57 protein-coding genes and 1 pseudogene (1 of these 58 cut by a window edge) are annotated in these 55585 nt (G+C 71.1%); 22 read left to right on the forward strand and 36 right to left on the reverse strand.

Annotation, left to right across the window (positions count from 1 at the left end):
* Positions 1-169: 169 nt before the first annotated feature.
* The 9 genes from DEJ31_RS14380 (at position 170) to DEJ31_RS14420 (ending at position 9091) form a co-directional block, all read left to right on the forward strand.
* Complete coding sequence (locus DEJ31_RS14380) at positions 170-2644, forward strand: phosphoketolase (protein WP_111122195.1); 2475 nt, start codon at positions 170-172, stop codon at positions 2642-2644.
* Positions 2645-2723: 79 nt separating this feature from the next.
* Positions 2724-3191: a GtrA family protein gene (locus DEJ31_RS14385; protein ID WP_111044535.1), complete on the forward strand. Its 468-nt coding sequence runs from the start codon at positions 2724-2726 to the stop codon at positions 3189-3191.
* The gene (locus DEJ31_RS14390; protein ID WP_111122196.1) at positions 3188-3871 is read left to right on the forward strand and encodes a fumarylacetoacetate hydrolase family protein; all 684 of its coding nucleotides are present in this window, start codon (positions 3188-3190) and stop codon (positions 3869-3871) included. The genes DEJ31_RS14385 and DEJ31_RS14390 overlap by 4 nt, the downstream gene beginning before the upstream one ends.
* 342 nt (positions 3872-4213) lie before the next feature.
* On the forward strand, positions 4214-5293 hold the full coding sequence (locus DEJ31_RS14395; protein ID WP_110904849.1) for a hypothetical protein: 1080 nt from the start codon (positions 4214-4216) through the stop codon (positions 5291-5293).
* A 25-nt stretch (positions 5294-5318) separates the two neighbouring features.
* Complete coding sequence (locus DEJ31_RS14400) at positions 5319-6242, forward strand: ABC transporter ATP-binding protein (RefSeq protein WP_258366321.1); 924 nt, start codon at positions 5319-5321, stop codon at positions 6240-6242.
* Positions 6239-6982, forward strand: a complete 744-nt coding sequence (locus DEJ31_RS14405; RefSeq protein ID WP_181433540.1) for an ABC transporter permease — start codon at positions 6239-6241, stop codon at positions 6980-6982. The genes DEJ31_RS14400 and DEJ31_RS14405 overlap by 4 nt, the downstream gene beginning before the upstream one ends.
* Before the next feature lie 20 nt (positions 6983-7002).
* The gene (locus tag DEJ31_RS14410) at positions 7003-7764 is read left to right on the forward strand and encodes an ABC transporter permease (RefSeq protein WP_181421687.1); all 762 of its coding nucleotides are present in this window, start codon (positions 7003-7005) and stop codon (positions 7762-7764) included.
* Positions 7765-7935: 171 nt separating this feature from the next.
* A complete protein-coding gene (locus tag DEJ31_RS14415; RefSeq protein WP_181427397.1) occupies positions 7936-8901 on the forward strand; it encodes a sugar phosphate isomerase/epimerase in 966 nt (321 codons plus the stop codon).
* A gap of 10 nt (positions 8902-8911) precedes the next feature.
* Positions 8912-9091 (forward strand): hypothetical protein, encoded by a 180-nt coding sequence (locus tag DEJ31_RS14420; RefSeq protein ID WP_146236822.1) that lies wholly within the window; start codon positions 8912-8914, stop codon positions 9089-9091.
* Positions 9092-9124: 33 nt separating this feature from the next.
* Here the strand turns inward: DEJ31_RS14420 and DEJ31_RS14425 are convergent, their stop codons facing one another.
* The 4 genes from DEJ31_RS14425 to DEJ31_RS14440 all read right to left on the reverse strand — a co-directional run bounded on the left by DEJ31_RS14425 (position 9125) and on the right by DEJ31_RS14440 (position 13577).
* Entirely contained in the window at positions 9125-9322 is a 198-nt protein-coding gene (locus DEJ31_RS14425; protein ID WP_111122199.1) for a hypothetical protein, read from the reverse strand.
* A 171-nt stretch (positions 9323-9493) separates the two neighbouring features.
* Entirely contained in the window at positions 9494-12049 is a 2556-nt protein-coding gene (locus DEJ31_RS14430; RefSeq protein ID WP_111122200.1) for an ATP-dependent DNA ligase, read from the reverse strand.
* Positions 12046-12936, reverse strand: a complete 891-nt coding sequence (locus DEJ31_RS14435) for an SDR family oxidoreductase (RefSeq protein ID WP_111076750.1) — start codon at positions 12934-12936, stop codon at positions 12046-12048. Before DEJ31_RS14435 ends, DEJ31_RS14430 begins: the two co-directional genes overlap by 4 nt.
* Positions 12937-13049: 113 nt before the next feature.
* A complete protein-coding gene (locus tag DEJ31_RS14440) occupies positions 13050-13577 on the reverse strand; it encodes a hypothetical protein (protein ID WP_146236821.1) in 528 nt (175 codons plus the stop codon).
* A gap of 94 nt (positions 13578-13671) precedes the next feature.
* Between DEJ31_RS14440 and DEJ31_RS14445 the strand changes: the two genes are divergently transcribed.
* Positions 13672-14724 carry a Ku protein gene (locus DEJ31_RS14445; RefSeq protein WP_110904840.1) on the forward strand — a complete coding sequence of 351 codons (1053 nt, stop codon included), beginning with the start codon at positions 13672-13674 and terminating at the stop codon, positions 14722-14724.
* Between the two features lie 31 nt (positions 14725-14755).
* Here the strand turns inward: DEJ31_RS14445 and DEJ31_RS14450 are convergent, their stop codons facing one another.
* Positions 14756-15268, reverse strand: coding sequence for a DUF6328 family protein (locus DEJ31_RS14450; protein WP_111122201.1), 513 nt, complete (start codon positions 15266-15268; stop codon positions 14756-14758).
* A 208-nt stretch (positions 15269-15476) separates the two neighbouring features.
* Between DEJ31_RS14450 and DEJ31_RS14455 the strand changes: the two genes are divergently transcribed.
* Positions 15477-16019 carry an antibiotic biosynthesis monooxygenase gene (locus DEJ31_RS14455; RefSeq protein WP_258366322.1) on the forward strand — a complete coding sequence of 181 codons (543 nt, stop codon included), beginning with the start codon at positions 15477-15479 and terminating at the stop codon, positions 16017-16019.
* Between the two features lie 534 nt (positions 16020-16553).
* On the opposite strand, the gene DEJ31_RS14465 is transcribed toward DEJ31_RS14455, so the two are convergent.
* The 5 genes from DEJ31_RS14465 to DEJ31_RS17310 form a co-directional block, all read right to left on the reverse strand.
* Positions 16554-16832, reverse strand: a complete 279-nt coding sequence (locus tag DEJ31_RS14465; protein WP_110904837.1) for a hypothetical protein — start codon at positions 16830-16832, stop codon at positions 16554-16556.
* The gene (locus DEJ31_RS14470; protein WP_181433541.1) at positions 16829-18232 is read right to left on the reverse strand and encodes a PH domain-containing protein; all 1404 of its coding nucleotides are present in this window, start codon (positions 18230-18232) and stop codon (positions 16829-16831) included. Before DEJ31_RS14470 ends, DEJ31_RS14465 begins: the two co-directional genes overlap by 4 nt.
* 76 nt (positions 18233-18308) lie before the next feature.
* Complete coding sequence (locus DEJ31_RS16960) at positions 18309-18806, reverse strand: hypothetical protein (RefSeq protein WP_146243163.1); 498 nt, start codon at positions 18804-18806, stop codon at positions 18309-18311.
* Positions 18778-19656, reverse strand: a complete 879-nt coding sequence (locus DEJ31_RS14480) for an ATP-binding cassette domain-containing protein (RefSeq protein ID WP_181421684.1) — start codon at positions 19654-19656, stop codon at positions 18778-18780. Before DEJ31_RS14480 ends, DEJ31_RS16960 begins: the two co-directional genes overlap by 29 nt.
* Entirely contained in the window at positions 19653-20333 is a 681-nt protein-coding gene (locus DEJ31_RS17310; RefSeq protein ID WP_181421683.1) for a hypothetical protein, read from the reverse strand. The genes DEJ31_RS14480 and DEJ31_RS17310 overlap by 4 nt, the downstream gene beginning before the upstream one ends.
* A 304-nt stretch (positions 20334-20637) precedes the next feature.
* Between DEJ31_RS17310 and DEJ31_RS14485 the strand changes: the two genes are divergently transcribed.
* Positions 20638-20799, forward strand: a complete 162-nt coding sequence (locus DEJ31_RS14485) for an aureocin A53 family class IId bacteriocin (protein ID WP_110904833.1) — start codon at positions 20638-20640, stop codon at positions 20797-20799.
* 116 nt (positions 20800-20915) lie between these two features.
* On the opposite strand, the gene DEJ31_RS14490 is transcribed toward DEJ31_RS14485, so the two are convergent.
* The 4 genes from DEJ31_RS14490 to DEJ31_RS14505 are packed head-to-tail and all read right to left on the reverse strand — an operon-like array spanning position 20916 to position 25166.
* A complete protein-coding gene (locus DEJ31_RS14490) occupies positions 20916-21851 on the reverse strand; it encodes a Ppx/GppA family phosphatase (RefSeq protein WP_110904832.1) in 936 nt (311 codons plus the stop codon).
* Between the two features lie 35 nt (positions 21852-21886).
* Positions 21887-22747 carry a ribokinase gene (locus DEJ31_RS14495; protein ID WP_111122203.1) on the reverse strand — a complete coding sequence of 287 codons (861 nt, stop codon included), beginning with the start codon at positions 22745-22747 and terminating at the stop codon, positions 21887-21889.
* Complete coding sequence (locus DEJ31_RS14500; RefSeq protein ID WP_111122204.1) at positions 22744-24189, reverse strand: MFS transporter; 1446 nt, start codon at positions 24187-24189, stop codon at positions 22744-22746. The genes DEJ31_RS14495 and DEJ31_RS14500 overlap by 4 nt, the downstream gene beginning before the upstream one ends.
* Positions 24190-24194: 5 nt before the next feature.
* Complete coding sequence (locus tag DEJ31_RS14505; protein ID WP_375537628.1) at positions 24195-25166, reverse strand: nucleoside hydrolase; 972 nt, start codon at positions 25164-25166, stop codon at positions 24195-24197.
* 245 nt (positions 25167-25411) lie between these two features.
* On the opposite strand from DEJ31_RS14505, the gene DEJ31_RS14510 reads away from it, so the two are divergent.
* The gene (locus tag DEJ31_RS14510) at positions 25412-26422 is read left to right on the forward strand and encodes a LacI family DNA-binding transcriptional regulator (RefSeq protein WP_258366323.1); all 1011 of its coding nucleotides are present in this window, start codon (positions 25412-25414) and stop codon (positions 26420-26422) included.
* A 72-nt stretch (positions 26423-26494) separates the two neighbouring features.
* On the opposite strand, the pseudogene DEJ31_RS17645 reads toward DEJ31_RS14510, so the two are convergent.
* From DEJ31_RS17645 to DEJ31_RS14540, 6 genes and pseudogenes are all read right to left on the reverse strand, one after another.
* Positions 26495-26797 (reverse strand): annotated as a pseudogene (locus DEJ31_RS17645) (MFS transporter); the annotation flags it as partial.
* Between the two features lie 38 nt (positions 26798-26835).
* Positions 26836-27318 (reverse strand): GNAT family N-acetyltransferase, encoded by a 483-nt coding sequence (locus tag DEJ31_RS14520; protein ID WP_258366324.1) that lies wholly within the window; start codon positions 27316-27318, stop codon positions 26836-26838.
* Between the two features lie 49 nt (positions 27319-27367).
* Entirely contained in the window at positions 27368-28042 is a 675-nt protein-coding gene (locus tag DEJ31_RS14525) for an HAD family hydrolase (protein ID WP_111044522.1), read from the reverse strand.
* A 132-nt stretch (positions 28043-28174) separates the two neighbouring features.
* On the reverse strand, positions 28175-28780 hold the full coding sequence (locus tag DEJ31_RS14530) for a DUF3618 domain-containing protein (RefSeq protein ID WP_309146535.1): 606 nt from the start codon (positions 28778-28780) through the stop codon (positions 28175-28177).
* Complete coding sequence (locus tag DEJ31_RS14535; protein ID WP_110904827.1) at positions 28780-29229, reverse strand: phage holin family protein; 450 nt, start codon at positions 29227-29229, stop codon at positions 28780-28782. Before DEJ31_RS14535 ends, DEJ31_RS14530 begins: the two co-directional genes overlap by 1 nt.
* Positions 29226-30086 carry a hypothetical protein gene (locus DEJ31_RS14540; protein ID WP_110904826.1) on the reverse strand — a complete coding sequence of 287 codons (861 nt, stop codon included), beginning with the start codon at positions 30084-30086 and terminating at the stop codon, positions 29226-29228. The genes DEJ31_RS14535 and DEJ31_RS14540 overlap by 4 nt, the downstream gene beginning before the upstream one ends.
* Positions 30087-30276: 190 nt before the next feature.
* On the opposite strand from DEJ31_RS14540, the gene DEJ31_RS14545 reads away from it, so the two are divergent.
* A complete protein-coding gene (locus DEJ31_RS14545; protein WP_111044520.1) occupies positions 30277-31044 on the forward strand; it encodes a glycosyltransferase family 2 protein in 768 nt (255 codons plus the stop codon).
* 51 nt (positions 31045-31095) lie between these two features.
* Here the strand turns inward: DEJ31_RS14545 and DEJ31_RS14550 are convergent, their stop codons facing one another.
* Complete coding sequence (locus DEJ31_RS14550) at positions 31096-32025, reverse strand: NADP-dependent oxidoreductase (RefSeq protein ID WP_111122205.1); 930 nt, start codon at positions 32023-32025, stop codon at positions 31096-31098.
* A gap of 91 nt (positions 32026-32116) precedes the next feature.
* On the opposite strand from DEJ31_RS14550, the gene DEJ31_RS14555 reads away from it, so the two are divergent.
* The 3 genes from DEJ31_RS14555 to DEJ31_RS14565 all read left to right on the forward strand — a co-directional run bounded on the left by DEJ31_RS14555 (position 32117) and on the right by DEJ31_RS14565 (position 33758).
* Positions 32117-32617: a MarR family winged helix-turn-helix transcriptional regulator gene (locus tag DEJ31_RS14555; protein ID WP_111122206.1), complete on the forward strand. Its 501-nt coding sequence runs from the start codon at positions 32117-32119 to the stop codon at positions 32615-32617.
* 245 nt (positions 32618-32862) lie between these two features.
* On the forward strand, positions 32863-33516 hold the full coding sequence (locus DEJ31_RS14560; RefSeq protein WP_146243164.1) for a hypothetical protein: 654 nt from the start codon (positions 32863-32865) through the stop codon (positions 33514-33516).
* Positions 33513-33758: a hypothetical protein gene (locus DEJ31_RS14565; RefSeq protein WP_110904821.1), complete on the forward strand. Its 246-nt coding sequence runs from the start codon at positions 33513-33515 to the stop codon at positions 33756-33758. The genes DEJ31_RS14560 and DEJ31_RS14565 overlap by 4 nt, the downstream gene beginning before the upstream one ends.
* Positions 33759-33791: 33 nt before the next feature.
* Here DEJ31_RS14565 and DEJ31_RS14570 read toward each other — a convergent pair whose 3' ends face one another.
* The 6 genes from DEJ31_RS14570 to DEJ31_RS14595 all read right to left on the reverse strand — a co-directional run bounded on the left by DEJ31_RS14570 (position 33792) and on the right by DEJ31_RS14595 (position 41810).
* Positions 33792-34979, reverse strand: a complete 1188-nt coding sequence (locus DEJ31_RS14570; RefSeq protein WP_110904820.1) for an ROK family transcriptional regulator — start codon at positions 34977-34979, stop codon at positions 33792-33794.
* 123 nt (positions 34980-35102) lie between these two features.
* The gene (yicI, locus tag DEJ31_RS14575) at positions 35103-37367 is read right to left on the reverse strand and encodes an alpha-xylosidase (RefSeq protein ID WP_111122208.1); all 2265 of its coding nucleotides are present in this window, start codon (positions 37365-37367) and stop codon (positions 35103-35105) included.
* Positions 37367-38290 (reverse strand): carbohydrate ABC transporter permease, encoded by a 924-nt coding sequence (locus DEJ31_RS14580; RefSeq protein WP_110904818.1) that lies wholly within the window; start codon positions 38288-38290, stop codon positions 37367-37369. Before DEJ31_RS14580 ends, yicI begins: the two co-directional genes overlap by 1 nt.
* Positions 38287-39189: a carbohydrate ABC transporter permease gene (locus tag DEJ31_RS14585; RefSeq protein WP_110891462.1), complete on the reverse strand. Its 903-nt coding sequence runs from the start codon at positions 39187-39189 to the stop codon at positions 38287-38289. The genes DEJ31_RS14580 and DEJ31_RS14585 overlap by 4 nt, the downstream gene beginning before the upstream one ends.
* A gap of 219 nt (positions 39190-39408) precedes the next feature.
* Positions 39409-40713, reverse strand: a complete 1305-nt coding sequence (locus tag DEJ31_RS14590; protein ID WP_111122209.1) for an ABC transporter substrate-binding protein — start codon at positions 40711-40713, stop codon at positions 39409-39411.
* Positions 40714-40802: 89 nt separating this feature from the next.
* The gene (locus DEJ31_RS14595; RefSeq protein WP_111122210.1) at positions 40803-41810 is read right to left on the reverse strand and encodes a LacI family DNA-binding transcriptional regulator; all 1008 of its coding nucleotides are present in this window, start codon (positions 41808-41810) and stop codon (positions 40803-40805) included.
* Positions 41811-42086: 276 nt separating this feature from the next.
* On the opposite strand from DEJ31_RS14595, the gene DEJ31_RS14600 reads away from it, so the two are divergent.
* Positions 42087-42572: a hypothetical protein gene (locus DEJ31_RS14600; protein ID WP_111122211.1), complete on the forward strand. Its 486-nt coding sequence runs from the start codon at positions 42087-42089 to the stop codon at positions 42570-42572.
* A 73-nt stretch (positions 42573-42645) separates the two neighbouring features.
* Here the strand turns inward: DEJ31_RS14600 and DEJ31_RS14605 are convergent, their stop codons facing one another.
* The 6 genes from DEJ31_RS14605 to DEJ31_RS14630 form a co-directional block, all read right to left on the reverse strand.
* Positions 42646-43728 (reverse strand): Gfo/Idh/MocA family protein, encoded by a 1083-nt coding sequence (locus DEJ31_RS14605; protein WP_111122254.1) that lies wholly within the window; start codon positions 43726-43728, stop codon positions 42646-42648.
* Positions 43725-44417: a ThuA domain-containing protein gene (locus DEJ31_RS14610; RefSeq protein WP_111122212.1), complete on the reverse strand. Its 693-nt coding sequence runs from the start codon at positions 44415-44417 to the stop codon at positions 43725-43727. The genes DEJ31_RS14605 and DEJ31_RS14610 overlap by 4 nt, the downstream gene beginning before the upstream one ends.
* A 35-nt stretch (positions 44418-44452) precedes the next feature.
* Positions 44453-45646, reverse strand: a complete 1194-nt coding sequence (locus DEJ31_RS14615; protein WP_111122213.1) for a Gfo/Idh/MocA family protein — start codon at positions 45644-45646, stop codon at positions 44453-44455.
* Positions 45647-45806: 160 nt separating this feature from the next.
* Positions 45807-46178: a hypothetical protein gene (locus tag DEJ31_RS14620; RefSeq protein ID WP_110904811.1), complete on the reverse strand. Its 372-nt coding sequence runs from the start codon at positions 46176-46178 to the stop codon at positions 45807-45809.
* Between the two features lie 8 nt (positions 46179-46186).
* Positions 46187-46780 (reverse strand): hypothetical protein, encoded by a 594-nt coding sequence (locus DEJ31_RS14625; protein WP_146240645.1) that lies wholly within the window; start codon positions 46778-46780, stop codon positions 46187-46189.
* Positions 46777-47334, reverse strand: coding sequence for an RNA polymerase sigma factor (locus DEJ31_RS14630; RefSeq protein WP_110904854.1), 558 nt, complete (start codon positions 47332-47334; stop codon positions 46777-46779). The genes DEJ31_RS14625 and DEJ31_RS14630 overlap by 4 nt, the downstream gene beginning before the upstream one ends.
* 189 nt (positions 47335-47523) lie before the next feature.
* Here DEJ31_RS14630 and DEJ31_RS17315 point away from each other — a divergent pair, with 189 nt between their 5' ends.
* Positions 47524-47697 (forward strand): hypothetical protein, encoded by a 174-nt coding sequence (locus DEJ31_RS17315; protein ID WP_181421681.1) that lies wholly within the window; start codon positions 47524-47526, stop codon positions 47695-47697.
* Positions 47698-47718: 21 nt separating this feature from the next.
* Here DEJ31_RS17315 and DEJ31_RS14635 read toward each other — a convergent pair whose 3' ends face one another.
* The 3 genes from DEJ31_RS14635 to DEJ31_RS17725 form a co-directional block, all read right to left on the reverse strand.
* Positions 47719-48774 carry a LacI family DNA-binding transcriptional regulator gene (locus DEJ31_RS14635; RefSeq protein WP_110904808.1) on the reverse strand — a complete coding sequence of 352 codons (1056 nt, stop codon included), beginning with the start codon at positions 48772-48774 and terminating at the stop codon, positions 47719-47721.
* A 64-nt stretch (positions 48775-48838) separates the two neighbouring features.
* A complete protein-coding gene (locus DEJ31_RS14640) occupies positions 48839-50089 on the reverse strand; it encodes a Gfo/Idh/MocA family protein (protein WP_110904807.1) in 1251 nt (416 codons plus the stop codon).
* 124 nt (positions 50090-50213) lie between these two features.
* Positions 50214-51920, reverse strand: coding sequence for a GrpB family protein (locus tag DEJ31_RS17725; protein ID WP_111122214.1), 1707 nt, complete (start codon positions 51918-51920; stop codon positions 50214-50216).
* A gap of 290 nt (positions 51921-52210) precedes the next feature.
* Between DEJ31_RS17725 and DEJ31_RS14650 the strand changes: the two genes are divergently transcribed.
* From DEJ31_RS14650 to xylB, 3 genes are all read left to right on the forward strand, one after another.
* The gene (locus DEJ31_RS14650; protein ID WP_110904806.1) at positions 52211-52930 is read left to right on the forward strand and encodes a TetR/AcrR family transcriptional regulator; all 720 of its coding nucleotides are present in this window, start codon (positions 52211-52213) and stop codon (positions 52928-52930) included.
* A gap of 128 nt (positions 52931-53058) precedes the next feature.
* Entirely contained in the window at positions 53059-54252 is a 1194-nt protein-coding gene (xylA, locus tag DEJ31_RS14655; RefSeq protein WP_111122215.1) for a xylose isomerase, read from the forward strand.
* Positions 54245-55585, forward strand: partial view of a xylulokinase gene (gene xylB / locus DEJ31_RS14660; protein ID WP_111122216.1) — the 5' portion only. It continues 168 nt past the right edge of the window; only the first 1341 of its 1509 coding nucleotides appear in the window; it begins with the start codon at positions 54245-54247; its stop codon lies off the right edge, out of view. The genes xylA and xylB overlap by 8 nt, the downstream gene beginning before the upstream one ends.

Genomic DNA, 55585 nt, shown 5'->3' on the forward strand with positions numbered 1-55585 from the left:
GGTGACAGCGCGCCGAACACACCCCGCGAAGGGGTGGAGAACCAGCGGTGAGCTGCTGGTGAGCGCTGCGGGTGTTTCCCGGCTTGTGACAGTGGTTCGGGGCCGTCCACGGATCGGATTGGAGAGATTTCTGGATTCCCCGGATCGGCGTCCTCGTAGCCTGGGCAGCATGTCGACGCCGCACTCGTCCACCGACCGCATCCGCGCGATCGACGCCTGGTGGCGCGCCGCGAACTACCTCACCGTCGGGCAGATCTACCTGCTCGACGACCCGCTGCTGGAACGGCCGCTCGAGCCGTCCGACATCAAACCGAGGTTGCTCGGTCACTGGGGCACCTCGCCCGCGCTCAATCTCGTGTACGCACACCTCAACGCCGTGATCAGCGAGACCGGCCGCGCCGTCCTGTACATCTGCGGCCCCGGGCACGGTGGTCCCGCGATGAACGCGAACGCCTGGCTCGAGGGCACCTGGAACGAGCTCTACCCGGAGATCACCTCCGACCCCGAGGGTCTGCGGAAGTTCTTCAAGCAGTTCTCGTTCCCGGGTGGCATCCCGTCGCACGCGGCACCGAACACCCCCGGTTCGATCAACGAGGGCGGTGAGCTCGGCTACTCCCTCGCGCACGCGTACGGAGCGGCCCTCGACAACCCGGACCTCGTCGTCGCGTGCGTCGTCGGTGACGGGGAGGCCGAGACCGGTCCGCTGTCGGCGTCGTGGCAGGCACACACGTTCCTCGACCCCGTGTCGGACGGGGCGGTCCTGCCGATCCTCAACCTCAACGGCTACAAGATCGCGAACCCGACGGTCCTCGCGCGCATCCCGGACGAGGACCTCCAGGCCTACTTCCGCGGGCTCGGCTACGAGCCGATCGTCGTCGACTCCGGCCGCGTCGATCACGACCCGTTCGCGGTGCACGCCCTGTTCGACGGCGCCCTCCGCCGGGCCTTCGCCACCATCGACGACATCCAGGCCGCCGCCCGCGCACAGGCCGCCCGTGCCGCCGCCGGCGAGATGGCCGGCGCCGCGGACCTCCGCCCGCGCTGGCCGATGATCGTCCTGCGCACACCGAAGGGCTGGACCGGCCCGAAGGTGGTCGACGGGCAGCAGGTCGAGGGCACCTTCCGCGCCCACCAGGTGCCGCTGCCGAACGTCCGCGAGAACGACGAGCACCGCGAGCAGCTCGAGGAGTGGATGCGCTCTTACCGGCCCGAGGAGCTCTTCGACGCGGACGCCCGGCCGATCGGTCTGCTCGGGACGATCCGGCCGGCCGGTGACACCCGGATGAGCGCGACCCCGCACGCCAACGGTGGCCGGATCCGCACTGCGCTCGACCGGCCGGGGCTCGAGCGCTTCGCCGTTCCCGTCGGAGAGACCGCTTCCGCCACCGGGACGCTCGGGCCGTGGGTCGCCGAACTCATCCAGCGCAACCCGTCGGACTTCCGGCTGTTCGGCCCCGACGAGACGATCTCGAACAAACTCGATGCCGTGTTCGACGTCACCACCCGGGTCTGGCGCGCTCGCCGGGCCGAGGGCGACGAACACATGGCCGCGCGCGGTCGGGTCATCGAGGTGCTCTCGGAACACCTGCTCGAGGGCATGCTCGAGGGATACGTGCTCAGCGGACGCCACGGCGTCTTCAACACCTACGAGGCGTTCGCCCACATCATCGACTCGATGGTCGGCCAGTACGCGAAGTGGCTCGAGGCCGCGACCGACATCGACTGGCGCGCACCCGTCTCGAACCTGACGATCCTGTTGTCCTCCCACGTCTGGCGCCAGGACCACAACGGCTTCTCGCACCAGGACCCCGGGTTCCTCGACGTCGTCGCTTCCAAGCAGCAGGACCTCATCCGGATCAAGCTGCCCGCCGACGCCAACACGCTGCTCGCCGTCGCCGCGCACGCGATGGAGACCACGGACCGCATCGAGGTGATCGTCGCCGGCAAGCACCCCGAACCGGTGTTCCTGTCGCTCGAGGACGCCATCGCGCACGCCGACGCCGGCTTCGGCGTCTGGGACTGGGCCGGGACGGAGCAGACCGTGGGCCGCACCGACGTCGTGCTCGCCAGCGCCGGGGACGTCCCCACCGTCGAGACCCTCGCCGCCGCGGACATCATCCGGAAGCACGCCCCGGACGTCGGTGTCCGTGTGGTCAACGTCGTGGACCTGCTCTCGATCGGCGACCCACGGAAGCACGAGCACCCGGCATCGGACGAGCGGTACGACGAGGTCTTCCTGCCGGGTACGCCGGCGGTCTTCGCCTTCCACGGCTACCCCTCGCTGGTCCACAACCTGACGTACCGGCGGCACGGGCACGACGACCTGCACGTCCACGGCTTCCTCGAGCAGGGCACCACCACGTCCCCGTTCGACATGCTCATCCGCAACGAGATGGACCGCTACGCCCTGGCGCACGACGCCCTCACCCGCGTCGCAGACGGCAGCGGCCGGTTCGCCGACCTGCTCACCGCACTCACCGATGCGCGGGCCGCCGCCCGTGAGTTCGCCTACACGAAGGGCGAGGACCACGAGGCGGTCTCCGGATGGGAGTTCACCGGCTGGCCGCAGGACGAGCCGTCCGACGGCGGCACCGGCGGCGATCCGGGACGTGGTGAGACCGAAGGTGCGGCACCCGGCAACTGAACGGGCAGCTGAACAGACTGTCGGTCCGGAAGGCGAGCCGGTCAGCGGGCGCCCGGCGACGCCGGTCTAGGGTTGGCCGGTGCAGTCGTTCTCCGTCCGGTCGCTCGTCGAACACCCGGCGCTCCGGTTCCTGGTCGTCGGCGGTCTCGGTTTCGTCATCACGATGGGCATCAACTACGGGTTGAAGTTCTTCGTCATGCCGCAGCACCCGGTGACCGCCCTGGCGATCGGCATCACCGTCGCGACCGTCGTCTCCTACTTCCTCAACAAGAAGTGGTCCTTCGGCGACCGCGGTGAACTGCGCACCGGACACGAGCTGCTGCTGTTCCTCGTCGTCAGCCTGATCGGCATCGCGCTGAACTCGGCGCCGCTCTGGATCTCCCGGTACGTCTTCGGACTCGAGGTGCCGAACGTGTCCCTCGCCGGGCAGGAGCTGGCCGACTTCATCAGCGGGCCCGTCATCGGCACGCTCATCGCCATGGGCTTCCGGTACTGGGCGATGAACCGCTTCGTCTTCCCCGCCCGGCCGGCCCCGCTGGACGCGTGACCGACTTCGTCGTCCCGGCCCCGGGGCTCCCGTCCGTCCCCACCGCGACCGGCGGCCGGTTCCCGGTGCGGCGCATCCACTGCGTCGGGCGCAACTACGCGGCCCACGCGCGCGAGATGGGACACGACCCGGACCGCGAGCCGCCCTTCTTCTTCGGCAAGCCCGCGGACGCCGTGACCACCGACGGCGCTGACACCCCGTACCCGACCCTCACCGCACAGCTGGAGTACGAGGTCGAGCTCGTCGTCGCACTCGGAGCCGGTGGCCGGGACGTCGCGGTCTCCGCTGCCCTGGACCTGGTCTGGGGCTACGCGGTGGGCATCGACCTGACGCGGCGTGACCTGCAGGCTGAGGCGAAGCGGCTCGGGCGGCCGTGGGACCTGGCGAAGGGGTTCGACGCCTCCGCACCGATCGGCACGATCGTCCCCGCCGCCGGCGTCGACCCGAGTGCGGGCAGCATCACCCTGCACGTCGACGGGGAGCTGCGGCAGTCCGGTGACCTGGCCGACCAGATCTGGTCCGTCGCCGAGACCATCGCCGTGCTGTCGCGGGCGGTCCGCCTCGAACCCGGCGACCTGCTCTTCACCGGGACCCCGGACGGCGTCGGCCCGGTGTCCCGCGGATCGGTGCTGCGCGGGGCGGTCGCCGGCGTGGGCACGGTCGAGACGCGGATCGTCTGAGCGGGAGACGCGATGCCGTTCCGGTACCCGGAACTGCAATCCAGAACATCAGTGGTACGGTCGGTGCACCGCACTGAGGAGGTGAGCACATTGAGCATCGACACCATCACGGCAGAACTCGCGGACGACCGCTTCGTCTCCACGGTCCTCCAGCCCTGGGCACACGCCTGATCGACGTCCGGCATCGGGGCGAGCGAGAGCAGCCCCGGATGAGGGAACACCGTGCAACAAGCGAGACAACGGCGCGTCCTCGAGCGCGCAAGGGAACTGACCGCGGCCAACAGCCGTGGGGCGTTGGAAGCCGTGAGTCCCGCCCTTCCTCGGCGGCTCGCGTTGGCTTCCGTGACCACCCCGATGAAGCACCGACCGGAACAGGTCCCGAACTACCTGACGGACCTCGGTGTCAGAACGAGCCCTGAACCCGCACAGTTCTTCTCCCTCGCGCAGGTCCAACTCGGCGCAGATCCCATCGTCGAAGACCCGCTCGGAGACGCTGCTCCGTTCGCAGCCCGGTGGGACTCCGGCGAACTCAGCGAGCAAGGTGCCATCGCAGAACTCGACGCAGTCGTCTCGATCGCAGGCTTCTGGTCGACGGCGGCAGAGATGGCCGAGGAACTGCTCAGCAGTCGACGTCGTCCGGCCATGGCCCGGCTGCGCGGCTGGCTGGGGTCGGCACTGGCGAGCCGACGAACCGCCCTCGCTGAAGTGTCGTTCCGGTCCGTCGGGTCAGCGTTCGACACCACACCAGACGTGATCGCAGCAGCGCACATCCGGATCGCTGCGATGCGCATCAAACGCGACCGGGACACCGGAGGTGGGGTGGCGGCACTCGCAGAACTCGACGTCTTGCTCGAGCGATGGGTTGGAGAGAACCTCATGTCCGACGGTGACGGGAACGCGATGCGAGCGACAGCACGCAACCTCCACGCGCTCGCCTGTTCCATGAACGGTGAACTCGAGCGGGCCAGAGGACTCCTGGGGGTCGCCGCCAGGGAAGCCCGCACCGGGGATCTGGTCTCGGTCGAGCCGGACCAGCGTGCCCGCTACGCTGCTCAGATCGACCTCAACGCAGTGCAGGTCGCCGCGATGTCGGACGGATGGTCGGCCGCTCTGGAGGGCGCACTGACCCACGTCCAGAACGTGTCGCAAGCGCATCGAGGATCACTGCCGGAGGCATTGTCGTACGCCGCCTACGTGGCCTACCGAGCGTCCGACTTCCCGCGGGCTGCGTCCTGCGCCGAACGGGCCGTCGTCATGCTCGGGGGCGAAGGGGCTCCACTGCGCCTGTCGAGTGCGAGGAAGATCCTCGCCGCGGCTCTCGACGCTGCTGGTCGAACGGCCGCGGCGCAGCGGGTGATCGAACGGCACGGCGAGGACCCGCTCGGTGCATCTGCACACAGATCGGGCGCTGAACTTGACTGAAGCTCTCGCACTCCAACTGGACTCCGTGACCCGGAGGTTCGGGCACGGCGCCGGCGCGCTCGTCGCCGTCCACGAAGTGGACCTCCCGATCGCGCGAGGTGCGGTCGTGGCGGTACTCGGCCCGAACGGTGCTGGGAAGACGACCACCATCAAGATGGCCTCCACCCTGCTGCAGCCGTCTTCCGGCTCGGTCTCCGTCAACGGTGTCGATGCCGTCCGGACGCCGAAACAGGCGCGGAAGCACCTCGGGCTCGTCCTGGGCGGCGACCGCGGTTTCTACATGCGAGCAAGCGCTCTGGAGAACCTCCGCTTCTTCGCAACCCTCGCCGGGCTCCCCCGGCGGAGTGTCGAAGCGAAGGTCCGGGATGCGCTCGGCCTCGTCGGCCTCGTCGGACGCGAACGTGATCGGGTGGAGACGTACTCGCGCGGGATGAAGCAGCGGCTCCACATCGCACGCGCCGTTCTGAACGACCCGGTCGCCCTGCTCCTCGACGAGCCCTCCATCGGTCTCGACCCGGAAGGCGCGAGAGACCTCCGTGACCTCGTCCGACGCCTTCGCTCGAAGGGGTGCGGGATCCTCCTGACGACCCACCACCTTCAGGAGGCCGATGAGCTGGCCGACGAGCTCGTGGTGATCACGGGCGGGAAGACGGTCGCGCGAGGGTCGGCGCGGGACATCGCCTCCCTCGGCGGTGTCGACAGCGCCATCACCCTGTGGACCGCCGATCTCGGGATCGGCGAGGAACGCATGCTCGCGCATCCGCAGATCGCCGCGGTCGTCCCTCGGGAAGACGGGCGTGGCTACCGCGTCGATCTCATCGGACACGGCCTCGCACCGACTGCCGACTTCTTCCGGTCGCTGGAGATCACACCTGACTGGTCCGTCCAACGGGACGTCACGCTCGAAGAGGCCTACCTGGCGTTCATCACGAAGGTCGGAGCGGCGTGAGGACGCTGGCCCTGCTCACGTGGTTCCACGGGCGGCAGCTGCTCCGCATCCCGTTCTTCGCACACCAGTGCGTCTCGTCCGCCCTCGTGTTCGAAGTGCTGCGGACACTGGGGCTGTCCGGGTTCGGCCGCGCAGTCCCCCACGACCTGTGGTTGGTCGCTGGCATCGCTGGCGTGTGGTCGACGACGACCCTGGCCGTCGGGATCATCGGCTTCCAACGGTTCCAGGGCACGCTCGAGCACATGGCGATCAGCACGCTCCCGCCCGGGATCGTGTTCGGGAGCCTCGCTTCCGCAGCGGCGCTCATCGGTCTGGTGGGATTCCCGTTGACCCTCGCAGCGCAGTTCGTCACCGGCGGTCATCCGACCGTGACGGGCGGAAGCGTCGTCGTGATCGCCGCCTGCGTCATCGCGTGCAGCGCGTCGGCGTCCGTCCTCGCAGCGGTGTTCGTGGTCCTCCGCGGGGCAACGGTCTACGAGTCGTTGATCGTGACACCCGTCTGGTTGGCCTCCGGTGTGGTGATCCCGCTCGGTGCTCTCCCGGACTGGATCGTTCCGGTCGCCTACCTCTTCCCGATCACCTCCGCCGTGTCCGCCGCCGATCAGCCCGACCTGATGACCACCGTCGCGTTCTCCTTCCTCACGGCCGCGACTTCTGCCGTGTGGTTCGTCGCGGCCGGGATCGCCATGCGCGCGGCCGTCCGGAGGGCGACCATCTCCGGGACCCTGGGTCTGAGCTGATGCGAGGGTTCGTGAACGCCATGGTGATCGCAGTGCGGGCCCGGCCGGAGTTCCTGAACGGTCCGACGGTCTTCGTTGTCCTCATCGGGTCCCCGACGCTGCTCGCTGCGCTCTACCTCGCGGTCGCGTCCGCGAGCGGCACATCGAGCATCGAGCCGCCGGACGCGGTCGCTGCGGGCCTGGCGGTGGCTGGCGTCATGTCGACGATGTCGTCGTCCTCGCTGCTGAGCGCGGATCAAGTGCACGCGACCCTCCCCTTCATCGTGATCGCGCCAGCGAACCGCGCGCTGGTGTGGACTGCCCGCGTGTTCGTCGTGACCAGCATCGGGGTGGTCCAGGGAATCGTGAGCGTGGTCGCGAGCTTCGCCGTCACGAGGAACGCCCCCTCGATCGCCCAGGCCCTCCCGGTCTTCGGGCTCATCGTCCTCGCCGCCGTCGTCTCGGTCGGCCTCGGCCTGTCGATCGCCGCGCTGGGGCTCGTGCTCCGCGACAGCATGCTGGTCCCGAACATCGCTGAGCAGGGGCTGACCGTGCTGTGCGGCGCGGTCGCGCCGGTGGCGACGCTCTGGTCGCCCCTGCAGTCGATCGCCCAGGTCCTGCCCGTCGCACACGTGGTGGCAGCAGGGAGGGCAACGGCGACGGGCGGTCCACCGCTCCTGATGGAGTCCTCCCTCTCGGTCATCGCCGGGATCGCGTGGGGCGTGGTCGGGGTCGCGATCTGGCTGGTCCTCGAACGTCATGCACGCCGAACGGGTGCGATCGAGTCCATGTCCATCGGATGACGGGTGGCTCGTCGACCCGGCGGGCTGGGAGCGTTCGGAGACACCGGGCGTAGAACCGTGCCTGACGCTGCGTCGGAGCCCGGGGGACGGGTCGAGGCAGCGATCCGCAGACAGGGTGTGCAGCAGCTGCAACGACGCAGTGGAGCACGTCCGGATCATGGAGGTGATCCGGTGGAGGAACACGACCTGCTCGCCACGTCCTGGACGTGGGCTGGCCGCGAATCCGTCGACGAGCGTGTCAGCGCCGTCGGCCGAGCCGGGTTCTCCGGGCTCGCACTCGCACTCGACGACCTGCACGAGGTCCGTGCCACCACCGGGTTCGCCGCACTCCGGCGGATGCTCGACGACGCCGGCGTGGTCTGGGTCCAGGTCGGCACGCTCGGGGACTGGTGGCGCCGCGGTTCCGAGCACGACGCCGACCGCGGGGTGCTCCTCGAGGCTGCTGCGACCCTCCGCGCCTGGCAGGTCGTGGTCCGCGCCGACCACGCCGTGCCGGCCGTGCCGCTCCCCCGCATGGCCGAGGCATGGGACCGGCTCGCCGTCCAGAGTGAGGGCGTCGGGGCACGACTGGTCCTGGAACCGGAGCCGTGGTCGAACCTGGCCACTGCGGAGCGGGCCTCCCGCTTCGTCGCCGCCGGGCATCCGAACGGCGGACTGCTCCTCGACGCGATGCACGCGCTCCGCGGCGGCTCGACCCTGGCGTCGATCGGTCAGGGGGTCGTCCCGTCCACGCTCGCCGCCGTCGAACTCAGCGACGGACTCCTGCACATCCCGAACGGCATGACGCTGGCCGACGAGTCCCGGAACGGTCGCTACCTGCCCGGCACCGGGGCATGGGACCTGCCCGGGTTCGTCCGCACCGCCCGCGGCCTGGGCTTCGACGAGCCGTGGGGTGTGGAGGTCCGCACGCCCGCGCTCCGGGCGATGCCGCTCGCGGAGGCGCTCCGGGTGGCTGCTGCCGCGACCCGCGCCGTGCTCGACGCTGCCGATGCGCACGGTGGCACACCCGCACCGGCGATGCCGACCTCGCTCGCGCCGACCTCGGCGGTGGACTACGACGCACCGGGGAGTCGTGGTGTCCCGGGTTTCCCCGGCGTCGAGTTGCCCCGTCGAGCCGATCCAGCGACCTCCGCGTAGCGTGGCGGCCATGACTGATCAGGGACACCCCGGCAACGACGACGCGCTGCAGGCTTCGCAGGAGGCCATCGACGAGGCGAAGGCGGCTGCGGTCGACGCCGGCCATGCGGATGAGCGGGCTGCAGCCGAGGAGGACCTGCCGCTGGAGTCCGGCGGGGCACCCGCGGACGGCCCCGCCCCCGCAGCCTGACCTCTGGTCAACCGGTCAGGCTCGGCCGGAGCGTCAGTCGTCGACCTGGTCGCCGAGGAAGTCGGCGTAGGTGGCTTCGTGTTCGGTGCCGCCCGCGTCCACCATCCGGCGTTCGCCCGTGCAGCCGGCGGGCCCTGATGCCGACGTGCCGTCCTGGTCGTCCCGCTGGTCTGCGTCCGTGTCTCCGCGCTGCCCCTGGGTGAACGGCGGGAGGTACTTGCTCGCGTCCATGTCGCGTCCTTCCGTCCCGAGGACCGTAACAGCCACCCTCGGCCTGGCGTCGGTCCTCGGCGTGATCGTCCCCCGCGTGCGACGACAACGGGGGACGGAAGTTCGCCTGCGGCGGACCTCATGCCTGTGCATGCGGATTCCGGAGTCCGCATGGCGCGTGATGCAGTCCCGTCACTCCCGCACGACGTCGCCCGGCTCCTTGTCGCTCCGCCAGCCACGCCACGACGGCTGCCGGAGTCGTCCGTCGCCCGTCCACTCCGCGAACTCGACTTCTCCCACGCGCTCGGGCCGGACCCAGTGCGCGTCCCTGGCGTCCGGTCGCGGGACGTCGACGAACGGTGGAGCGTCCTGCTCGAGGTCGGCGAGCACCGCCCCGATCTCGTCGAGGTCACGGTCGCGGAACCCGGTCCCGACCTTGCCCACGTAGACCAGACCGTCGTCGCCCGGGATCCCGAGCAGCAGGGACCCGATGCCCCCTTCGCGGCGACCGGCCCCGGGCTTCCACCCACCGACGACGACCTCTTGCGTCGCGTGGTGCTTCAGCTTCACCCAGGACTCGGAGCGGCGACCCTCGACGTACCGCGATGACCGTTTCTTCGCCACGACACCCTCGAGCCCTCGCTTCCGGGACTCGGTCATCGCCGCGGCGAGGTCGCCGTCGAACTCGGACGGGACGTCGATGGCGCCGCCGGGTTCGACGACCGTGCGCAGGGCTTCGCGCCGCGCGGTGTACCCGAGCCGGGTGAGTTCGTGCCCGTCGGCTTCGAGCACGTCGAACAGCAGCAGGTGCACCGGGGTCGCCGCCCGGGCAGCGCTGACCTCTCGCGGTCTCGTCAGTCCCATGCGGTTCTGCAACAGCTGGAACGACGGGCGCCCGTGCTCGTCGAGCGCCACGATCTCCCCGTCGAAGACCCCGTCCACGCCGGCGTGCTGGGCGAGTTCCTGCAGCTCCGGGTACTGGTCGGTCAGGTCGTTCCCGTTCCGGCTGCGGAGCCGCACCGTGCCGTCGCGCACCGTGGCCAGGGCGCGGACGCCGTCCCACTTCATCTCGAACGCCCACTGCTCGGGGTCCAGAGCGGGCTCGCCCTTCTGCAACGACGCCTGCATGGTACGGCGTTGATCCGGCACCGTGTCCGACTCGGCAGCCCGTTCGATCCGCGATCCGGCAGCCGGTCGTCCGGAGTCGGAGCTGGCACCGGTACTGGCGGGCTGGTCGCCGTCGGCGGTCGGCTGGTCCTTCGTCCGGTGGATGAGCCAGCTCTTCTCGTCCCCGGACCGACCGCGCCCACGACCACGGGTGTGCAGGAGCGCGAGTCGGCGGACGCCGTTGGTCCGGCCGTGCAGGGTGACGATCACCTCTTCGTCTTCGCGCCACTTCTCGAGCTCGTAGGTGCCGTCGTCCCAGATCGTCACCGTGCCACCGCCGTACTCGCCCGCCGGGATGATCCCCTCGAAGCCGCCGTACTCCAGCGGGTGGTCCTCGGTGTGGACGGCGAGGTGGTTGGCACCGGGGTCGGTCGGTTCGCCCTTCGGCAGCGCCCAGCTCACCAGGACACCGTCGTGCTCCAGGCGGAAGTCGTAGTGGTTGCGGGTGGCGTGGTGCTCCTGGATGACGAAGGTGGGGGTGCCGTCGGTCCGGACGGTCGGGGACGCCTGCGGAACGGGCTCCGGGGTCTTCGCCGCGTCGCGCTTGGCGCGGTAGGTCGTCAGGCGGTCCTGCGGATCCACGCGGTCCTGGGGATCCTGACGTTCCTGCATCGCCTGGCGTTCGCGGCGCTCGCGCTCGTTCACCTCCTCGGTCCGGGTGCCGTCCCAGTGCCCGGAGTCCGCACGCCCGACCCCGAGCGCAGCGGCGGCGACCGGGTGCAGCAGGTCGCCGAGGTCCGGCATCCGCTCGAGGACCTGGTCGAGGGTCAGGTGCGCCAGCCCGGGTTCGGTCAGCTCCTTCCACGTCCGGGGTGCCGCGACCGTCGGGTGCGAGCGGCCGCGCAGCGAGTACGGCGCGATCGTGGTCTTGTTGCCGTTGTTCTGCGACCAGTCGACGAACACCTTGCCGGCACGCTCAGCCCGGCTCATGGACGACAGCACCAGGTCGGGCATGTCCTGCTCCAGCGCCTTCGCCAGCTCGTGGGCGACATCGGACACCTGCTGGGCGCTCGCCGTGCCGTCGAGGGCCGCGTACAGGTGGATGCCCTTCGACCCGGAGGTCACCGGGTACGGCTCGAGACCCATGCCCTGCAGCACGGCCCGGGCCGCCACCGCCACCTCGACGCACTCGGCCAGGCCGACGCCGTCCCCCGGGTCCAGGTCGAGCACGAGCCGGTCGGGGTTCTGGTGCCCTCCGCGCGGGCCGAACCGCCACTGCGGCACGTGCAGCTCCAGCGAGGCCTGCTGCGCCATCCACACCAGCGTCGGCAGGTCGTCGACGACGGGGTACTCGACGTCGTGGTGCTCGTGGTGGATGGTGTGGTGCCGGATCCAGTCGGGTGCCGAGTCGGGCAGGTTCTTCTCGAAGAACACCTTGCCGTCGACGCCGTTCGCCCAGCGCTTCCGGGTCATCGGGCGGCCGGTGACATGCGGGATCATCCACGGGGCGATCCGCTCGTAGTAGGCGACCACCTGCCCCTTCGTCGTGCCGGTCTCCGGGTACAGCACCTTGTCGAGGTTCGTCAGCGCGAGCCGCCGGTCCCCCACCTGCACCGTCGTCTTCTTGGCGACCGGACTCACAGCGCGACCCCCGTGGCACCGCCGACCGTCAGCGTGGTGCCCGACGTGTAGGACGACTCGGGACCGGCCAGGTAGACGTAGGCGCTGCCGAGCTCGACGGGCTGCGCCGGACGGCCGAACGGGGTGTCCTGCCCGTAGGCCGCGATCTCGTCACCGGGGTAGCTGATCGGCTGCAGCGGGGTCCACACCGGGCCGGGGACCACGGTGTTGGCCCGGATGCCCTTCGCCGCGAGCTGCCGCGCGAGCCCGTTCGTGTACGTGATGATGGCGGCCTTCGTGGCGGCGTAGTCGATCATCCGGTCCTGCGGCTCGTACGCCGACACCGAACTCGTCGTGACGATCGCGCTGCCCGGGGCCAGGTGCGGCACCACGGCGCGGGTCAGCCAGAACAACGAGTAGAGGTTGACCTTCATGGTGCGGTCGAAGTCCTCGGTGCTCTGTTCGGTGATGTCCGCGTGCACCTTCTGGTGTCCGGCGACCAGGACCAGCGCGTCGAGTCCCCCGAGCAGGTCGACGGCGGTACGGACGAGTTCGGTGCAGAACGCCTCGTCCGTCAGGTCGCCGGGCAGCATCACCGCCGTACGCCCGAGGTCGGCGACGAGGTCGCGGACCTCGGTGAGGTCGTCGATCTCCTCCGGCAGGGCGTTCAGGGCGACGTCGGCCCCTTCCTTCGCCATCGCGATCGCGGCGGCTCGGCCGATGCCCGAGTCGGCGCCGGTGACGAGGACGCGGTACCCACGCATGCGTCCGGTGCCCTGGTAGCTCGTCTCACCGTGGTCGGCGGGCGGGTCGAGTTCCGCCGCTCGCCCGGACCCCTGCTGCGTCTGCGCGGGGAACGGCGGCCGTGCGTACTGGTCTCGTGGGTCCTGCTTGTCGAGCTGGCTCATGGGCCCATCGTGCTCGCGGAACCGGACCGGCGACACAGGAGTGGCGACGTCCGTGGAGAACGCGGGACGTGCCTCCCGGCCGTGGAGGGGGAGACGTGCGCCGGGGCCGAGCGTCAGTCGGTCGAGACGACCCGGTGCCGAGTGCTGAGGAGCCGCCGTGCCGCGCCACGCCGGCGGTAGGACCCCACCAGGCCGACCGTCGCGACGACCGCCCACACGAGGACCAACGCCCAGTCCGCGCCGTCGCCGTCCAGCGCGGAGCCGGCCCAGAGGAGGGTGACCACCGCGGCACCCCACGCGCTGACCAGGCGCCCCGTGGTCTCGTCCTCGAGCTGACGGACCCGCGGTCGCCACACCGCGTCCGGGACCTCCTCCGGCACCCGGCCGGACCGCAACCAGGAGCCGGTCTCGACGACGGCGGAGCGCCCGCCACGGGACCACCACCGGCGCAGCTGCGCCACCGGCAACACCACGGCGAGCGCCACTCCGATGACCACGACGGTGACCCAGGGGAAGGGACCGTCGATGAGCACCCCGACCACGACCGCGATCCCCGCTCCGAGGAGCACCATCAGTCCGAGCTGCACCCACCCGCCGAGGTCCAGCCGATCGTCCACTCCCGCTGCCGCTTCCCCCGTCATGGGCGGCGACGATACGCCGGTCCCGACCCCACCGCACCTGGCGATCCGCTCGGAACCGGGAGCGGTGACCCGTCCGCACGAGCATCATGAGCGCATGAGGTCGATCTGGAAGGGCTCCATCGCGTTCGGGCTCGTCAACGTGCCCATCAAGGTCTACGCGGCGACCGAGACGCACGACGTCTCCCTGCACCAGATCCACGACGAGGACAAGGCACGCATCCGGTACAAGCGGGTGTGCGAGCTCGGGCACGAGGTCGAGTACGGCGACATCCAACGTGCCTACGACGACGGTGAGAAGACGGTGGTCCTCACCCCCGACGACTTCAAGCAGCTGCCGCAGGAGCAGTCGCACGAGGTCGAGGTCCTGGAGTTCGTGCCCGTCGACCAGGTCGACCCGATGATGTTCGAGAAGACGTACTACCTGGAGCCGGACTCCCGCTCCCCGAAGGCGTACGTCCTGCTCCGGAAGACGCTCGAGCAGACCGACCGCCTGGCGATCGTGCAGTTCACGCTCCGGCAGAAGACGCGGCTCGGGGTGCTCCGCGTGCACGACGACGTCCTGCTGCTGCAGGGGCTCCTGTGGGGCGACGAGGTCCGTGCTGCCGACTTCAAGGCCCTCGACACGTCGGTCAAGGTCAGCGCGAACGAGCTGAAGATGTCGTCGTCGCTCGTCGAGAGCATGTCGACCGACTTCGACCCGGACCGCTACACGGACGAGTACCAGGAGGAGCTGCAGCAGCTCATCGACGCGAAGCTCGAGGCGGGCGACGATGTCGACACCGCGGAGACGTTCGGCAAGGACGAGTCGGACGACGACGACACCGGTGGGGACGTCATCGACCTGATGGCCGCACTGCGCGCGTCCGTCGACAAGAACCGCGGGGGCGGAGCCCGGTCGGGAGGCTCGGGGTCGCGTTCCACGTCCGGCTCGCGATCGCGCACGGCCGGTTCCGACGACGACGCGGACGACTCGTCCGACCGGAAGCCGGCGGCGAAGCGGGCCTCGGCCGCGAAGGCCCCGGCGAAGGCGGCCCCGGCGAAGGCTCCGGCGAAGCGGTCGACCGCGAAGAAGGCCCCCGCGGAGGACGAGCCGGCTGCAGAGAAGTCGGCCGCGAAGCGGGCGCCGGCGAAGAAGAAGGCGAGTTGAGGGCCTCCCGGCCGGAGACGCTGACGGCTGCTCAGCTGCCCTGACCCGACCCACCCGTCCGCCGTCGCAGGACGAACGGCAGCGTCGTCCACAGTGCAGCCGTCCCGATGAAGACCGCGGCACCGCCGACCAGTCCGCCGCGGTCGCCGAGCACCACGTCGAAGACGAACAGCACCGTCCCGGCGAACAGCAGCGCACTGGCGAACAGGGCGACGAGCAGGATCGCGCTGCCGGCCCGGACCAGCTCGTGCTTCTGTCGCTGCCGGAACACCAGGCGGTGGGTCGCGACCGCGGACAGCGCGACCACGGTGACGACGACGGCCAGGACCACCAGCACGAGGTAGGTCGTCTCCTGCAGCTCGGTCAGGGAACGGAAGCGCTGCTGGAACGGCAGGGTCAGGAGGAACCCACCGAGGATCTGCGTGCCGGTCTGGACGATGCGGAGCTCCTGCTGGATGTCGGCCCAGTTCCGGTCCCAGCGCTCCGCCGAGGTCTCGTTGCGCCCGCGCTCCGTGCCGCGGGGCTCGCTGTCGGTCGTGCTCATGCGCCGAATGTACGCAGTGTCGTCGTCACCGCCCGCAGCCGGGCCGTCATGCGCGTGTTGACACGAGCAGCGGGACACTGGACGGATGATTCCACAAGAGCCTGGCAGCCTGTTCCCATCGGCACGGCCTGCCCGCCGCTGGCGCGTCGGTCAGGAGCCGGCGACGGGGGCCCAGTCTCCACCCGAGATCACCGGCCCACCCGTCACCGTGTCCATCACCCGCCTCGTCGAACCGGAGCGCATCCCCGAGGTCACGCTGTGGGTGCAGTCGGGCGTGAACCTCGCCAACCGGTACCCGGGCTTCCTCGGCTCCGGGTGGGTCCGGTCCACGGCGCGGTCCCGCGAGTGGCACATGCTCTACCGGTTCGCGGACCACGACTCCCTGTCCACGTGGGAGGTCTCGGACGACCGCCTGCGCTGGCTGGACCTCGGTCGGGACCTGGTCGTGGAGTCCCGTGTCGAGAAGCGCACCGGCATCGAGGGGTGGTTCGACGTGCCGCAGGACGCCCCGGCGTCGAGCGCGCCGCCGCGGTGGAAGCAGGCCGTCAGCATCTGGCTCGGGTTCTTCCCGGTCAACCTGGTGTTCACGGTCCTGGTCGGGTGGCTGCTGCCGTCGTTCGCGGGCCTGGCCGCGCTCCCCCGGGTGCTCGTCACGACGCTGGTGCTCACACCGATCATGACGTTCTGGGTGCTGCCCTTCGTGACGAAGCTCATCCGCCCCTGGCTGCTGGCGCCGCCCCGCCGTCCCTGATCGCGAAACGCAACGTCGACGGCTGCCCGCAACGCAGTACCCTCGCGCGCCCTCGCCGACGTTGCGTTTCGCGGGGGTGGCGTCTTGCGGGGGCACAGGGCCAGCGGGCCGCGCCGGAAGCGGCAGCGCGGGTGGCGAGCGGGGCGGAGGTGGCGTCGTGGGTCTGCCGGAGTGCGGCCCAGCCCGCGGTCACGTCGATCGACTCCGGGTCTTCGATCGGTGCGGCGAGCACGTGCTGCGCCCAGGGCACGGCGTCTCCGGGCAGCCGCAGCTCCGGCGGGAACGCGCCGGTGTCCGCGGTGGAGGTCCGGGTGGGCGCGGCGGCATTGCTCGCCCGGTCCGAGGACCGCAGCGACATGAAGGCGACGTGGCGCGGCGGGGTGCCCGCGCTGATCGTGGTCGCCGCCGCCCAGCAACCGTGGTGCACCGTTCTGGGACGGTGGTCGATGTGGCACGAGGACTTGCTCAGGCGCACAGGTACTGTCTGCTCTTGTCGGACAGCAGCGGCACGCGGCTCGCGCAACGACCACTTCCTCAGGATCCTGCCGTCGGGCGGTTCCGTCGCCGCCGCGAGCCACGGCCACGGCCACGGCCACGGCCAGCCGAGGTGATGATCGCGGTGATGCAGATCACCACCCCTGCCATCAACCAGTCGCGGACTGTGCCCAGACCACCGGTGGCCGCGACGATGATCACGGCCGTCAGGACCGCAACCGGGAAGCAGGCGGCAACGACATTCGGCAGGAACCGGCCGGCGGACCAGGCTGCTCCGAAGAACGCGGCGACACACAGTGCGATGAGGAGGTCGGTCATCGAGGATTCCTTTCCAGAGTGAGCGGCGTCGACGAGTCCAACTCCCGACGCAGCAGAGCTGCGAGACGAGCGGATGCGGGCCACACGGTGAGTCGAACGGTGTGCCGCCCGCGGAGTGTCACGGTCTGCGTGCCGCGCTGCCTGGAGAACCCGACCCACCGGGACACGTCGACCGAGTCCGCCCTGACCACCCACACGGATCGGAACAGCGTCCCCCGCTGTGCGATGACCCACCGGCCGCCGGACGCACTGGTTGCGACCCGGATGTGACCGATGTGGCTGTCTGCCGCTCGGAGCAGGAGGAACGCCGCGGCCACAGCAACCAGCGCGAGCGGAGCCAGGGTCACAGACACGACGGTGGCGAGGAGCAAACTCCCCGCGACGGCGACCAGCACGACGGGCAGGGCTCGAGTTCGACGAGACCCGTCGACCAGATCAGCGGACGGCAGACCGGTGAGGAAGCGGAGCATCTCGACGGCTTGCGGCATGCGGGTCAATGGCAGCAAGAGGTTCCGGGTCACGAGCCCGCTGCCTCCTCGAACGACGGCACGGAGGACGACGCGGTTCCCGAGAAGCATCAACACGGGTCTTCGGAACTCGTACGCTGCAACGTCCTCCGACACGACGACACGCTGCTCCCTCTGCGCCAGCCCCGCGGCGAAGACCAACTCACCGCTCGGACTGCACGTCACTGAGAAGCCTCGGTACCGGACCCACGCGACGGTGGACCCGTAGACCAGGCTCCCGACGGCAACGATCCCGACGGCAAGGCCGGACACCACAGGATCGAGCCGAGCGATCTCACGCACGGATGGCAACACCGTTCTGGAGAGACCGAACCAGGGCAGGATCTCGGATGCGGCGGAGTAGACGCTCGGCAGGAAGAAGACGAATGCGCCGGTGCAGACCCCGATGAGCACGAAATCGGACGGTCGGAGAGGTGGAGTCACGACCCGTCCTGGCTCGGACTCCAAGATCGGCGCGACGTCGAGTACCTGTCCGGGGTCGAGCAGACCTGGGGTGGCCCGCTCCGCCCGGCTCTGACCGTGGAGCCGCACGAGGCGCGCAGCCTCGCCGGTCAGGAGGTCCTGGATCGTGACGGACGCCATCTCCGATGCCCGCAGTGTGATCCGGAGATCCGCGACACCGAAGGTGCGCTGCACCAGTGTCTGACCGACGGTCACGCTGACGACGGACCGCCACGGGAGGCGCTTCTCCTCGCGGCCGACGAGTCCTCGGAGGACCGTGATGCCGCGCCTGTTCGCCGCGTACCGCACGGTGCACCAGCCGGAGAAGACCTGCACCAGCCGCGTGTAGCCGTAGTAGACCAAGACGACCAAGAGCACCGTGTCCCAGGCAGATGGGAGCGCCGCCGTCAGCGTCACGCCGAACCCGACCACCAGCCAAGCGGATCGCATCACGACCGCGGCCCGGACGAGCAGGGAACGCGGGTGGGGACGACGAAGTGGAACACGATCAGACATCGTCAGCCCCGAGTTGCATCAGGCGCTCGACGTCCATGTCCGACATGGGCAGGAGCGAGACTTCCCGCGCTGGGGTGAACAGCACGCACTTGGCGACGCAGAGGTGCTGCAGGAGCGGACCCGCTTGACGGCGGACCAGCGTGATCTTCGATCCGGGGATGTGATCCACTGAGCGGAACACTGCTCCCCGGTACACGAGCACGCCCCCCGGAACGATCTCGACACGGAAGTTACGGACTGCGACCGGGATGACGAGCACAGACTCGATGACCGCACTGAGCAGAGCAAGTGCAGCCACCACCCAGCAACACGTTCGCCACGCCCCGGATGCCCAGACCGTGCAGAGGATCGCTCCTCCGGCGACGATGATGCCTCCCGCCCAGGCTTCGATCCGACCGACCATCCTGGCTGCGATCTCCGCCGCTCGCAGCGACTCACGGGCCTCGAAACCTCCGCGCCGTTCACCGCCGGCGGTTCGATGTCGCGTCACGGTACTGCTCTTCGAGGGTCTGGGCTTCGGAGACGAGGTGCGACAGCACCGCCCCGGAGGACAACGCCGTCCGGAACACCCGCGCTGGCTCCATCCCTCGCACCAGGATCGAACTGTCGGCGGTGACGACCACGTCGGCTCCGGCTGCCGTCAAGGCGCGGACGAGTTCCCCAGCCCGCGACTCCGCGCGGAGCCGGACCGAGTTCCGCGCCGGACTCCGGCCGTCGAGTGGGGACAGAGAACCGTTCGTCAGGAGCACCACGCGGGTGGCGATCCGCTCCATCTCAGCCATGAGATGCGAGGAGAGCAGCACGGCTCGTCCGGAACTGGCGAAGCCCCGGAGGAGTTCGCGCATCCAGAGCACCCCGTCGGGATCGAGACCGTTGAGCGGCTCGTCCAGCACCAGGACGTCCGGCTCATCGACCAGCGCCAGGGCGAGCGCGAGCCGCTGACGCATCCCGAGCGAGAGGTGCTTCACGCATCGGCGCTCCGCATCGCTGAGCCCGACGGTTGCCAGCGCCGCCTGCACAGAACCGCGGCGTACTCGACCGCGGGAGTACAGGTGTGCGATCACCAGGTGTTGACGACACGTGAGCCTGTCGTCAAGCCACGCCGGGTCGAGGAGCGCGCCGATCCGCAGAGGACCGTCCGTGGCATCTCCGAATTCGACGACGCCAGCTTGCGCCGTGTCGATACCAGCGACGATCCGGAGGAGGGTGCTCTTCCCGGAGCCATTCGCGCCGAGCAGTCCAAGTACCTCGCCAGGGCGGACTTCGAGGTCGAGGTCCGTGAGCACCTGGTGCCCCCCGAACCCTTGACGGACGCCGATGAGTCGGACGATGGGGTTCATCGGATGCCCCACCGTCGGATACTGACCAGACCGGCGATGAGGAGAGCGGTGTCCAGTCCCACGAATCGGAGGACGGCGGTCCCTTGCGTCGAGGGCTCCAACAGCGCAGCAGTGAGCGTCACCGGCGCGAACTGCAGGACCGAGACGCTGATACTCGGTGCCCATATCCCAGCGATCGCCACGAGGAGCGGCAGCGCCCAGACGACGGCCAAGTAGACGAACACTGCGGGGACGGGCGATCGCATGAGCATGCCGATCCCGGCGCCGAGCAAGACGAACAGGAGATGCAGGGCCGGGAGCGCCAGCCACGCAAGCGGCGATGCACGCAGGACGTCGTCTGTGCGAGAGGCCGCGAGCGGCACGAGCAACATCACCACGGCGAGCCCTGTGAGCACTCCTGCGGTGGCCAGCACCGCAGTCTTCGCGACGAAGACGAGCGTGCGATCGTTCATCTGCAGGAGTGTCAGTGCGAACTGACGGGATGACAGATCAGCCGCGGTGAAGAGCGCTGCCGCGAGTCCCAGGAAGAACGGGCTGACCTCTGCGCCCGACACAGCTGCTCGCACGACCGTCGCCGATGCCGCGGCCGGTGCGAGGACGAGGACCTGCCCCGCGCCGAGTGCGAGCGCTCCCAGGACGGCGATCGCCAGCAGAGCCATCTGGGAACGCAGGCTCACGAGCCGGTACCCCTCGCCTCGCCACGATCGCGACCATTTGGATCTGGTCGCCGCGTAGGTCGCCCGCCGTGTCATCGTTCCCACCCTCGAATTCCGGTCTCCGCCGCCCGGGAGATCCGGGATGGACACAACGTAGCCGATTTCGCGCGACGTGTATTGCTCACGCCACCTATCAGAATCCTGTATTTGACTTCGAGCGCGCCAACCTGCCACGGTCGTGCTCACCGCACCGACTGCGGTCGGGGAGACGCGTGCACGCGGGGACCCGGATGAAGCGAAAAACGAATCGAAGGGGGGCACAGCCATGGCTGTGTTCGCACGGATCCTCCAGCTGCTGGCGAGGTACGGAGCGCGGGCCGTCGCATGGGCGAAGGCCCACGTCCAGCAGGTCCTGAACTGGATCAACATCGGACAGGCGATCGACTGGATCGTGTCGAAGATCAAGCAGATCCTCGGCATCCGCTAGCAGGACGGCGAGGCCCGCCTGTTGCGGAGCCGGCCAGCGCCTGCGTTCGGGGAACCGAGCGCAGGCGCTGGCCTCGTTCGTGAGGGGAGACAGACGTCAGCTGCCACCCGGAGCGGTCAGCCGAGGACCGACAGCTGGTCCAGCCGCTCGAGGATCACGCCCTCGCGCAACGCCCACGGGCAGATCTCCAGCGCGGGCAGGTCGAAGATGTCCAGGCAGGCCTCGGCGACGAGCGCCCCCGGCACGACCTGGTGCGCCCGGCTCGGCGAGACCCCGGGCAGCGTCCCGAGCTCGTCGACCGACATGGTCAGGAGCGACGGCAGCCGGTCGCGGAGCACCGCACCGTCGAGCAGCCGGGGCACGAGCGGCCCTGCGGCAGACGGCGCTGCGCCGCAGATCCGGGCGATGGAGCGGAACGTCTTCGAGGTCGCGACCGCACGGTCCGGAGCTCCGGACCGCAGGAGCCGCCCCGCTTCGCGGGCGATCTCGATGCGGACCTCGTGCCGGACCCGACGCAGCTCGTCCTGGCTGGGGGTGCCGGCCGCGAAGTACGTGCGGGCCAGCCGCGCGGCACCGATCGGCATCGACCAGGCGACGTCGGGCGCCTCGTCCGCGCCGCCGGCGATCTCGAGTGACCCGCCGCCGATGTCGAAGACCGCGAGACGGCCGGCGGACCAGCCGAACCAGCGGCGCACGGCCAGGAACGTCAGGCGGGCCTCGTCCGACCCGGAGAGCACGGCGAGTTCGACACCGGTCTGCTCCTGCACGTGTGCCAGGACCGCTTCGGAGTTCACGGCGTCACGTACCGCGGAGGTCGCGAACCCGAGCATGTCCTCACAGCCGCGGTCCTCGGCGACACGGACGGACTCGGCCACGAAGTCCGTCAACGCGTCGATGCCCACCGGCGTCACCGCACCCCGGTCGTCCAGGTGCTCCGCGAGTCGCAGTGGTCGCTTGAACGACGACGCGGGCAGCGGGGCTGCGCCGCCGTGGGCGTCGACGACGAGCAGGTGACCGGTGTTGGAACCGATGTCGAGGACTCCGACGCGCATGCGCCCACGCTAGTGGTCGGGCGGGAGGCCCCGGATCACGTCCCGAGGAACGCCTCCAGCTGCGCGGTGGTCGGGTAGGACGCCTGTGCGCCGACACCGGTCGCCGCGTACGCACCGACACCGGCTGCGAAGCGCGCGGCCTCGACGAGCGCGTCCCCCGCGGCGAGCCGGAGTGCGACCGCCCCCATGAAGGCGTCCCCACACCCCGTGGTGTCGACCGCGTCGACGGGGACAGCGGGGACCTCGACCGGCGCGGCGTCCCCGTCGTGCACGACCGAGCCGTCGCCGCCACGGGTGACGATCGACCGGGCGACGCCGTGGTCCCCGAGGGCGGCGGCTTCGTGCTCGTTGACGAGCAGGACGTCGGTCAGGTCGAGGAGCTCCGGTGGGACGTCGCCGAACGGGGACAGGTTCGTCAGCACGGCCACCCCGGCAGCGTGTGCGGCACGGGCGGCGGCGAGCACAGCCTCCATCGGGACCTCGAGGCACAGCCCGAGGACGGCGGCGTCCCGGAAGAGGTCGGCGGGCAGGTCCTCGGCCGAGAACGTGGCGTTGGCGCCGCCGGAGATGACGATGGTGTTCTCGCCGCGGCCGTCGACCGTGATGACGGCGGTGCCGGTGGCCGTCCCCGGCCGGACGACGACGTCCCTGGTGTCCGCACCCGAGGCCGCGACGGATTCGCGGAGCAGTGTGCCGTTGCCGTCGTCGCCGACCGCGCCGACCATGCGGACGGTTCCCCCGAGCCTCCCGGCCGCGACGGCCTGGTTGGCGGACTTGCCCCCGGGCAGGATCGCCAGGTCGGACCCGTGCAGGGTCTCCCCCGGCTGCGGGAAGCGCTCGGTGCGGACGACGAGGTCCGCGTTCAGCGACCCGACGATCACGATGGTGTCGGTCATCGGACGGTCTCCTTCTGCGGGGTGGCGGCCGTGGTCTCGGCACCCTCGGGACGGGGGATGAGGAACGAGGTCGCCAGGGCAGCGGTCGTGATCACGGCTCCGAGCAGCATCCCACCGGAGTACCCGGCGGTGCCCGAGGAACCGCCGACCCCGAGCGCGATCTGCAGCGCGGGCAGCACGGCGAAGCTGACGCCGGCGCCGAGGTTGAACGCGCCGGCGTTGAGTCCGGGCAGGAACCCGGGGTTCGAGTCCGGCGACAGCACGATGCCCAGGCCGTTGAGGATGATGTTCGCGATGCCGGCGTACGTGATGCCGATGAGCACGGTCGCGACGACGAGTACGGGCAACGAGTGCACGCCGACGATCGCCATCAGGATGGTCGCGACGATGCTGCCGACCAGCCCGACGCGCAGGACGGCCCGGTAGCCCAGCGTCGGGGCGAGCCGACCGGCGAACGGCCCGACGATCCAGCCGACCAGCGCGTACGGCGTGAGGAACACGAGGGAGGCGAGGTCGGCCTCCATCCCGAAGCCCGCGTCCCCGTTCTGGGCGAGCGAGGTGACGAGCCCGTTCACCACGGCGAACACGCCGGTCATGGTGAGGAACGTGGTGGCGAGGAGCGCCCAGGTGGCCCGCCGTCGGAGGAACCGGGTCTCCACGAGCGGTTCCCGCACCCGCGACTCGACCGTCCAGAACACGGCGAAGGCGACGAGGGCCAGGACGATGCCGCCGATGACGACCGCCGGGTCCGCGTCGCCGAGCTTGCCCGCCTCGTTGAACGCGGTCAGCAGCGCGCCGACCGAGACCACGAGCGGGACGACGCCGACCCAGTCCATCCGGGTGCCCTCGGACGGCTTCGACTCCACGCCCCAGATGGTGACGAGTGCCAGGGCGATCACAGTGACGACGGCGATGACCCAGAAGATGCCGCGGAAGCCGAAGTGGGTCGCGATCCAGCCGCCGGCGAGGGCGTCGATGCCCGCGATGCCACCGTTCACCGCGGTGAGCAGCCCGAGGGCGGCGCCGTAACGCTTCGGGTCCCGGATCTCGTTGCGCAGCACGAGCAGGCTGATCGGGACGACCGGGCCCGTCACGCCCTGGATGATCCGGCCGGTGAAGAGCATCGGCACGTTCACCGCGAGGGCGGCGACGACACTGCCGACGACCATCACCGCGAGCATCCCGACCAGCACGCGCTTGCGCCCGACGATGTCCGACAGCCGGGGCAGGAACAGGGAGAACAGCGCGGCGAGCGTGAAGTACAGCATCTGCGAGAGACCGATCGTCGCGTCGTCGGTCCGGAGCTCGCGTGCCATCGTGACCAGCGCGGGGCTGAGCATGCTGGCGTTGAGCTGGAACGCGATGCACGCGGCGAGGAGCGCTGCGGTGAGCGCGCCGATCGACTTCGCCGGCATCGACTTCGTCGTCGAGGGGGTGCTCATCGCGCTCAGACCTCCGACGTGGCGCTCGGCTGCGTGGTCAGGCCCGCGTCGAGCCCGTCCGCCGCCGCACGGGGCGTCCAACCGGTGTCGGGCGTCTCGCCGATGCGCTCGAGGGCGTCGATCACCAGGTCCCAGAACCGGCCGTGGTCGAGCTCCATCGCGGCGCTGGTGTGGCAGTCCTCCGGCGCCGGGGAACGGAAGTCGGCGACGGTCATGCCGAGGGTCAGCGTGCCCTGGGTCTCGACGCGGATCGGGACCTTCACGGCGCGCACGATCGTCGGGTCGATGACGTACGCGACGGCGCACGGGTCGTGCACCGGCGGGGCGTCGAAGCCCTGGACGTCCTGGTACGCCTTGCCGAAGAAGTCGAGGAGCTCCCCCACGAACGCGGCGGGTCCGGTGCCGACGGCGGCGATGCGGGCGGCGACCTCGGGGGTGGCGAGCGCCTGGTGGGTGAGGTCGAGTCCGACCATGACGACCTCCCAGCCGGCGTCGAAGACGATCGACGCGGCCTCGGGGTCGATGACGATGTTGAACTCGGCGACCGGGCTCCAGTTGCCGACGTGGACACCGCCGCCCATCAGCACGACCTGCTTGACGCGCTCGACGATGCGGGGCTCCTTGCGGACGGCGAGCGCGATGTTCGTCAGGCCGGCGGTCGGAACGATCGTGACGGTCCCCGGCTCGTGCGCCATCACGGTGTCGATGATCAGGTCGACCGCGTGCCGCTCGTCGAGCTCGAACGATGGCTCCGGCAGGACGGGTCCGTCGAGGCCGCTCTCGCCGTGGATCTCCGGGGCGACCTCGACCTGGCGGAGCAGCGGTCGCGCGGCGCCGGCGGCGAAGGGCACGCCGGTGATCCCCGCGATCCGGGCCACGGCGAGCGCGTTCCGGGTGACCTTCGGCAGGGTCTGGTTCCCGACGACGGTGGTCACGGCGAGCAGTTCGACGTCCGGGTTGCCATGGGCGAGCAGCATCGCGACGGCGTCGTCGTGGCCGGGGTCGCAGTCGAGGATGATCTTCGCGGGGGTGCGGGGGGCGTCGGTCACGAGGCTGCTCCACTTCGTCGGGGAGCCGTCGGCCCAGGGGTCGGGCCGGCCGGCAGGAGGTCGGGGCCTGACGCGCCATGCACGCCGCGTCAAGCGTTTGACATCTCAGCGCATCAAGCGCTTGACGTCAAGTCGTGCGGATCTCGCGTTCCCACCGTCGCTAGCATCGACGCGTGCCCTCGTCCCCGCGCAGACGCCCCGCTCCGTCCGGCCGGGTGACCGCCGCGATGGTGGCCGAACGTGCCGGCACGAGCATCGCCACGGTCTCCCTCGTCGTCAACGGCAAGGACCGCGGGCGGGTCTCGACACCGATCGCCGACCGGGTCCGGGACGCCGTCGAGCAGCTCGGCTACGTCGTGGACCACGCGGCGAGCTCCCTGGCGCGCGGCAGCGGCGACCTCGTGGTGCTCATCGCACCCGACCTGTCGAACCCGTTCTTCGCCGAGGTCATCCGCGGCGTCCGGGACACCGTCGGTGACCGCTTCCAGCTCGTGCTGTCCGTCACCGAGCGCGGCGCGCAGCCGGTGGACGCCGACGTCCGCCGCTTCGAGCGGCTCCGCCCCGCGGGGATCCTGGTCGACGCCCCGGCCGAGAGCGCATCGATGTCCGCGAGCGTCCCCGTCGTCCTGCTCGACGCGCCGGGCGGCCCCGGTGCGGTCAACTACGACCTGACCGCCGGGGTGGAGGCGCTGGTCGCCCACCTCGCCGCGGCCGGACACCGCCGGGTCGCCTACCTCGACGGGACCTCACACGCGACGACGTTCGCGGTCCGCCGCACGCTGTTCGAGCAGGCGACCGCCACCGCCGGCATCACGACGTCGCCCGTGGCAGCACAGGCGGACCTGACGATCGACGCCGCCGCGACCGTCGTCGGGCAGGTCGTCGACGCGTGGCTCGCTGACGGGGTCACGGCCGTCGTCGCAGCCGCCGACACGCTGGCGTACGGGGTCCTCCGGGTCGCCGCCGAGCGCGGCATCGCCGTCCCGGCGACCCTGGCGGTCGCCGGGTTCGACGACCTGCCCTCGTCCTCGGTCACCGCGCCCAGCCTGACGAGCGTCGCCCTCCCCGGTGCGGAACTCGGGCGAGCGGCGGCGCTCCGGCTCCTCGCTGCACTCGACGGCGTCGACGCCCCGGACCCGGCGCTGCCCACCCGCCTGGTCCCCCGCGCGAGCACCGGGGCCTGAGATCGAGCAGACGTCGGACGGGAGGCTCCCCACCAGCTGGTGGGGAGCCTCCCGTCCGACCGTCGGTCGCGTCTACTCGTCGTGCCGGGTCGTCGAGACCGATCCGGTCTGCGAGCCGACCCGCTCGGGCGACTCGGGCTCGGACCCGGCCGGCACGTCACCCCGCACCGCACCGTCGCGACGCGCTCGCTCGAGCGCGTCCGCCTCGTCGCCGCCGACCGCCTCGCCGCGGGCGACCATCCCGGCCGCGTCCGCCAGCCGTATCTGCGGGATGAAGAGCGCGAGCACGAGCGCGGCGGCGATGAACGGCAGCAGGTACCAGAACACCGGCGACAGCGAGTCGGCGTAGGCGTTGACGATGCCGTCCTGCACGGCCTGCACGGCCTGCACGGCCTGCACGGCCTGCGGCAGCTTCAGATCGCCTTCGCGAAGCAGTACGACCAGGGCATCGTCTCGGCGTACGGCTCGTACACGTCGATGCGGTCCCACCCGGTCTTCTCGTACAGCGCCACGGCCTCGGGCTGCTTGTCGCCGGTCTGCAGGACCAGACGCGTGGCCCCCTGCTCGCGGCCCACGCGGGCGCACTCGTCGAGGAGCGCGGTCGCGGCACCCTTGCCCCGGGCGGCCGCCAGGACGATGAGGCGCTTCAACTCGATCTCGTCTCCGAGTCGGCGGACGGCGATGTGCCCGAGGACGGTCCCGTCGTCGTCGACGGCGAGCAGGGACGTCACGACGGTGGACGGGTCGACCGACAGCACGCGGTTGCGCTCCGCGGTGACCTCGGGAGCCTCACCGGGGTTGGAGTCGCCGTACCGCTCGTGCATCTCCTCGTCCATGGTCGCGCGGAGTGCGACTCCGCGCGGGTCTTCCCAGGGCACGCGTTCGATGGTGATCACGATCGTCCATCCTGACACGCGACGGGCGGACGCGTGTGCACGGGTCGCGTCAGGAGAGCGAGCCGATCGGGCTGCCGTCGAGGTCCTCGAGCAGGGCCGCAGCGTCGTCGTACACGGCCGCGGCGCCGGCACCGCGCAGCTCGTCCCCGCCGATGCCGCCGGTCATCACGCCGATGCAGGTCACCCCGACGCGACCAGACGCCTCGACGTCCCACATCGCGTCGCCGATCATGACGGCACGCTCGGGGTCCACGCCCACCTTCTGCAGGGCGACCTCGATGATCCCGGGGTCTGGCTTCGCCTGCTCGACGTCCTCGCCGCTCGTCACCGCGGTGATCCAGCGGTCGGCGTCCAGGAGTTCCAGCAGCCGGTCGAGTTCGTTCTGCGGGGCGCTCGTCGCGAGCACCACGGCGTGCCCGCGGCCGGCGACCGCCTCGAGCAGGTCACGCGCACCGGGCAGCAGCCGCAGCTGCGGCATGTGCTCGGAGTAGTAGGCGGTGTGGAACTGCTTCGCGGTGTCACGGACCTCGTCCGAGGCGTCCGGCAGCAGCGACTCCAGGAGCTTCGACGAGTCCATCCCGATCGCCCGGTGGATCCGCCAGGCGTCCACGGACTCGCCCGCCGCGCGGAAGGCCCGCCACCAAGCGTCGATGTGGGCGTAGTTGGAGTCGGCCAGGGTGCCGTCGATGTCGAAGAGGACGGCGGTGGTGGAGGTGTCGGACATGCCTCCACCCTGCTCCGTCGGCGGCGACCGTCGCCTCAGGTGGGCCCCCGGGCGCGGTGGACGCGCCGGACGACGGACGGGAGGCCCGGGACCGTCTGGTCCCGGGCCTCCCGTCCGTCAGGTGGTGACGTGTCAGGCGCTGCGGACGTCGTCCGCCGACGACTGCGCGTTGTCCTTCACGTCGGACGCGGCGCCCTGCGCCTCGTCCTTGACCGTCTGGGCGGCGTCCTGCGCGGTGCCCTTGAGGTCCTGCGCGTGCTCCTTGGCGGCGTCGACGAGCGGGCCGCTGGCGTCCTTGGCCTGCTCCTTCGCCTTGTCCAGGAGCGGTGCGGCCTTGTCCTTGAGGTCGCCCGCGAGTTCCTCTTCCTTGGTGGAGGAGGGCAGGAGCGACGACGCGAGCCAGCCGACACCGAAGGCGATGAGGCCCACGGCGAGCGGGTTGCCCTTCGCCTTCTCGACACCGCGCGAGGCGGCGTCCTTGGCGGAACCGGTCGCGTTCGACGTGGAGCCGGAGACGCTGGAGCGAGCCGAGCCGGCCGCGCCCATGACGGAGTCGCGTGCGCTGCCCGCCGCGCCCATCACGGAGTCGCGGGCGTCCTGGAACCGGCCCTTGACCTTCTCGGTCTGGCGGTGGGCGATCGACGACGGGTTGACCTTGTCGGCCAGGGCGTCGACGTCCGAACCGAGTTCGCCGCGGGTGCGCTCGATGTCGGCGCGGATCTCGTCTGGGGTACTCATCAGTTCCTCCCGTTGTTGGGCTTGAGTGTCTCGGGGACTTCCTTGACGGTCGCGACCGTCTGCGGCGCACCGTTGATCTGCTTGATCTCCTTGCGCCCGCGGGAGGCGAGGATCGCTGCGGCGATGGCGTAGATGACGGCGATGACCACGGCGGACCAGGCGTTGCCGATGAGGTAGCCGAGGCCCCACCATGCGGCGATCGACAGGAACAGCAGAGCGAACAGCCCGGTGACCCCGGCGCCGCCGAACATGCCGGCGCCCTTGCCCGCCTTCTTCGCGGAGTCGGTCAGCTCTGCCTTGGCGAGCGCGACCTCCTGCCGGAAGAGGGTCGAGAGGTCACGGGACACCTCGGAGAGGAGTTCGCCGAGGGGCGTCGATGCAGCACGCTCCTCGGCGCTCGGCTGCCCGGGCACCGTCCGACCGGTCGCGCCGGGGAACGGATCGGTCATACGAGCGGCCCCGTCCCGGCGGTGCCGGTACCCGTGGTGCTCGTGCCGGTGACGCCCGTCGAGCCGAGGTCGGAGGTCCCGGTCGTCCCGGTGGTGCCGGACGCCTCGGCTTCCTTCTCGTGCTTGATCTCGGTCGTCAGCGCCTTGGCGAGACGGCCGGCGAGGATGCCCGCACCGGCGGCGATCGCGATGAAGGTGCCCGGACGGCGCGCTGCGAACGACTTCACGTCGTCGACGAGCGAACCCGGGTCACGGCCTTCGAGGTACCCGGCGAAGGAACCGGCACGGTTCGACAGGTCGCGGACGACCTTCGAGGCCAGGCCCTGCTCGTCGTCGTTCTCGGCCATCTTGCCGAGCTGCTCACCGATCGTGCGGAGTCCGCCGGCGGCGCGCTGCTGCTGGTCGGCAGCCTGGTCCTTGAGGGTGCTGGACGCCTGCCCGTAGAGCTGGCGTGCGTGGTCCGACACCTCGGAGGCGACGTTCGCGGCCTGCTCCTTGGCGGTGCCCGCGACGTTCGCGGCCTTCTCCTTGGCGTCGCCGGCGACGTCGGAGGCGGCACCCTTCGCGGCGTCGGCCTTGCCACCGCTCGAGCTGTCGTCGGAGCCGGTGCTGCTGACGCCGCTGCCGGTACCGGTCGCGGTCAGGCTGCCGGCGGGGACGGTGCCCGCGGGCAGCTGCTCGTCGGCGGGGATGGCGTCCAGCGGTTCGAGGTCGTCGAATCCGGTGGGGCGCGCGACGGGGGTACCGCTCGCGTAGGACGGGACCGTGACGCCGGGGTGGATCTCGTGACCCTCGGCGGCAGCCGTGGCGTCGTGGATGGGCGTCCCGGAGTCGTTCCCGGGTGGGTTCGTGGTCATGGTCGGCCTTCCGGTCTTCTCGTCGCGGCGGGCGGTGCACCCGCTGCGTTGGACACGAACCTGCGCGGAAGAGTCTGAGACGGGTTCCAGGAACGCCGATCTGCGCGGATTCCCGCTCGACCCTCCCCAGAACGCCAGTCGAGGAGCGACATGCCCCTCCTTCACAGCGACCGTCCGGTTGGCTCGAGCCATGCCATCCGTCTCGGTCGTGGTCCCCGTGCGCGACGACGCCGAGCACCTTCGACGGTGCCTGACGGCTCTGGCGGTGCAGACCCGGCTCCCGGACGAGGTCGTCGTCGTCGACAACGGCAGCTCCGACGACAGCGCGGCCGTGGCCCGTGCCGCCGGCGCCGTCCTCTGCGTCGAACCGGTCCGCGGCATCGCCCGTGCGTCGTCGCTCGGCTACGACACGGCCCGAGGGGACGTGATCGTCCGGCTCGATGCGGACTCCGTGCCGCCGCCGCACTGGATCGCGAGCGCGCTCGACCTGCTCGAGGACCCCGCCGTGGTCGCGGTCACCGGTCCGGGCCGGCCCGTGGACGCCGGGCCCCTCGTCCGGCTCGCCTGGCCGGTCCTCTACATGCAGCCGTACTTCGTCCTCATGCACGGCGCACTCGCTCGACCACCGTTGTTCGGGTCCGCGACAGCGATCCGCAGGTCCGCATGGCTCGCCGTCCGCGACCGGGTGCACCGGGACGACCCGGAGGTCCACGACGACGTCGACCTCAGCATGCAGCTGGACCCGTCGTGGCGGGTGCTGGCCGATCCCGTGCTCGCGGTGGGGGTGTCCGCGCGACCGTTCTCGAGCCTCCCGTCCGCACTGTTGCGTGCACGACGCGCGTTCCACACCTTCCGGGTGACCGGTCGGCGCGCCTCACCCTCACGCCGGTGGGCGCGACGGCTCCGGGTGGCCTGGCGGGCTCGTGACCACGTACGGGCGTGGTGGCGGGCGCGCTGACCGTCGACGCCACACCCGACGGCTGACGCGGCTCGTCGTGTCCGTCCCACCTCAGGGCAGGACGACCACCTTGCCGGCGATGGCCCCGTCGGCGGCCTCGGCGTGCAGGGCCGGCAGCGCGGTGAGCGGGATGCGCCGCGTGACCTCCACGTGCAGCGAGCCCTCGTCGACCAGGGACACCAGGCGTGTCAGACGGTCGCGGTTCGGCAGCACGAAGACGACCGCGGAGCGCACGCCACGTGATGCGTCGTCCGGGGCGGGCATCCAGGCGGTGGTGCTGACGACCGCGCCGCCGTCACCGACCAGGGCGACCAGTCGGGTGAACTCCGCCGGGTCGAGCGGGGCCAGGTTGAGGAGCACGTCGACCGGTTCGGTGACGGCGTCCAGCAGGTCCGTCGTGGTGTGGTCGACGACCTCGTCCGCTCCCGCAGCCCAGACGGCGTCGGCGCTGCGGGGACTGGCGGTCGCGACGACGTGTGCGCCGAGCTGCTTCGCCAGCTGGACCGCGTACTTGCCGACCACACCGCCCGCGCCGACGACCAGCAGGCGCTGCCCAGCCTGCAGCCGTCCGTCGTCGACGAGCGCCTGCCAGGCCGTCAGGGCGACGGAGGGCAGTGCGGCGGCGTCGGCGAGCGGGATGCTCGTCGGGGCGGGGACGAGGACGTCGGCAGGAGCGACGACGTACTCGGCCGCGCCGCCGTCCCGCTCCATGGGCAGGAACCCGATGACCGTGTCACCGACGCTGAGCCCCTCGACTCCGGCCCCCACGGCGTCGACCGTGCCGGAGACGTCGTAGCCGGGGACGTGCGGCAGCACGATCGGGATGGGGAGGGCCCCGGCGCGCATCCCGGCGTCGGCGGCACTGAACGCCGAGGCGGCGACCCGGACCCGGACCTCGCCCTCGGCCGGGACGGGCTGTGCGACGTCGACGTACCGGAGCACCTCGGGGCCGCCGATCTCCTGGAACTGGACTGCCTTCATGGTCGTTTCCTCTCCTTGTTGCTTCAAGTTCGAAGCACTTATCAGGAAGGTACCACTGCTTCGAAGTTGAAGCAACGGGTAGGATCAATGCATGACCGAGACACCGCTCCCGCTCACCGGAGCGCAACTGACCGCCTACCTCTCGTTCACCGAGGTCAGCGCCCTGCTCCGACCCGCGGTCGAGAAGCAGCTCAAGGACGTCGGAGCGCTCAGCTACGTGCAGTTCCAGTTGCTCGCCCGACTCGGCGACGATCCGAGCGGCAGCCGGAGCATGACCGACCTGGCGGACGGCGTCGTCTACAGCCGGAGTGGGCTGACCTACCAGGCGCAGCTGCTCGACCAGCGCGGACTCGTCTCCCGGGCGCCGTCGCCCGAAGACGAGCGCCGCGTCGTCGTCACGATCACCGACGCCGGCCGCGAGGTCCTGGCCGCCGTGTTCCCGGGACACATCGCGCTCGTGCGGGAACTCCTCTTCGCCTCACTGTCGGAAGCGGACGTCGAGTCGCTCGCACGGATCCTGAACCAGGTCGGGACGCGTCTCCGCGAGGCCCCGCCCCGCTCCGCCGCTCCGCGCCGTCGACGGGCCGACTGACGCGACGGTCGGCGACGTGGCGCGAGGAACCTCGCGGCCCGCATCGAACACGGTCCAGCCGGACGGCGTAGCGTCACTCGAGTCGCCCAGCCGGAAGGCACGCGAGGGACCCTGACCTCGTGGAGCGACGACTCGCGCCTGCCACTCCCGGAGGCACGCGCAGGCCGTGGACGCCCGCCCCTGACCCGAACTGCGGCGGGCGTCCGCGAGTCCACTCGGCCAGGTGCCGGCCGGGAGGCTCGTCAGTGGCCGCCACCGTGCCTCTGCCGGTATTCCACATTGCTGTTCTTCATTGCAATGCGTCGGGAAGTCTTCTACGGTCGAGTTGTTGCGGCGCAACCACTCACCCAGGAGGAACCATGGATTCCGGCCCGACCACGATCACCTGCATCGCGACCACCGTTGCGCTGACGCTGAGCAGCCTGCTCTGGACGCCGGCGGTGGCGTCTGCCACCACTCGGCCGGCGGAGCTGGACACGGCCGCCGCAGCGCGAGCGTCGAACCCTGGTGTCGTCGCTGAAGCCATCCGGGAAGCAGACGCTGCCGGTGCGCTGACGAGTGATGTGACCAGCGCCGACGGCACTCGCCTCGTGACGATCTCCGCGGGGCACCTGGACCTCGATCTGACCGTGCCCGGTCGGGACCACCGACTCGGAGCAGGAAAGGACAAGAACGGCGTCTTCGTCGACTTCAACTCGTTCGATCAGCAGGTGATCATCGGCGGAGGCGGAGTCGTCGCCGCCGAAGGGCTGTGTGCGCTCGGTCCGGCGGTGTGTGTCATCGCCAACGTCGTCGTCCTGCTTGCCTTCACCGCCATCAGCAACAACGGTGGCGTCAAGTGCGGGAAGAAAGTCCTGCGAGTCCACGCTTCAGGCAAGCCAGCCCCGCTCTGCGCGTGACCGGGCTGAACCGCGCAGTCACCGCGACGGTGAGGGTCGTCTCGAGCATCGGGTTCGCAGCGTTCCTGGCGATGTGCACGCTCCTCGCAGGCGCTGCACTGTCAGTGGACCTCCGGGAGGACGGACATCCCGTGCTGAGCGCGGTCGCGAGTGGCACCGGGATGGCCCTCGGCGGCGGCAACCTCGGTTGGGCGGTCCGGCGTCGGCAGCGGCGAGCACAGCGGACGCACTCCGGCGAATGAGGAGGCCTCGCGGCCTGTCGGGACGGCCGCCGCTCAGCCCGCCGCCGGGTCGGCCAGCAGTGACGTGAACGCGAGCTCGGCCGCACCGCGGAAGAGCACACTGCCGACGAGCTCCGCCGGGACGATCCGCAGGTCCTCGCCCATCGCGGTCATCGTCTGCGCGCGCACGGCGTCCTCGAGTCGGGGCCCGACGTGCCGCAACAGCGTGCCGAGGAACCCGCCGAGCACGACGACGTCCGGGTTCACCGTGTGCACCACGTTGCGGATGGCGACGGCGAGCGCCGTGACCTGCCGGTCGACGACGGCCGCCAACTCCGGCCGGGGACCGTCGGCGAGGACGTCGCCGAGCCGGTCGGCCTGGTCGATCCCGAGTCCGGCGGCATCGAGCAGCGCTGCCTGCGAGGCCTCCGTCTCCAGGCACCCGACGGCCCCGCAGTGGCAGCGGATCCCGTTCGCCGCGACGAAGGTGTGGCCGAGCTCCCCCGCGTACCCGGCGGCACCGGCGAGTGGGCGGCCACCGGTGATGATCCCGCCACCGATGCCACTCGCACCGCCGTTGACGTACACGACGTCGGTGGCCCCGCGCCCGGCACCGTAGAGGAACTCCGCGGTGACGCCGAGGTTCGCGTCGTTCGCGGCCAGTACCGGCAGCCCGGTGCGCTCGGCGAGCGGAGCGGCGAACGCCTCGTCACGCCAGGCGAGGTGCGGGGCGTACCGGACGACACCGTCACCGACCCGGACGATCCCGGGGACCGACACCGCGACGCCGACGACCCGTCGGCCCGCGGTCCGTTGCCGCTCGGCCGCAGCCGCGACCAGGTCGGTGGCGATGGCCAGCGCTTCGTCCGGTGTCGAGACCGAGGAGGTCCGGACGGTCCGCCGCTCGTGTTCGGTGCCGTCGAGGCCGATGACGGCCAGGGTCACGGCGTCGATCTCGGGGACGATCCCGAGGGCGACGACCTCGGCCGACGCGGAGACGGTCGCACTCGGACGTCCGACGCCGGTGGCGGGCGGCGCGTCCCCCTCGACGACCAGGCCGAGGTCGACGAGTTCGCCGACGAGGGCGGCGACCGTGGAGCGGTTCAGCCCGGTCTCCCGGGTGAGTGCGGAGCGGGGCATCGGTCCGCGCTCGTGCACGAGTCGCAGGACCCGGGCGAGGTTGCGGCGCCGGACGACGTCCGTGGTGCGCGCGGGACGGGAGGCTGTGCTCGCCTCCGACATGTCCGCTCCGATCGTCCGTCCCGCCAGCGTAGTGCGGCAGCGCGATGCTGCACTCGTGCTGGGCGACGGTCCTCGTGGTGGCGGCCACGAGGACCGTCGCGCAGCGCGATCGGTGGCGGCCCCTCAGACGGTGACCGTGCCGTCGTCGGCGAACGCGACCGCGTAGGTCACGGTCCGGCCCTCGGGGGACGTCACCACCACGTCACGGTTGCCGGCACCACCGGCGCCCGGGAACGCCCGGAGCTCGAGGGCCTCGTGGTAGTCGTGGTCCGGCCGGTCGGTGCGGGTGGACAGCGGCAGGACCGCACCCTCGCGGACCCAGAGCGGCAGGGTGTCGAAGCCGTGCCGCTCGCGCCGCCAGACCCCGCCGGTGACGACCTCGCCCGTGAACCAGTTCGTCCACGAGCCCGCCGGCAGCCAGTACTCGACGTCGCCGGACGCGCTGAACACCGGCGCGACGAGCAGGTCCGGTCCGAGCAGGTACTGCCGGTCACAGTACGCGGCGGTCGGGTCGTCCGGGAACGCCAGCGGCATCGGACGCATCACCGGGATGCCCCGTGCGGACGCCTCGAGCCCGGCCGCGTACAGGTACGGCATCAGCCGGAGCTTCAACTCGGTGAAGGCCCGCGTGACGTCGACCGCTTCCTCGTCGAACGCCCATGGCACCCGGTAGGAGCTGCTGCCGTGGAACCGGCTGTGCGACGAGAGCAGCCCGAACTGCACCCAGCGCTTGAACACGGCCGGGTCGGGGGTGCCTTCGAAACCGCCGATGTCGTGCGACCAGAAGCCGAAGCCGGACAGCGCCAGGGACAGGCCGCCGCGCAGGGTCTCCGCCATCGACGGGAACGACGAGGTGTTGTCCCCGCCCCAGTGCACCGGCATCTGCTGGCCGCCGGCGGTGGCGGAGCGGGCGAACACGACCGCGTCGCCCTGGCCCTTGGTCTCCTGCAGCACCTCGAACACGGCCTGGTTGTACAGCTGGGTGTACCAGTTGTGCATCCGCTCGGGGTCGCTGCCGTCGGCGTAGACCACGTCGAGGGGGATGCGCTCGCCGAAGTCGGTCTTGAAGCAGTCGACGCCCTGCTCGACGAGTGCCCGGAGTTTCGACTGGTACCAGGCGGTGGCGTCCGGGTTCGTGAAGTCGACGAGCCCCATGCCGGCCTGCCAGAGGTCCCACTGCCAGACGGTGCCGTCGGGGTTCATGACGAGGTAGCCGCCTTCGACCGCCTCGTCGAACAGCGCCGACGCCTGCCCGATGTACGGGTTGATCCACACGCAGACCCGCAGGTCCTTGTCGTGCAGTCGTCCGAGCATGCCGGTGGGGTCCGGGAACACCCGGGGGTCCCACTCGAAGTCACACCAGGTGAACTCGCGCATCCAGAAGCAGTCGAAGTGGAACACCGAGACCGGCAGCTGGCGGGCGGTCATCTCGTCGACGAACGAGGTCACGGTCGCTTCGTCGTAGTCGGTCGTGAACGAGGTCGACAACCACAGGCCGTAGGACCACGCCGGCACGTGCGCCGGACGACCGGTGAGCTGGGTGTACCGCTCCAGGACGGCTGACGGGCTGCCGCCGCCGATGACGTGGAACACCAGGGACTCCCCCGGCACCGAGAACTGCACGCGCTCGACGGTCTCGGAACCGACCTCGAAGGAGACGTGCCCGGGGTGGTCGACGAGGACGCCGTACCCGCGGTTGGTCAGGTAGAACGGCACGTTCTTGTACGACTGCTCGCTCGAGGTGCCACCGTCGGCGTTCCAGATGTCGACGGTCTGCCCGTTCTTGACGAGCGGCCCGAAGCGTTCGCCGAGCCCGTAGACGAGCTCCCCCACGCCCAGGTCGAGCTGCGCGTGCACGAACCGGTCAGACGCCGGTGCGTCCGCGCCTTGGACCCGGGCGTTGCCGACCACCCCACGGGAGACTTCGGCGCCGGGGTCGAGGGTGACGTACCCGAGCGACTTGTGCCCGGAGTTGGTGAGCACCCGCTCGGTGCCGTCCGCGTCGGTCGCCACGAACCGCAGGTCCCAGGGCGCTCCGCGGGTGACGACGGCCGACAGGTCTCCGGAGGTGAGGGTCCCGACACCGTCCTCGACCGTGGCGGAGCCGTGCCCCGCCTCCTGGCCGACCAGGTCGAAGGAGAGCTCCGGACGCGGTGCCCGGAAGTGCTCGACGCGGACGGTGACCACGCCCTCCATGGGGCTGGACAGTGAGACGGTGAGGGTCGGACGGTTGAGGGTGTCGCCCCGCGACGCGATGACCTTCGTCGGCGCGGTGACGACCAGGCGGTCACCCTCCGGCGTCTGTCGTGCGTCGATGTCGTACGCCTCGGCGGCGTACACGGGGTGGACTCCGGGCCTGAGCTGCCAGAACCCGTCGGTGAACTTCATTACTTGACCGCTCCTGCCGTGATGCCGCGCGCGAGGGTGCGCTGGAAGATGAGGAAGAACACGAGCGTCGGGATGAGGCCGAGCAGGGCCGACGCGCTCGTGGTGGTGACGTCCATCAGCCGGTCGCCCTGCAGCAGGGAGATCGCGACCGGAACCGTCTGGTTGTCGTTGCTGACCAGGAAGGTCAGGGGGATGAGGAACTCGTTCCACGTCCAGATGAAGAAGAAGATGAGCAGGACGGACAGGGTCGGGCGGCTGATCGGGACGATGACCCGCCAGAGCACACGCCAACGACCGGCGCCGTCGAGCGCGGCGGCCTCGAGGATCTCCTTCGGGAAGGTCCCGTAGACGCTCGAGAGCAGGTACGTGCCGAACGCGGACTGGATCACCGTGAAGACGATGATCACGCTCCACACGTTGTCGTACAGTCCGATGCCCTTGAACATCATGTAGAGCGGGTAGAGCAGCACCTCCTGCGGCAGCATGTTCGCGAGCATGAACAGCACCACGATCCAGGTGCGGTAGCGGACCCGGCCGATGCCGATCGCGAACGCGTTGAGGATCGAGATGAGCACCGCGAGCAGCGCCACCATGCCGCTGATGAAGACGCTGTTCCAGAGTTTCAGCGGGAAGTCGACCCGGTTCCAGAACGTCGTGATGCCGTCGAAGGACAACTGCGTCGGCCAGGCGAGCGGACCGCCGGCCGCGTAGTCCGCCGGCGTCTTGAACGAGTTGAGCAGGATGAGCAGGAACGGCGCGGCGATGAGCACCGCGATGACGATCCCGCCGGCGAGGACGACCCAGTCGGAGGGCCGCTTGACCCCGCCTTCGCCCGGTCGCTTGCGCGGCTTCGCAGTCGGGCGGGAGGCCCGGCCCGCGTCCGCCGTGACGGTCGCCCTGGTGCTGGGTGCGGACACGGTCATCGTGCCTCCTCCTTGCGTTCGGCCCGGTTCTGGGCGGCGATGAACCCGATGGCCACGATCACGATGACGACCGTCAGGGCGGTGGCGATGGTGGCGCCGTACCCGACCTGCTGCGCCTGGAAGAACTGGCTGTACGAGTAGTAGCTCGGCACGATCGTGGCGTTGCCGGGGCCGCCGCCCGTCAGGGCGTAGACGGGCCCGAACACCTTGAGCGCCGCGATCGTGCAGGTGAGCACGACGACGAAGATCTCGGGCCGGATGATGTGCACGGTGATCGAGCGGAACCGCTGGAACCAGTTCGCACCGTCGAGTTCGGCGGCTTCGTAGAGCTCCGGGTCGACGCGCTGCAGGGCCGCCATGAAGACGACGACCGGGTAGCCGATCTGCACCCACACGAGCACGACCGCGACCGAGAGCAGCGCGGTGTCCGGGCTGCCGAGCCAGTTGTGCTGCAGACCGTCGAGTCCGACCGCGCCGAGCACCGCGTTGAGCGCACCGTTCTCCGGGCGCAGGATCCACCCGATGACGATCGCCGCGATGACGGCCGGCAGGATCTGCGGCAGGTAGTAGGTGGCGCGGAGGAAGCTGGCGAGCTTGCCGCCGAACTTCTTGCCGATCACGTCGAACAGCGCGGCGGCGAGGACGAGCCCCAGGCTGGTGGGGACGATCACCATCGCCAGGATCATCACGATGCTGTTCCGGAACGAGATCCAGAACTGCCCGTCGGCCATCAGCCGGCGCCAGTTGTCGAGCCCGGTGAACTGCGGCGGCAGGATCCCGCGGTAGTTCGTGAACGACAGGTACACGTTCCACCCGAGCGGCACGAGGATGATCGCCGCCAGCAGCACGAAGCCGGGGAGCAGGTAGAACCAGTAGCTGCCGCGGCCGGAGGCGGGCATGATCACGCCGTCGTCGCGGCGGCGGGGGCGGGGCACGCGGCCGCGGAGCGGCGCGAGAGGAGGACTGGACGCCATCGTCGGGCTTCCCTTCCGGGGAGTGGGGTGGTGCGGGTGAGGGGCCCGGGAGGCGCGTGACGAGTCGGACTCGTCACGCGCCTCCCGGGTGGCCGCGTCAGCGACCGGGGTGGTGCAGGTGACCGGAGGGTCGAGACCGTCAGGTCAACCCGTGACGGCCTTCACGCCGTCGGCGTACTGCTGGCCGAGCTCCTCGTTGACCTGCTTCGGCGAGCTGCTGCCGTTGAGGACGCTCTGCAGACCGGCGTTCAGCTGGTCGTAGAACGTCGACGTGGGCCAGTCGGGGTAGTACGCCAGACCGTCACGCTCGGTGAGCGTGTTGAAGTTGGCGATGAGTTCCTTGCTCTTCTCGTCGGTGATGTCGGACTCCTTCGCCGCGACCGGGACACCACCGTTGTTGCCGATGATCGCCTGCATCTCGGGACGGAGCGTGATGTCGATGAACTTCTCGGCGAGCGTCTTGTTCTTCGCCTTGGTCGGGACGACCCAGAGGTTGCCGGACGAACCGGGCGACATCTCGGCGCCCGGGTACAGGAAGGTGCCCCAGTCCTGCTGCATCTCGGTGCCGAAGCGGCCGTACCACCACGAGCCGGAGAAGAACATCGGGTACTTGCCGCTGATGAAGGCGGTGCCCGCGTCCTCGGCCTTCATGCCGGTGGCGTCACCGGAGATGTAGCCCTTGTCGGTCCAGTCCTTGATCGTCTTCGTGGCGTACGAGATCTGCTCGTCGGAGAAGTCCACCGGGTTCTTGTACAGCTGGTAGTCGTCGACCCAGCTGCGGTCCGCCTTGGACAGTGCGAGCTGGTACCAGAGCTGGCCGAGCGGGTACTCCGCGGCGGACTCGGCGAGGGGTGTGACGCCCTTCGACTCGAACGTGGCCATCGCCTTCTCGAGGTCGGCCTGGGTCTTCGGGACCTCGACGCCGTACTTCTCGAAGAGCTCCTTGTTGTAGTAGAACTCCACGTACTCGCCGTAGTCGGGCACGCCGTACCAGGAGCCGGAGCCCATCACGCCCTTCGCGTCGTAGCGTGCGGTGGTCTGCAGCGACTTCGCGAGCTCGTCGTCCCAGCCGTACTTCTCCACCGCGTCGTCGAGCGGGCTGAGGAGGCCCTGGCTGGCGAGTAGTCCGGCGGTCGCATTGCCCTTGTTGTACTCGATCAGGTCCGGGGCCTGGTCGGAGTTCAGCGACTGGCTGGCCGTCTTCCGGATCTGCTCGAAGCTCTTCTCCTGGAACTCGACCTTCGCGCCGGTCTCCTTCTCGAAGACCTTGATGGACTCCTTCCAGGCCTTGCCCATGGCGGAGTCCTCGGACTCGAAGTGCCAGAGCTTCAGGGTCTTGCCGTCCTCGTTGCTGCGGTCGTCGGCGCTCCCACCGGCGGAACAGCCGGTCAGGACGACGGCGGTCGCGGCGAGCCCGGCGAGTGCGCCGAGCAGGCGTGACTTCTTCATGTCGCTACTTCCTCGTAGTTGTTGGGGTGTCGCAGTATCGAAGCGCTTCGACAGTGCACGGCCGAAGACGCCGGTGGAGCCGTGTCCGGTCAGTGCACCGGTCGGATGGACCCGCGGTCGATGAACCGCGGTCGGAGGAGTGTGACGCCCGGTTCACGGGCACCGTCGACCTGACGGACGGCGCCCTCCACGGCGCCGCGACACATCTCCTCGAGCGGGAGGGGGATGGTGGACAGGGGGACCTCGAGCGCGTCGGTGTCGTAGCTCGCGCAGGCGGCGACGACCGAGACGTCCTCGGGGACACGGATGCCCCGGGACACGAGGTGGGCCAGGACGGCCTCGACGACGGGCTCGTTGCAGTGGAACACGAGCGCCGTCATGTCGGGCAGGCCGGCGAGCAGCTCGTCGGCGGCCGCACGCTGGTCGACGCGGTCGAGGGACGGGTACAGGGCGAGGGTCGCGATGCCGGCGGACCGGCACTCGTCCTCGAACGCGTCGGCGAACCGACGGATGAAGCCGGTGTGCCGCTCGACGTAGGTGGCGGGGTGCCCGATGACCCCGATGCTGCGGTGCCCCGCGGCGGCGAGCGCCCGGACGGATTCGCGTCCGGCCTCGGCGAAGTCCAGGTCGATGCAGGTCAAGCCCGTGGTGTCACCCGGGACGCCGACGAACGCGGCCGCGGCACCGGAACGGCGCACGACCTCGGCCCGCTCGTCGTCCGTGGAGACGCCGAGCACGACCACCCCGTCGACCAGCGAGCTGTCCACCACGCGACGGATGCCGGTGACCTCGTCGTCGCGGGCGAGCAGGAGGACGTCGTCGTCGTGCGCCCGAGCAGCCTCGACGACCGCCGTGACGAAGCGCATGTGCGTCGGCAGGTGCGCGTCCTCCCGGATCGGGGCGGACAGGGCGAGGATGTTCGTCCGGGCCCCGGCGAGCATCCGGGCACCGGCGTTCGGGCGGTAGTCCAGGTCCGCGACCGCCCGGTCGATGCGCGCCCGAGTGGTGGCGGAGATGCTGCGTTTGCCGGAGAGGGCGTACGAGACGGTCGAGATCGAGACGCCGGCGGCCTTCGCCACCTCGTGGATCGTCACCATGCGCGCACCTCCTCGTGCTCGTTCGTCGCTGTCGTCGGGCGGCTCGTGAAGGGCTTGTGAAGCGCTTCGACGAGCTTGCGACGGCGACGCTAACAGCGTCGAAGCGCTTCGCGCAACCCATTTGTCGGCGATGCCAACAAATGGAGCGCGCCATGTGCCCACCTCCCGTCGGCACCCGACGCGCCCACGCTGGGAAGCGGGACGGACATCACGGATCGGCATCATCCGGACGACGACGAGGGTGCGGACGCGGGTTCCCCTGCCAGGATCGACCGCATGGGGGCACGCAGCGCGCACGTCATCACCGCACTCGTCATCGGCACCGTCGGGGTGGTGACGCTCAGCGGGTGCACGGCCGACGAACCAGCACCGACGAGGACCGTGACCGTCACCGCGACGCCCCGGGCGCTGCCGCCGGGCGACACCGACGTCAGCGCCGCAGCGGTGTGCGGGCAGGTGAGCGCCGTCGAGACCATCACGTTCAACGCCGCCGACGCACACCAGCGCGGTGAGCTCGGGGACGAGGCGTACCGGTCCCGCCTCGACGCCGCGCGCTTCGTCTACGAACGGCTCCCGTCCGTCGGCGACGTCGGCACGTCGGTCGGCGCACTGCAGACGTGGCTGACGGACCACCCGGCCACCGATTCGGCGCTCGCGCTCGACCCGGACGACGTCGGGCTGCAGGACGCCGTCGCGTCGGTCGGGGCGGCCTGCGGCGCGGCCGGGTCGCCGGTCGCCATCTCGGCGGCGTCCGGCGGCTGACGGGAGCGCGGCCCCTCGCGCCGACCGACCGATCACCGCACCGGACCTGCCGCTGCGATGCCCGTCCGCCGGGCTACGCGAGCGGGACCGCCGCCGGCCGGGAGGCCCGGCTCACCACCTCGACGACGCCGTGCGTCCGCCCCGCGGTCACGATGGACTCCATGACGTCGAGCACGTGGAACGCGAGGTCGCCGGAGGCCCGGTGCGGCTCCCCCGACGCGATCGCCCGCGCCATGTCGGCGAGACCGACGCCCCGTCCGGCGTCGGGGAACCCGGCGAGGACGGGCAGTTCCCGGAACGTCCGGTCCGCAGGCGCCGCGATCCGGGTCGGGTCGGAGAACCGGTTCGGGTCGGCGACCGACAGCGACCCGGCGGTGCCGTGCACCTCGAACAGCGGCGCCTCGGTCGCCCACACCTCGAACGACACCGTGAGCGTGGAGACGACCCCGCCCTCGTGCTCCAGGATCGCGACGACGTGGGTGTCGACGTCGACGGGCAGGACCTGCCCGGCGTTCGGCCCGGTCGCGACCGTGCGTTCCCGGGTCGACCGGGTGGTGCTCCCGCTGACGCGCACGACGGACCCGAAGAACGTGACGAGGCTGGTCAGGTAGTACGGGCCCATGTCCAGCAGCGGACCGCCGCCGGGCTGGTAGTAGAAGCCGGGTGCCGGGTGCCAGAGTTCGTGGCCGGGCGCGCTCCACGACACCGCGGCCGCGACGGGCGTGCCGATCCGCCCCTCGTCGAGTGCGGCGCGAGCAGTCTGCACACCGGTGCCGAGCACGGTGTCCGGCGCGCTGCCGACCCGCAGGCCCGCGGTCCGGGCGGCGGCGAGCACCGGAGATGCCTCGGTGGTGCTCAGCGCGAGCGGCTTCTCGCCGTAGACGTGCTTGCCCGCAGCGAGTGCCCGGAGTGCCACCTCGGCGTGCGCGGCCGGGACCGTCAGGTTCAACACGACGTCGACGTCGTCCGACTGCAGGAGCTCGTCGACCCCGAGGGCGTGCACGCCCTGCTCGTCGGCGACCGCCGCAGCCCGGGCGGTGTCGAGGTCGGCGACCGCGGTGAGCCGCAGGTCGGGCAGCGACGGGAACTGCTCGAGGTACTGCCGGCTGATGTTGCCGACGCCGACCATGCCGACGCGGAGGGGTGCGGCGCTCATCGGGCGGCCCACAGCAGGCCGCGCTCGATGATCGTGCGGACGGGTTGCGACTCGACGATCTCGATGCGGTGCCCGGGCGCCGAGACGAAGATCCGCCCCTTGCCCCACTGCCGGGTCCAGATCGCCGGCGAGGTGACCGGGCGGTTCCAGGCGTCCCAGCTCCGGGCCTCCTGGGTGGTGGTGGCGAGCACGTCGTCGTACTCGTCGCTGAGCACCCAGTACTGCTCGCTGACCAGGTCGAAGTCGTCGATGCCCTGCGTGATCGGGTGCTCGCGGCCGAGGTCCGTGACGTGCACCGTGTAGGGGATGTAGTTGTCGGACTGCTCGCCGACGCGCTCGGACGGGTGCTTGCCCGCGTGGTGGGCGAACTGGCCACCGATCATGTGCAGGTAGTCGGCGTTGTCCCGGTACGAGTCCGCGATGCCGCCGTGCCACCCCGCCATGCCGGTGCCGGCGAGGACGGCGCGCTGCAGGCCGTCGAACTCCTCCTTCGCGATGGTGGACATCGTGTTGACCTGCACCACGAGGTCGACCGTGTCCATCACGGCCTGGTCGGCGTAGACGGCGGTGCCCTCCTCGACACGGACGTCGAAGCCGTTGTCGCGGAGGAACGGGATGAACAGCTCGGTGGTCTCGACGGGCATGTGCCCGTCCCAACCGCCGCGGACGACGAGTGCCTGGCGTTGCATGGGTGCTGCTCCTGAGGGATCGGGGGACGGAGTGGTCATCGCGCGGGGATGGTCGTCCAGGCGCTGCCGTCGGCGGCGCTCCGCTGCACGGCGTCCAGGACGTCCTGCACGTGCAACCCCACGGCGAAGGACGGCTCGGGCTGCTGTCCGGTGGTGATCGCGGTGACGAAGTCGACGACCTCGTGGACGAACGTGTGCTCGTAGCCGATCGTGTGCCCGGTCGGCCACCAGTGCGCCATGTACGGGTGCTCCGGTTCGGTGACGAGCACCCGGCGGAACCCCTGCTCCCCCGCCGGAGCGGCCTGGTCGTACACGCGCAGTTCGTTCATGGCCTCCAGGTCGAAGGCGATCGCTCCGGTGGACCCGCTGATCTCGATGGTCAGACCGTTCTTCCGCCCGGTCGCGTACCGGGTGGCCTCGAACGAGGCGACGGTCCCGCCCGGCCGGGCCGCGCCTCCCGTCAGTCGCCCCAGGAACCACGCCGCGTCGTCGACGGTGACCCGGCCGCGCTCCTCCGAGGCCGTGCCGGACAGGCCGACGCCGTCGGCCAACAACGGGCGCTCGTGCACGAACGTCTCGAGCGTGCCACTCACGGAGCCGAGCGTCGCGCCCGTGATGTGCTCGACGAGGTCCACGGCGTGCGCGCCGATGTCGCCGAGCGAGCCGGACCCGGCGAGGGACGCGTCCAGCCGCCACGTCATCGGACCGGTAGCGTCGGTGAGCCAGTCCTGCAGGTACAGCGCACGAGCGTGGCGGACCTCGCCGATCCGGCCGGCCTGCACGAGCTGCCGGGCGAACGCGAGGGCGGGGACGCGCCGGTAGCTGAAGCCCACCATCGAGCGCACCCCGCGCGTCGCGGCCGACGAAGCGGCGGCGACCATGGCCTCCGCCTCGGCGACGGTGTTGGCGAGCGGCTTCTCGCAGAGGACGTGCTTGCCGGCCTCCAGGGCGGCGATCGCGACCTCGACGTGGGAGGACCCCGGCGAGCAGACGTCGACGACGTCGATGTCGGGGTCGTCGACGACTCGACGCCAGTCGGTCTCGGCGCGTTGCCAGCCGAAGCGGTCGCGGGCCGCCTCGGTGCGCTCGAGGTCGCGGCCGACGACGACGGTCATCTCGGGCTCCCGGTCGAGCGGGAAGAAGCGCGGTGCCACCCGCCAGGCCTGCGAGTGGGCGGCTCCCATGAAGCCGTGGCCGATCATCGCGACCCGCAACCGGTCCTCCGTCATCGCATGCTCCCTCGCATCGTGCGTCTGCGGTCGACGCTACGGACGGGCGGGTGGCCGGGACAAGCCGGACGGGAGGACCGGAAAACTTTCGTGGCCGTCTCGCGCCTGCGCGTGGCCGGGTCAGCTGCCGTCGGGTCGGTCGCCGACCTGGGGCGTCGGGTCAGACCGTACCGGCCGCCACGTCGTCCGCGGTGAGCCCGACGGTGTCGTCGACCAGCCGGACCACCACCGTGATGGTGTCGGGGCGGGGGCCGGGCTCGGCGTCCACGACGGAGCGGATGCGTTCACCGACCTCGCGCACGGTCTCCGTCGCGGGTCGAGCACCGTCGACCGCGACCTCCGCGGCGATCCGGACGGCCCCACCGCCGCGGTGGACGTCCACCATGGTCCCCGGCTGACGGAGTTCGAGCTGCGCCGCGACCGCGTCCGCCGCGACCCGCACGATCGACTTCGCCGGGAACACGTGGCTCACGCCGTCGGTCGCACGCGCGACGTCGGTCAAGCGGCGGGACAGCTCCTGGTCGTCTGCCACGGGTGCTCCTAGGGGACGTAGACGTCGTCGAAACGGACGTCGATCTGCTCGATGACGAGTTCGGTGTGACGGGTGAGCACGTCGGCCAAACGACGTCGGAGGCGGTCGGCGGTCTGCTCGGCGACCTGGCCGTAGGCGATGGCCGCGGTCAGGTCGACGGTGATCGGCGTGCCCGGGGTCGAGACGTCACCGGTCAAGGTGCACCGTCCCATCACGATCCCGCCGGTGGTGTCACCGGCGCGGCGGATGAGGTTGCGGACCGCGGCCTCGGTCAGCACGAGCCGCAGCCGCGGGTCCGGGTGGCTGACGGGGACGTCCCGTCCGGACGTGATCTCCGCCCGGATCGTGGTGAGCAGGCCGTCGATCCAGGCGTTCTCGCGGTCGGGGTCGGCGTCGGCACGACGCTGCATGGCGTCGACCGAGAGCTCGCGGAGGCGCTGCATGTTCGACAGGGCGAGACGGCAGGCGGCGGACGACTCGATGTCCGGGTCCTGGGGGGTCCGCCCGCGGTCCAGGTACTCCGCGAGCTCGTCGAAGGTGTGGCCGTCGAGGTCGGCGTCGGGCAGGACGTCGGCAGGCAGGGTCTGGTCGTCGTCGCTCATCGCCACGCCTCCATCTCCCGGAGCAGGAACTGCCGTGCCCGAGCGAGGAGCCCTCGGACCGTCGAGACGGGCAGCTCGAGCGCCTCGCTGATCTCCTGGTAGCTGTACCCGGCCGTCTCCCGCAACAGCCAGCAGCGTCGCTGGTCGGCAGGGAGCCGGTCCAACGCAGCCCACATCGCGTCGAGCTGCAGCCGCGCCTCGACGATACGCTCCGGGCTCTGAGCCGGGTCTGCGGGAGGTTCGATCTCGTCGACGTCGTCGTGGTGCCGGCGTCGGCGGAGGCGGTCGATCGCCTTCCGGGTGACGATCTGCATCATCCACGGCCGGAAGCGGGCGGGGGTGTCGAGGTCCGACAACCGACGCCATCCAGTGAGGAACGACTCCTGCACGACGTCGTCGGACTCGACGTTCGATCCGAGCATCTGTTCGGCGTAGACGCGCATCAGCGGACCGTGACGACGGGCGAGGACGGCGAAGGCCGGTACGTCGCCGTCCACGGCGCGGACGACGAGCGTCGAGTCCTCGGCGCGGCCGAGCGGGTCGTCGTCGCGCATCCTCACCTTCCGCCGGTCCAGGGGTTCGTCCGTCCGGTCGACGGCCGCATCCGAGCATGCTCCGTCGTCCCCGGACTCGCCCGCACGGATCGGATTCGTGACGGAATGCCCGGTCGGTCCGTCCAAGAAGGGGGACCTCGCGACAGGAAGCAGACGATGCACGACCGACCGACTACCGATCCCCGCTCCGTGAAACCTGTCGGACGCGCGGGACCGGACCGTGACGAGCGCTGCCCGAGCCGTTTCGACAGCTGGCACTGCGGGCTCCCGCAGGGGCACGGCGGACTGCACGTCGCCGAGGAGCCCCAGGGTCGGACCACCTGGAACGACGCCCTGGACGGCCGCGACCTCGGCTTCCTCTGACGCCCGCTTCTCGGCGCGGCCTCAGACCGTGTCGTCCGGACATCCGCACGAGCGTCGGAGGACGAGTTCGCCGGGGAACAGTTCGTGCGCGTGGTCGCGGTCGGTCGCCAGCAGACGCGTGACCGCGCTCCGCGCCATCTCGTCGACCGGCTGCCGGAAGGTCGTCAGGCCCGGCCAGGCGTACTCGGCTTCCGACGAGCCGTCGAAGGACGCGATCGCGACGTCCTGCGGCACCCGGATGCCGCGCTCGTGGAAGGCCCGCAGCACCCCGACCGCGGTCCGGTCGGACGCGACGAAGAGGGCACGTGGTCGGTGGCCCCCGTCGTGCGCACCGGTGCCGACGCGGGCCCGGTCGTCGGCGATGCGGTGTCCGGCGGCCCGACCGCCCGGACGGGTGACCTCGGCCGCCACGAACGGCCCGGCCGGCACTCCGGCCGCCGCACAGGCCTGCAGCCACCCGATGTACCGGGGCTCGGTCGGGTCGTCCTGTCCCACGAAGCCGACCGATCCGTAGCCGTGCTCGAGCAGGTGCGTCGTCGCCGCGACCGCTCCCGCGCGGAGGTCGGTGCCGAGACTCGCGACCCCGCGCTCGCGGCTGGCGACGTTGAGGGAGATCCACGGCAGCCCCACGCCGTCGAGCGCCACGCTGTCGAGCGCGGTGTCCCCCGCGAGCACCAGCACCCCGTCGATCTGGCGCGCGGCGAACTCGCGGAACCGGGCGAGCACCTCGTCCGGTCGGAACGACGTGGCCGTCGTGTACAGGGCGTACCCGCGGTCGCGGGCCGCAGCCTCCAGGGTGCTCGCGTACTCGCCGAAGAACGGGTTCGTGAAGACGGGGTCGCTGCTGCTGGGCACGAGGAAGGCGAGGGTGTCCGCGGAGCCGGAGCGGAGGGCGCGTGCGGCCTGGTTCGGTCGGTACCCGAGCTGTTCGACGGCGGCCAGCACCCGCTCCGCCGTGGCGGCGGCCACCGGTGCCGTGCCGTTCAACGTGTAGCTGACGACGGCGTCGCTCACCCCGGCGAGCCGGGCGACGTCACGTCGTGTCGCCTTCCGCGGGGCCGACGTGCCGTTCGTCATGCCCTGCTGCTCCGCACAGAGGCCGGCCCAGGGCGGCGCACACGCGGCCACGCCGCCCGACCGGTCATGCTCCGGACAGCTCGCTCCGGACCGGCAGCGGTGACCCGACGGGCACCGGGGCGTCCCCGAAATCCGGGATCGGCAGCCGCTCGCCGTCCCGCAGCGCGGACTGGAACGCGATGAGGCCGGGGAGCGTGTACCGGGCCGCGACCCAGGCGTTGACGGTGGGCAACGTGCCGCCGTCGACGGCGCGGACGAAGTCGTCGACCAGGAAGCGGTGGCTGCCCTCGTGTCCGTCCGGGGCGACGTCGAACTCGGCCGGGAGGCGCTCGGCCTCCGTCGCGTGGACCTTCGCGTGCCCGGAGCTGAACGCCTCGCGGAGGGACGGCGCGATGTCGGCCAGCAGCGGGTCGTCGGGGCCGATCGCGGGCTCCGAGGCGAGCAGGTCGGAGACGTCCTGCACGCCGTCCTTGTCCTGCCAGACCGAGGTCGCGGCGAGCTGCTCGAAGCTGCCCTCGGTGCCGAACCAGCGGAACCGGCTCTCGCGGATCGGCGACGGGTAGCCGACACGACGGAACTCGTTGATGCGCATCGAGCCCCCGCCGTCCAGCTCGAACAGTGCGGTCATGTTCGAGAAGTCGTTGTCGAACATGCTGACCTGCTTGTCGAACACCCCGTCGTCCCGGTCGTCACGCACGCCGATGCAGCTGACGCTCGTCGCGTGCCGCGGCATAGCACCGAGGACGCCACCGATCGCGTGGGTCGGGTACCACATGGGCGGGTAGCTGGCGGTGGCCTTCCAGTCGTCACCACCACTGAACTTGTAGGCGTCGTAGAACCCGAGGTCCATGTCGTGCAGGTAGTCGCCCTCGGCGTAGAACACCCGGCCGAAGGCTCCCTGTTCGGCCTTCTGCCGCGCGAAGACCGTCGCCGGGTTGTACTGGCTCGTCTCGCCCATCATGTAGGTCAGCCCGGTCGCGCTGACCAGGTCGATGACCTCGGCGATCTCCTCCCGCGTCACGGCCATCGGCACCGCCGAGTACACGTGCTTGCCGGCCTGCAGCGCGCGGGCGACGATCGGCCCGTGCGTCCAGCGCTGTGTGAACACGGCGACCGCGTCGATCGCGGGGTCGGCGAGCATCGAGTCCAGGTCGGCGTACGTGCCGGCGAGACCGAGGTCCTCGACCAGCCGCTGCGCGCGGCCCTCGATGACGTCGGTGGCGTACACGGCCGAGATGCCGGGGTGCAGCTGGAACAGGGCGGCGAAGTGGGACGAGAACTGGCCGGCACCGACCATGCCGAGGGTGAACGTCATGTGCTGTCCTCCTGTGCGTCGTTGCACGCCGCCGGGTCGACGGAGCGTCCAGCAAGTGTGCGGCGAGGGTTTACTCGTGTCAACTGTCAATGGGATCCCCTGACCAGCCGAGCGGCGACGAGCATCACTGGGGTAACACCGCCGCGGCTCGCGCCCGTTCCACCACCGCACGGATCACGTGCGTCTTCGCGTCCGCGTAGTCGTTCATGTCGTCCCACGTCCCGCTGAGCAGCGCCCGCTTCGTCGCCTCGTACAGCGCTCGGTCGTCCGGGTCCGTCCGCAGCCGGTCGCGGAGCAGCAGGTAGTCGTCGACCGCCGTCGCACCACGTCCGTAGACGTGCACGTGCACGTCTCGCGTCGGCGTCCGCACCAGACGGTGGCCGGGCTCACGCACCCGCAGCTCGTACCCGGCCCTCAGGAGCGGCCCGAGGTACGCGGACTCGTCGGTGACGTCCGGCACGACGACGACGAGGTCGACGATCGGTTTGGCGGCGAGGCCCGGCACCGAGGTCGACCCGATGTGCTCGACCTGCACGTCGAGCGGTGCGACCGCGCGGAGGATCCGCTCCCGGTGCTCCGCGAACGTCACTCCCCAGGCCGGGTCGTGTTCGTGCAGTCCGACACGCAGCGCCTCGGGTCCGCCCACGATCTCGACGGTGGTCACGTCACGGCGCTCGACGGCGGTCGCGTCGCGACGGACGGGAGGCTCGTCCCCCGCCCCGACCCCGGGTGCGGCCGTCGAGTCGCGGACCACGAGCGTCGTGGCGAGCTCGACCCGGACCGGCTCGTCCGGCGCACCACTGGCGTGCCCGTCCGTGCCCACGTCGGCGTGCTGGCGCAGCGCCATCCGCGTGGCCCGCAGCGCCATCCGCGTGGCCCGCTCCGCCATCTCCCGCAGGGGCTGCCGGATCGTCGTCAGCGCGGGTCGTGCCCATCGTGCGGGAGCGACGTCGTCGAACCCGACGACGGACAGGTCCCCCGGCACCCGGAGCCCGAGCGACCGGGCGGCGTCGAGCACGCCGAGGGCCTGCAGGTCGTTGCCGGTGACGATCGCCGTCGGCCGGGGAACGGCGGCCAGCAGTTCACGGGCGGCACGTTCGCCGTCCTCGCGGCTGAACCGGGCGACGACGACGGACGGACCGTGTGTGCCGGACGGGTCGGGCGTGACGGAGGTGCGGCGCGCCTCCAGTCCGGCTGCGGCGAGCGCCGCACGGTGTCCTGCCAGCCGGTCGACCGCGCAGGCCATGTCGATCGGCCCGGCGATCGCCGCGATGTGGGCGTGCCCGAGGTCCAGCAGGTGCTGCGTCGCAGCCGCTCCCCCGGCGGTGTTGGTCGCACCGACGACGGGGACGTCGGCGGGCGGGTCGCCGACCGGGTCGACGACCGTGAACGGGATGCCGCGAGCGCGGAGCTGGTCCCGACGGCCAGCGGTGAGTGCCGAGAACTGCAGCACGATCGCCGCGGGTCGTCGGTGCAGGACGCCGGTGATCCAGTCCTGGCCGACGGCGTGGTCCGGGCCGAGCGCGGAGAGGGACAGCGCGTACCCGTGCTCCCGCGCGACGGACTCGACCCCACGGACGATCTCGATCGACCACTCGCTGGCCAGGTCCTCGACGACGAGCTCGACGAGCGACCCGGGACCGGGCGGGGTGTCGCGCTGGGCGTAGCCGGAGCCGGCGAGCAGGCGTTCGACGCGCTCCCGGGTGGGTTCGGAGACGCCGGAGCGGCCGTTGAGGACCTTCGACACGGTGGCCAGGGACACCGACGCCTGGCGCGCGATGGCCTCGAGCGTGGGGCGGGAGCCGGACCGTTCCGCGGGGTCGATGGACATGTGCCGAGTATCCCAGGGCCGATCGGAGCGCTGGAGGCCGCGCGGCGGATCTGTGGAGGAGTGCCGGTACCGACAGGCCGGCGCGGGCTGGCTGCGCGACCACGTCGGTCTCGCCGAGCAGCTCGACGGTGTGCCCCGCATCCGCCGGGCAGCGCAGCCGGAGCGCGTGCGGGGCAGGTGCCGGGACCCGTGGCCCGAGGACTGGGGCGCGCGGACCGACCCTCACCGCCGGGATACTGCCGGTGCACAGCCCCGTCCATCCGGGGGGCTCACGACGAACCGAGGCTGCGATGACCACCGATGCCCGCTCCGCCGGAAGCGCCGACGAGATCGACGCCGACACCGCGATCGCGCCCGACACCGAGTCCAGAGCCGACAACGACCCCGCTGTCGACGACCACCTGGAGCAGGCCCGGCTCCGTGCGCACATCGCCGCGGTCACGATCGAGCTGATCCGGACCGGTGAGACGCTGCGGCCGGACAGCGCTGCGGTGTCCGAAGCCGCCGGCGTCGATCAGGAGGTGGTGCAACGACAGTTCCCGACCTGGGAGAGCCTGGTCGCGGTCGCGGTGATGCGGTGGCACGAGGGCCGGATCGCACCGCTGCTCGCGACGGCCGGTGGTGGTGGCGCCGTCGTGTTCCTGGAGCGCCTGATCGCGGCGAACCTGGCGGACCCGCGGATGATGCGACTGCTCGTGAGCACGCTGACGGCCGGTGCCGACGCGGCGAACCCGGCGGCGCCGTTCTACCGCAACCAGTACGCCGGGTTCCACCGGACCGTGCGCGGACTGTTCGAACAGGACGTCCTCGCCGGCCGCGAACCCGCGACCATCGATCCGAGGCGCGCGGCCGACCAGCTGCTCGCGCTCTACGAGGGACTGCAGCTCCAGGGCATGCTGCGGGATGGTCTCGACGTCTTGGCCGCGTTCCGCGACGTGACCGGACGGCTCCGTCGCGGCTGGGCGGCCGGTGTCGGCGGGGAGGCCGCCGACGGGGTCTACGACATCTGACCGCCGGACGGGAGGTGCGGCTCGGGCCCGGCCCCGGCCTCCAGCCCGACCGGGGGTTGCGCTCGGCCCCCTCGTCGCATATGTTCTCGCTGACAACAAATCCGCTCGACGACGATCGGCAGACCCCCATGGCAGTGCAGCCCACCCGCGACGACAAGTTCTCCTTCGGTCTCTGGACCGTCGGTTACAACGGCTCGGACCCCTTCGGCGGCCCGACGCGCCCCCAGCTCGACGTGGTCGAAGCGGTCGAGAAGCTCGACGAGCTCGGCGCCTACGGCCTCACCTTCCACGACGACGACCTCTTCGCGTTCGGCTCGACCGACGCCGAGCGGCAGACCCAGATCGACCGCCTCAAGGGCGCGCTGGAGTCGACCGGCCTCGTCGTCCCGATGGTGACCACGAACCTCTTCTCCGCCCCGGTCTTCAAGGACGGCGGCTTCACCTCGAACGACCGCGAGGTCCGCCGTTTCGCCCTCCGCAAGGTGCTGCGCAACGTCGACCTCGCCGCCGAGCTCGGTGCCGAGACCTTCGTCATGTGGGGTGGCCGCGAAGGCGCCGAGTACGACGCCGCCAAGGACGTCCAGGCCGCGCTCGAGCGCTACCGCGAGGCCGTCAACCTCCTCGCCCAGTACGTCACCGACAAGGGCTACGGCATCAGATTCGCCATCGAGCCGAAGCCGAACGAGCCCCGCGGCGACATCCTGCTGCCGACGCTCGGCCACGCGATCGCCTTCATCGACACCCTCGAGCGCCCGGAGCTCTTCGGCGTGAACCCCGAGGTCGGCCACGAGCAGATGGCCGGCCTGAACTTCACCGCCGGCATTGCCCAGGCGCTGTACTCCGGCAAGCTCTTCCACATCGACCTCAACGGTCAGCGCGGGATCAAGTACGACCAGGACCTCGTCTTCGGTCACGGCGACCTGCAGAACGCCTTCTCGCTCGTCGACCTGCTCGAGCACGGCGCCCCGCAGGGTGGCCGCGCGTACGACGGCCCGCGTCACTTCGACTACAAGCCGTCCCGTACCGAGGACATCACCGGCGTCTGGGACTCGGCCGCCGCGAACATGCGCATGTACCTGCTCCTCAAGGAGCGCGCGCAGGCCTTCCGCGCCGACCCCGAGGTCCAGGCAGCGCTCGAGGCCGCCAAGGTCACCGAGCTCGCCAAGCCGACGCTGAACGAGGGCGAGAGCTACGACGCGTTCCTCGCCGACACCTCGGCGTACGAGGACTTCGACGCCGACGCGTACTTCGGCGGCAAGGGCTTCGGCTTCGTCAAGCTGCAGCAGCTCGCGATCGAGCACCTCATGGGCGCTCGTGGCTGATCTCGCCTCCAGCGCGACCGACCCCGGCGATGAGGACCTCCTCGTCGCCGGGGTCGACTCGTCCACGCAGTCCTGCAAGGTCGTCGTCCGCCGGGCCGCCACCGGCGAGGTCGTCCGGACCGGACGCGCCGCCCACCCCGACGGCACCGAGGTCGACCCGGCCGCCTGGTGGGACGCCCTCGGCGTCGCCGTCGCCGACGCCGGCGGGCTCGACGACGTCGCCGCGATCGGCATCGGCGGCCAGCAGCACGGCATGGTCGTGCTCGACTCCGCCGGTCGCGTGATCCGCCCGGCGCTGCTGTGGAACGACGTCCGCAGCGCGGCCGCCGCCGCCGAGATGGTCGAGGACCTCGGACGGGAGGCATGGGTCGCCCGCACGGGTCTCGTCCCGGTGGCATCGTTCACGGCCACGAAGCTCCGCTGGCTCCGCGACGCCGAGCCGGAGCACGCGGCCCGCGTGGCCGCCGTCGCGCTGCCGCACGACTGGCTGTCCTGGCGCCTCCGCGGCTACGGCCCGGCGGACGAGAGCTCCCTCGGCCCGGACCTGGACGCCCTGGCGACCGACGGTTCGGACGCCAGCGGCACCGCCTACTGGGACCCGGCACGCCGTGAGTACGACCCGGAGCTGTTCGAACTCGCCCTGGGCCGTCCGCTGCGCGGAGCCGAGACCGGTGACGACGGCGACGCGGTGATCGTGCCGCGCGTGGTCGCGCCGTCCGAGGCGATGGGCACGCTCGAGCAGGACGTCGACCTGCCGGGCGGTGCGCGGGCCCCGCGCGGGCTCGTCGTCACGGCGGGCGCGGGCGACAACGCGGGCGCCGCACTCGGCCTCGGCCTGGCGGCGGGCGACGTCGCGGTGTCCCTCGGGACGAGCGGCACGGTGTTCGGCGTGACCGACACCGCGATCGAGGACCCGACGGGCACGGTCGCGGGTTTCGCGGACGCCACGGGTACCCGGCTGCCGATCGTCACGACGCTCAACGCGGCACGGGTACTCGAGGTGATCGGCGGCCTGCTGGGCGTCGACCACGCCGAACTCGGTCGACTGGCACTGCAGGCGCCGGCCGGTGCTGACGGGCTCGTCCTGGTGCCGTACTTCGTCGGCGAGCGCACCCCGAACCGGCCGGACGCCACCGCCTCGCTGCTCGGTATGACGCCCGGCACGACGGACCGGGCGCACCTGGCCCGCGCCGCGGTGGAGGGCATGCTCTGCGCCCTCGCCGACGGCCTGGCCGCGGTCGAGCGGACCGGCGTCACCGTGGAACGGCTGCTGCTCATCGGTGGGGCCGCGCAGAACGAGGCCGTCCGCGTCGTCGCAGCGCAGGTCTTCGGC

Source organism: Curtobacterium sp. MCPF17_031 (genome assembly GCF_003234035.1).
In the GTDB taxonomy this organism is placed as follows: Bacteria; Actinomycetota; Actinomycetes; order Actinomycetales; family Microbacteriaceae; genus Curtobacterium.

Coding starts and splice junctions, on each gene's coding strand:
- DEJ31_RS14380 (WP_111122195.1), top strand. CDS start 170: ATGTCGACGCCGCACTCGTCCACCGACCGCATCCGCGCGATCGACGCC.
- DEJ31_RS14410 (WP_181421687.1), top strand. CDS start 7,003: ATGGTGATCGCAGTGCGGGCCCGGCCGGAGTTCCTGAACGGTCCGACG.
- DEJ31_RS14420 (WP_146236822.1), top strand. CDS start 8,912: ATGACTGATCAGGGACACCCCGGCAACGACGACGCGCTGCAGGCTTCG.
- DEJ31_RS14425 (WP_111122199.1), bottom strand. CDS start 9,322: ATGGACGCGAGCAAGTACCTCCCGCCGTTCACCCAGGGGCAGCGCGGA.
- DEJ31_RS14435 (WP_111076750.1), bottom strand. CDS start 12,936: ATGAGCCAGCTCGACAAGCAGGACCCACGAGACCAGTACGCACGGCCG.
- DEJ31_RS14440 (WP_146236821.1), bottom strand. CDS start 13,577: ATGACGGGGGAAGCGGCAGCGGGAGTGGACGATCGGCTGGACCTCGGC.
- DEJ31_RS14445 (WP_110904840.1), top strand. CDS start 13,672: ATGAGGTCGATCTGGAAGGGCTCCATCGCGTTCGGGCTCGTCAACGTG.
- DEJ31_RS14450 (WP_111122201.1), bottom strand. CDS start 15,268: ATGAGCACGACCGACAGCGAGCCCCGCGGCACGGAGCGCGGGCGCAAC.
- DEJ31_RS14465 (WP_110904837.1), bottom strand. CDS start 16,832: ATGACCGACCTCCTCATCGCACTGTGTGTCGCCGCGTTCTTCGGAGCA.
- DEJ31_RS14480 (WP_181421684.1), bottom strand. CDS start 19,656: ATGAACCCCATCGTCCGACTCATCGGCGTCCGTCAAGGGTTCGGGGGG.
- DEJ31_RS14485 (WP_110904833.1), top strand. CDS start 20,638: ATGGCTGTGTTCGCACGGATCCTCCAGCTGCTGGCGAGGTACGGAGCG.
- DEJ31_RS14490 (WP_110904832.1), bottom strand. CDS start 21,851: ATGCGCGTCGGAGTCCTCGACATCGGTTCCAACACCGGTCACCTGCTC.
- DEJ31_RS14495 (WP_111122203.1), bottom strand. CDS start 22,747: ATGACCGACACCATCGTGATCGTCGGGTCGCTGAACGCGGACCTCGTC.
- DEJ31_RS14500 (WP_111122204.1), bottom strand. CDS start 24,189: ATGAGCACCCCCTCGACGACGAAGTCGATGCCGGCGAAGTCGATCGGC.
- DEJ31_RS14505 (WP_375537628.1), bottom strand. CDS start 25,166: ATGCTGCTCGCCCATGGCAACCCGGACGTCGAACTGCTCGCCGTGACC.
- DEJ31_RS14525 (WP_111044522.1), bottom strand. CDS start 28,042: ATGTCCGACACCTCCACCACCGCCGTCCTCTTCGACATCGACGGCACC.
- DEJ31_RS14530 (WP_309146535.1), bottom strand. CDS start 28,780: ATGAGTACCCCAGACGAGATCCGCGCCGACATCGAGCGCACCCGCGGC.
- DEJ31_RS14535 (WP_110904827.1), bottom strand. CDS start 29,229: ATGACCGATCCGTTCCCCGGCGCGACCGGTCGGACGGTGCCCGGGCAG.
- DEJ31_RS14540 (WP_110904826.1), bottom strand. CDS start 30,086: ATGACCACGAACCCACCCGGGAACGACTCCGGGACGCCCATCCACGAC.
- DEJ31_RS14545 (WP_111044520.1), top strand. CDS start 30,277: ATGCCATCCGTCTCGGTCGTGGTCCCCGTGCGCGACGACGCCGAGCAC.
- DEJ31_RS14550 (WP_111122205.1), bottom strand. CDS start 32,025: ATGAAGGCAGTCCAGTTCCAGGAGATCGGCGGCCCCGAGGTGCTCCGG.
- DEJ31_RS14555 (WP_111122206.1), top strand. CDS start 32,117: ATGACCGAGACACCGCTCCCGCTCACCGGAGCGCAACTGACCGCCTAC.
- DEJ31_RS14570 (WP_110904820.1), bottom strand. CDS start 34,979: ATGTCGGAGGCGAGCACAGCCTCCCGTCCCGCGCGCACCACGGACGTC.
- yicI (WP_111122208.1), bottom strand. CDS start 37,367: ATGAAGTTCACCGACGGGTTCTGGCAGCTCAGGCCCGGAGTCCACCCC.
- DEJ31_RS14580 (WP_110904818.1), bottom strand. CDS start 38,290: ATGACCGTGTCCGCACCCAGCACCAGGGCGACCGTCACGGCGGACGCG.
- DEJ31_RS14585 (WP_110891462.1), bottom strand. CDS start 39,189: ATGCCCGCCTCCGGCCGCGGCAGCTACTGGTTCTACCTGCTCCCCGGC.
- DEJ31_RS14590 (WP_111122209.1), bottom strand. CDS start 40,713: ATGAAGAAGTCACGCCTGCTCGGCGCACTCGCCGGGCTCGCCGCGACC.
- DEJ31_RS14595 (WP_111122210.1), bottom strand. CDS start 41,810: ATGGTGACGATCCACGAGGTGGCGAAGGCCGCCGGCGTCTCGATCTCG.
- DEJ31_RS14600 (WP_111122211.1), top strand. CDS start 42,087: ATGGGGGCACGCAGCGCGCACGTCATCACCGCACTCGTCATCGGCACC.
- DEJ31_RS14605 (WP_111122254.1), bottom strand. CDS start 43,728: ATGAGCGCCGCACCCCTCCGCGTCGGCATGGTCGGCGTCGGCAACATC.
- DEJ31_RS14610 (WP_111122212.1), bottom strand. CDS start 44,417: ATGCAACGCCAGGCACTCGTCGTCCGCGGCGGTTGGGACGGGCACATG.
- DEJ31_RS14615 (WP_111122213.1), bottom strand. CDS start 45,646: ATGACGGAGGACCGGTTGCGGGTCGCGATGATCGGCCACGGCTTCATG.
- DEJ31_RS14625 (WP_146240645.1), bottom strand. CDS start 46,780: ATGAGCGACGACGACCAGACCCTGCCTGCCGACGTCCTGCCCGACGCC.
- DEJ31_RS14630 (WP_110904854.1), bottom strand. CDS start 47,334: ATGCGCGACGACGACCCGCTCGGCCGCGCCGAGGACTCGACGCTCGTC.
- DEJ31_RS14635 (WP_110904808.1), bottom strand. CDS start 48,774: ATGACGAACGGCACGTCGGCCCCGCGGAAGGCGACACGACGTGACGTC.
- DEJ31_RS14640 (WP_110904807.1), bottom strand. CDS start 50,089: ATGACGTTCACCCTCGGCATGGTCGGTGCCGGCCAGTTCTCGTCCCAC.
- DEJ31_RS17725 (WP_111122214.1), bottom strand. CDS start 51,920: ATGTCCATCGACCCCGCGGAACGGTCCGGCTCCCGCCCCACGCTCGAG.
- DEJ31_RS14650 (WP_110904806.1), top strand. CDS start 52,211: ATGACCACCGATGCCCGCTCCGCCGGAAGCGCCGACGAGATCGACGCC.
- xylA (WP_111122215.1), top strand. CDS start 53,059: ATGGCAGTGCAGCCCACCCGCGACGACAAGTTCTCCTTCGGTCTCTGG.